Consider the following 57,671-nt stretch of genomic DNA (forward strand, 5'->3'; position numbering starts at 1 on the left):
ATGCACCGACTTTAGAAGTTGCAAAAGAAAATGCGCAAACCCATGGATTAAAACAAGTGAATTTTGCTTGTGGTGCTTGGTTTGAAGCACTTGAGCCACAAAAGTTTGATTTAATTATTTCTAATCCACCATATATTGACCCTGAAGATGAACACATGCAGGCACTGGCAACAGAACCACGCCGTGCATTGGTTGCAGATCACCAGGGACTGGCTGATATTGAAATTATTATTGCTCAAGGTAAGAACTGGTTAAAACCACAGGGCTGGATTGCACTTGAACATGGTTATGATCAGGGACACGCTGTTCGAAATATATTTGCTGAGTATGGTTTTAGCCAGATTAAAACCATTCAAGATTACGGCCAAAATGAGCGAGTCACTTTGGCATCTTTATAAATAAAGTTGAAAGTTTATTAAGCCTTTGAATGAAGCGCAGCTTCCCGATAAGCCCCTGGGCTGACGCCAGTCCATTTTTTAAAGGCACGGTGAAACGCGCTTGGATCTTGGAAGCTTAAGTCTTCACTAATATCTTGAATTGAATCGTTGGTTTTACTTAAACGTTCAACAGCAATATCACAGCGAATTTCATTTTTAATTTGCTGGTAGCTGACGCCTTCATGCTTTAGTCGGCGTTGAACTGTAGCTTCAGAAATATTGAGATGTTGTGCAACATCTTTAAGTTCGGGCCATTGTGCAGGATGAAGTTTCAATAAATGACGACGAATAAGAAGGCTCAGTGCATTTTCATTTTTAAAGCGGACTAAAAGATTTTGCGGAGTTTGCTCTAAGAAATCATGAAGTGCTTTTTTATCTTTTTTAATTTTAATATCTAAATAGTGAGCATCGAATTCAACGCAATTTATCTCGGCATTAAATTTTATATCTTCACCAAAACGTACGAAATAGTCCTGAATATCTTGGGGTTTAGGACAACGTAGCGATATATTATTCAAGCCAATTCGCTGATCTACCAACCAGCACATGAGTCCATGCACTAACATTAAAAAGGTCGCGTAGGTAAACATACGTTTGGGTTGTTCACGATCACGAATGACCAAATAGGCTTTTTGCTGGTCCCGAATTAATTCACCCTGTAGATCATCTAAAATAAAGTTAAAAAAATTCAAAATATCGTAAAGTGCCTTTTCTAAAGTTTCCGCCGTACTGACAAGTTTAGTAAGTAATTTATAGCTACCTCGACGCATGGGATGACTATCCATACCAAAAAACTCATCGTTCATGGTATTGGCAAGTTCTATCCATAGTTGCGCATATGTCGTAACAGGCACACGTGCCTTGGGAGACATCAGTAATTCGGCAGGAATTCCCGCTTTATTTAGAATTATTTGAGTATTTAGCCCTTTGGCATAAGCTGCACTTAGTGCTTCATGTACCAGTGCAATTGAAATTGTTCCTTTACTTAAAGAAGATTGGACAACCATGTCAAAGACTCATATTTTCTTCATATATTTCAAGTGAAATATTTCATATTTAAAATTTGGATTGATCAAAAGCTGCAAACATTTTGAGGCTTTTTGAAATTGTATCGGAAAACAACAACTTTTACTCTCACTACTAAGTTTAAAGAACATTTCTATAGGACGTTACATAATGAAAATTCAAGGGAAACATTTCGTGATTACAGGTGGCGGCTCTGGTCTGGGTGCTGCTACAGCTGAGTATTTGGTGCAACAAGGTGCCTCTGTCACATTGGTAGATATGAATGTAGAAGCAGGTGAACAGCAAGTAAAACAATTAGGGCCAAAAGCTGACTTTGTAAAACTTGATGTAACCGATGAAGCTGCTGCTGAAAAGTTCTTTAAGGATGTATTGGTCAAGCATGGTCGTTTGCATGGTTTGGTTAACTGTGCGGGTATTGGTCCTTCTGCTAAAGTTGTGGGCCGTGAAGGTGTACATGATTTGGGGCTATTTTCAAAGACTCTGCAAATTAATGTCACTGGTACATTTAACATGCTGCGCTTTGCAGCGGATGCGATGAGTAAAAACACAGTTGAAGCAGGCGAAGAAGACCGCGGCGTAATTGTAAACACCGCTTCCGTTGCAGCATTTGACGGTCAAATTGGTCAGGCAGCTTATTCAGCATCTAAAGGCGCTATTGTTGCCATGACATTGCCGATTGCTCGTGAGCTTTCACGCCATGGCATTCGTATTATGACCATTGCACCAGGAATTATGGAAACTCCGATGCTTAAAGGTATGCCGCAAAATGTTCAGGATGCTTTGGGACAAATGGTGCCGTATCCGTCTCGTTTAGGAAAGCCAGAGGAGTTTGCTCGTTTAGTTGGGCATATTGCTGAAAATTCATATTTAAATGGTGAAGTCATCCGTTTGGATGGTGCAATTCGTATGGCAGCAAAATAATAAAAATAAGGACGTTGAAATGATTTTAAGTGCTGAACAAAGTATGGTTCAGGAGATGATGCGTGATTATGCGCAAAATCAGTTAAAACCTACAGCTGCTCATCGGGATAAAACCCATGAGTTTCCTGCTCAGGAATTAAAAGATTTAGGTGCTTTGGGGGCAATGGGTATGACCGTTCCAGATGAATGGGGTGGTGCAGGAATGGATTATGTATCTTTAGTGCTCGCAATTGAGGAAATTGCAGCAGGTGATGGTGCCATTTCGACAATTGTAAGTGTTCAAAACTCATTGGTTTGCGGTATTACATTGGCATATGGTTCAGAACAGCAAAAACAGACCTATTTACCAAAATTTGCATCGGGTGAATGGTTAGGATGCTTTTGTTTAACTGAGCCACATGTCGGTTCTGACGCCAGTGCGATTTTATGTAAAGCCGAGCGAGATGGTGACCACTGGGTACTTAATGGCGTAAAGCAATTTATTACCAGCGGTAAAAATGCCCAAATGGCTTTGGTATTCGCGGTCACAGATAAACAAGCTGGCAAAAAAGGGATCTCTTGTTTTCTTGTACCAACCAATACACAAGGTTACTTGGTAACTCGTATTGAAGACAAAATGGGGCAGCACGCTTCAGACACAGCAACTATTACACTCGAAAATTGCCGTATTCCTTTAGAGAATTTGGTAGGTCAAGAAGGCGAAGGTTATAAAATTGCGTTATCTAATTTAGCTGCCGGCCGAATTGGGATTGCTGCTCAATCCGTTGGCATGGCACGAGCTGCTTTTGATGCTGCTGTGCAATACGCAAATGAGCGTAAAGCTTTTGGCGTAGAGTTAGTCCAGCATCAGGCGGTAAGTTTTCGTTTAGCCGATATGGTAACCCAGATTGAAGCGGCACGTCAGTTGGTTTTACATGCTGCAACTTTGAAAGATGAGGGATTACCTTGTTTAAAAGAAGCCTCAATGGCAAAGCTGTTTGCTTCTACAATGGCTGAGCGAGTTTGTTCTGATGCAATCCAGATTCATGGTGGCTATGGCTATGTGAGCGATTTTCCTGTTGAGCGAATTTATCGTGATGTTCGGGTGAGCCAGATTTATGAGGGCGCTTCGGATATTCAACGTTTAGTGATTGCTCGTGAAGTCACCCAAGTTTAAGCATTAGATTTTTAAATAATGAAATTCATTGCAAAAAACCGCAATTGTTATGCGGTTTTTTGCAATCGAAATTTTCTCGTTTTAATTCGATTCAATACACTTCAGAAAGTTAAATAAGACTATATTTTTATGTTTAAAGATCAGCTTTAACTTGCTCACCAATTAAATAAAACGTTCCGCCAGCGATATAGTGCAAGCTTCGAAGCTCTTTTGGTGCATCTTGAAAGTGCCAGTGCCCATCTCGGAAAACACGATTATCTGCCCAAGCACCGACAACAGAACCAATAAATAAATCATGCGCTGACTGATTATGCGGTTCAGGAATAAGTTTACATACGAGCCATGCGATGCAACCAGATACTAATGGGCTGGTAAGACCTTCTTGATGAAAAAGTTCAACACCACAATGTTCTAGTTTTTGCGGATCATCTAACTTGCTAATTGTACCAAGTTGATGGGTCATATCGAGCTGCGCATAGCAGGGAACTTGTAGGGTGAAATAACCACTTTGTTCAACAAGCTGACGAGTTTTGGTACTTTTGTCGAGAACAACGGTTACTTTGGCTGGGGTGAGTTCTAATGCACATGCCCAAGCGGCTGCCATTACATTTCGGTCATCTCCATGCTGAGCAGAGACAAGTACAGTTGGGCCATGATTTAACAAACGATAAGCTTTTTCTAACTCTACAGGTGCAATATATGATTGGGTCATATTTAGCCTAAGTAATAAAGAAAATAGATATTTCTATTGTTGCAGAAAGCTTGAGAGAAGTAATGCGGTGGATAAAAGTTTAAAGAATAAAATACTGTTTTTATTTTATACCTTTCCTAATGCCTGACTTAGTCATAAAATCATTTGGTTTCTAAGTGAAAGGATTAACGCGTGACCGAGCTTCAAGATATCGATTTTGTAGAGTTAAGTGATGAAGAAATGCATCTCTATAGCCGTCAGATTTTACTTGATGGATGGGATATAGAAGCTCAGGAAAAACTCAAACTTGCCAATGTACTTATTGTGGGGGGCGGTGGAATAGGTTGTAGTAGTGCAGAACTATTAGCGCGAGCAGGGGTTGGGAAAATTACACTCATTGATGCCGATACTATTGAGATAAGTAATTTACAACGTCAAATTGCATTTGGTCATGAAGATATTGGCCGTTATAAAGCTGAAGTTCTTGCAAAGCGGTTACAGAAAATTAACCCTTATATCTGTGTTGAGTACTACAACGAACGTTTAGATGAACATAACATTGATAGACTTGTTGAACACCAAGATGTGGTATTGGATGGGTGTGATAACTTTACAACACGCTATTTGGTAAATGCCGCTTGTAAGAAGCATCAGGTTGCATTAATTAGTGCTTCAGCAATTGGTTTTCAGGCACAAATGTTTATGGTTGAAGGTAATTCAGCTTGTTATGAATGTTTATTCCCTAAAGAACAGCATAGCAATGAAGGCTTACGCTGTGCTGAATCAGGCGTACTTGCGACTACTCCTGTAATGATAGCGTCATTACAAGCACATCACACTTTACTCTATCTAGGACTCAATCTGACCCCTTTAAAACAGAAACTGTTGCTTTGGGGTGGCTTAAACATGACACAACGCATTGTTAATTTTGATAAAGATGTAAATTGCCCAGTTTGTCAGGCAAGTTAATCAGTAAATGAAATAAAATTTGCTACACTCAACCTGAATGATTTGGTTTTGAAGAAATATGAAAAAAAATATTTTGTTTGATGGGCTACGTTCTGTCGCCCGTATTGGTGAAACAGCAGTGGTTGCCGCCAAAGCTGGGATTAAATACGCAACTGAAAAACCAAGTAATGCCAAACTCATGCGGGAAACCTTTGAATCTCTTGGCTCGACTTACATCAAACTTGGTCAGTTTATTGCGAGCACTCCATCGCTTTTCCCTCGTGAATATGTAGAAGAATTTCAAGGTTGTTTAGACCAGACACCAACACTGCCATTTAGTTATATTCAAGGTGTACTTGACTCTGAGTTTGAAGGGCGCGATTTAAGTCAGATTTTTAGCTATATTGATGAAAAACCATTAGCTTCTGCTTCAATTGCTCAGGTTCATGCAGCTAAACTGACTACAGGCGAAGATGTCGTTATTAAAGTACAAAAGCCGGGTGTAGAAACAATTTTATATACTGACTTAAGTGTGGTGCATTGGGCTGCTAAATTGCTTGAGCGTGCAGTACCTAAAATCAAATTTGCTGCACTTTCTGAAATTGTCGATGAAATCAAAAGTCGTATGGTGCGTGAAGTTGATTTTATTGAAGAAGCACAAAATCTAGATGACTTTATTGAATATTTGAATGTTTCTCAGAACCATGCTGCTACTGCACCTAAGGTTTATCACCAATTTTCTACACGCCGTGTTTTGACCATGCAACGTCTATATGGTGTGTCTTTGACAGATTTTAGTGTGGTGAAACAATACGCCAAAGATCCATCACAAGTGCTGATTACTGCAATGAATACATGGTTCGGTAGCCTTATGCTATGTAAGAGTTTCCATGCAGACTTACATGCTGGAAATCTAATGCTGCTCGAAGATGGCCGAATTGGTTTTATTGATTTTGGTATTGTGGGGCAGTTAAAGCCAGAAGTCTGGACAGCGTGTATGGCCTTTATGGATGCATTGCAAAAAACTGATTATCAGGCAATGGCTGAAAACATGCTGAAAATGGGCATGACGCATAACAAAGTTGATGTGGATGTATTGGCACAAGATTTGGAGCGTTTATTTAATGGTGTATTAATGGCAGATCCACAGCAAATTCTGTCTACCAATCCTGCCGATTTAAACGACATTATGATGGATATGGTGGGTGTTGGTGAGCGCCACGGTATTAAATTCCCTCGAGATTTTGCTTTATTATTTAAGCAAATGCTTTATTTCGATCGTTTTATGCGCGTACTCGCACCATATACCGATATTTATGCAGACCAGCGTTTGAAAATGGTTCAAAATATGGAACCTGCTTCGTTGTTAAAGCACTAAGGTCAGTTTAAATTTATGGATGCCATTATTATTGAAGGCTTGAAGGTTGAAACAGTCATTGGTTGTTTCAACTGGGAAAGACAAATCATTCAACCTTTAATGTTGGATTTAACCATCCATAATGATTTGAGTCGAGCTGCACAGTCTGACAAACTTGAAGAGACACTCAATTATGCACAGATTTGTGAGTTATCGGCTCAAACTATTCAACAAGCCAAGCCTGAATTAATCGAACATGCAGCACATCTCGTTTTGGAATGTTTGTTCGAAACTTTCCCAACGATTGAAAAAATTACCATTACCATCCGTAAGCCCGCCATCATTGCAGAAGCTAATGCTGTAGGAATTCGTCTTGAACGCACCAGAAATAATTTTTGCGCTCGCTCTAGCGAGTAATTTAGACGCAGAACAACACTTTACTTTTGCTTATACGCAATTGGCAACATTGGGGAAAGTGCAGTTTTCATCGGTTTATCAGATTCCATGCCGAGATGGCATTGGAGATGATTACTGGAATTCAGCATGTCTATTAAAAAGTTCTTTAAATCCTTCACAAATAGAAGCTTTCTTAAAGAAACTTGAATCAGACACAGGGCGTATTCGTCCATCACATCATATTTCACTCGATGTAGATTTGATTGCATGGGGAACTGATCTGGACCATATGCAATTTAATTCTAAAAAATTACCTTTGGCACTAGACGTAAAAATTCCTTTATATGAATTATGGAATTGTGAAACCCTAAAGTCTGAAGCTGTACTTTATCCGGTAGTCAATTTTAAAGTTTAATGTCTTTTACTCTATATTTTACGCAAATTTTACGCGGGCTTTGAGTTCCTCAATAGAGAATTTACGAGCATTTTACCGATACTGAAATTCACTAAATTAGTGTTATTTCAGGACAATAAAGATGCTTATAAATTCTCAAATGCGCATCTTGCATCAGTCTGGCATTGTCTTATGCGGACTTAAAAAAAATGATATTTCTTTATTCCTCCTTATTTCCAGTTTGGCAAATCAAGCCATGGGACTTAGAGGAGAGTAGTCATGTTAGAACTTATACTTGTTTTATTTATTGCTATTTTTCTAGCATGGTGTCTCAGTAAATATCTATCCAAAGTGATGACAAATCAGCCGATGTGGGGTGATGGATTATTTCGTTGGATTGAAAATCCTATTTATCGCTTGTTAGGTGTATCTCCACAACAACAAATGAACTGGAAACAATATTCTCTAGCATTTGTTGTTAGCTGTATTTTTATTGCAGTGGCTATTATTGCTATTTTTATGACGCAAGCATGGCTACCATTAAATCCTAACAATGCACCAAATATGAGTTGGGATTTAGCGTTACACACCGTTATTTCATTTTTAACAAACACCAACCAACAGCATTATTCTGGTCAGGCTCAGTTATCTTATTTGTCGCAAATGACAGGTATTGTGGGCCTGCAAGTCATTACTCCAATGATGGGATTGGCTTTGGTTGTCGCGACTTTAAGAGCGTTCTTTTATCAGCGTCCAAGCCATATTGCAGCCGATGTTGCCGAGCAACCAGATCAAATTTTAATTGGTAACTATTGGGCTGATGTGATTCGCCCTACAGTACGCTTTTTGCTTCCACTCTGTTTTGTCTGGTCATTATTGCTCAATAGCCAAGGTGTCCCAGCAACTTTCCAAGGCGGGCCGGAAGTACAGCTTATTGATAAAGCCAACACTGTAGAAACTCAAAAAATTCCTTTGGGACCAGTTGCACCGATGGTGGCTATTAAGCAATTGGGTAGTAACGGTGGTGGATGGTACGGTCCAAATAGTTCTGTGCCTTTAGAAAATCCAACACCACTTTCTAATTTGCTAGAAATGATTGCGATTTTACTCATTCCAATCACAGTCATTTTTATGGTCGGGCATTTCACTCAGCGTAAAAAGTTTGCTTACTTTGTCTTTGGTAGCATGCTTTTTATGTCGGTTATTTCTGGCGCAGCTGCTGTCTGGTCTGAGAGTATGTCATCTACAGCATCTCAACTTGCCGTAATGGAAGGTAAAGAGCAACGTTTTGGACCAGCAGCATCAGCGGTTTGGGCAGCTGTCACAACTCAAGTAAATAATGGTTCGGTCAATATGATGCATGATTCTTCTGCGCCGCTTACTGGTCTGGTCGAACTCATTAACATGTTGATTAATGCCATTTGGGGCGGCGTAGGCTGTGGTCTGCAACAGTTTATGATTTATCTATTACTTGCAGTATTTATTGCCGGTTTAATGACAGGTCGTACTCCTGAGTTGTTTGGACGCAAGATTGAAGCCGCAGAAATTAAGTTACTCGCGATTATTGTCTTGATTCAACCTCTGGTTATTCTTGCCTTTACTGCATTAACCCTCAGCATTCCGAGTCTATCAGGCATCAGCAATTCAGGACCGCATGGTATTAGCCAAGTGTTCTATGAATATGTTTCTGCCTTTGCCAACAATGGTTCAGGTTTTGAAGGCCTTGGAGATAACACCGTATGGTGGAACGTCACTTGTAGTATCGCTCTTCTTTTAGGACGTTTCCCGACATTAATTTTACCATTAATGATTGCTACGCGATTAGCTGCAAAAAGGAAAGCGCCTGAAACAGCAGGAAGCCTCCAAGTTGAAACTCCAACTTTTGCCTTAACGCTGATCACGATTGTGGTGTTGCTTACCTTATTACAATTTATGCCAGTTCTTGTCCTTGGGCCAATTGCCGATCAACTTTTGTTGGTTAAAGGCTAAGGAGGCGAGTGAAAATGAATACACAAACTCATGTAAATAGCCGTAAAAAAACCATGGCAGTACCAAATTTTGAAGTTTGGAAAAATGCATTTGTGAAATTGCTACCACAACATGCAATTAAAAATCCTGTGATGGCAATTGTATGGCTTGGGACAGTGGTTACTGGAATCAGTACCATTTTGGGTTACACCACACTGTTATTTGGTTTGGCAGTAACAGCTATCCTGTTCATTACCATTTTATTTGCCAACTATGCCGAAGCTGTTGCAGAGGCTAGAGGTCGTGGTCAGGCATCTTCATTACGTGCAGCAAGAGAAAATTTAACCGCTCGAAGACTCAATTCTTTGACCGACCGTCAAGCGACTCAAGTTGCAGCAACTGAACTTCATTTAAATGATTTTATTGAAGTTCATGCAGGTGAGCTTGTTCCAGCCGATGGTGAAATTGTAGAAGGTTTTGCCACTATTAATGAATCAGCTGTTACAGGTGAGTCTGCGCCTGTTTTACGTGAAGCTGGAACTGACCGTTCAGGTGTTATTGGCGGGACCAAAGTACTTACAGATCGTATTATCGTTCAGGTTACTGCGGAATCTGGCCAAAGTTTCTTGGACCGTATGATTGCTTTGGTTGAAGGTTCAAATCGTCAAAAAACACCGAATGAGATTGCACTTGGCTTTTTGTTAATGGTGATGACAATCACGTTTTTAATTGTCGTGATTAGCTTGCCGTTTATTGCCAATTATTTGCATGTTGAACTTGATCCGGTGGTGCTTGTGGCGCTATTGGTCTGCTTAATTCCAACAACTATTGGGGGCTTATTGCCTGCGATTGGGATTGCGGGTATGAACCGTGCACTCAAAGCGAATGTCTTGGCTAAATCAGGTAAAGCCGTAGAAGTTGCTGGTGACATTGATGTGCTTTTACTCGATAAAACAGGAACTATTACTTATGGTGACCGCCAAGCGACTTCTTTTTATCCTTTAACTTCGGTAACTGAGTCTGAGTTACGAGTGGCTGCTTGGGTAAGTTCGCTTGCAGACCCAACACCAGAAGGAAAATCGATTGTTAAATTAGCAAAAGAGCAAGGGCTAAAACAGCAAGAACCTGAGCAGGCTGAATTTATCTCTTTTAGTGCATCAACCCGAATTTCTGGTGTGAATTTCCCTAATGGTGATCAAATTCGTAAAGGTGCGTTAGATGCTATTTTGAAATTTGTCGATGAAGATTATTCTCAAGATTTAGAGTTAAAAGCGCGTGTTGAACAAGTTGCAAAAAAAGGTGCAACACCATTAGTCGTAGCAAATCAACATCATGTATTGGGCGTGATTGAACTCTCAGATGTGATTAAACATGGTATTAAAGAACGTTTTGCTCGTTTAAGAGAAATGGGCATTAAAACCGTAATGGTGACGGGTGATAACCCGTTAACTGCTGCTGCGATTGCTGCTGAAGCTGGCGTAGATGACTATATTGCCGAAGCAAAACCAGAGGACAAATTGGCTTGTATTCGTAACGAACAACAACAAGGTCGTTTGGTTGCGATGGTTGGTGATGGAACCAACGATGCACCTGCATTAGCTCAGGCAGATATTGGCTTAGCCATGAATTCTGGTACGCAAGCTGCGAAAGAAGCCGGCAATATGGTCGACTTAGACTCAGACCCGACCAAACTACTGGCTGTGGTTGAAATTGGTAAACAACAGTTGATTACTCGTGGTGCTTTAACAACATTTTCTTTAGCAAATGATGTGTCGAAATACTTTGCAATTTTGCCTGCATTATTCGCTGCAGCGATTCCGCAAATGCAGGTTTTAAATGTTATGCATCTGGCGAGCCCAAGCAGTGCGATTTTATCGGCATTAATCTTTAACGCGATTATTATCCCGCTATTAATTCCAATTGCTCTTCGAGGCGTGAAATTTAAACCTTCAACTGCAACTTAATTATTACGTCGAAATATGTTGATTTATGGTGTGGGTGGTGTGGTTCTACCATTTATTGCCATTAAAGCGATCGATGTGGTGATTGTTCAATTATTTGGTTTGTAATCTGGAGTTTGAAATGAAAACTTATGTACAAAATTCAGAAGTAAATTTGGGGCAGACCTTAAGAGCATCGTTAGGATTATTAATTTTTACTCTAATGGGGTGCGGTGCTGTTTACAGTGCTATCGCTACTGGTGCCGGACAGATTTTATTCAACAATCAAGCGAATGGTAGTTTGATCGAAATAGATCAGAAAGTTGTTGGGTCAACTTTAGTGGCTCAGCCATTTGTCGGGAATGAATATTTTCATCCACGTCCTTCGGCAGCAAATTATGACCCCATGGCAATGGCGGGTACAAACTTAGCTCGTACTAATCCTGAGTTACAAAAGCAAATCGACGCTCAGATACTTGCGGTGAAAAAACAAGATCATACAGGCAATACACCTATTCCAAGTGATTTGGTGACTAAATCTGGCAGTGGTATCGATCCACATATTAGTCCCGAAGCTGCTCAGCTACAAGTTGCCCGAGTGGCTCAAGCGCGCCATTTAGATCTTAAAGTTGTGGAAGAGCTTTTGCAAAAGCATATTGAACCGATGCAATTTGGTGTATTGGGGCAAGCTCGTGTTAATGTATTAGAGCTCAATATCGCTTTAGATCAATTACAATCTACACATTAACTTAAAAATAAAGTTGTTAGTTTACCGGATGATATCAAGTGCAAAGCAATCGCGAAAATCAGGCTGAGGCCTTATTAAATCATGTCAACAGATATCAAGCCGGTCGACTAACGGTCTTTCTCGGTGCGGCGCCTGGTGTTGGAAAAACCTATGCCATGCTTGCTCGCGCCAAAGAGTTGTTTCAACAAGGTACAGACGTTGTTGTTGGCATTGTTGAAACCCATGGGAGAATAGAAACTCTAAAAATTTTGGAAGGCTTACCTCAGATTGCTAGAAAGGAAATGCAATATCAGGGGCATAGTTTAGAAGAAATGGACTTGGATGCTATTTTACTTAGGCATCCCGAAATCATTTTGGTTGATGAGTTGGCTCATCGAAATGTACCAAATAGTCGTCATGAACGACGTTGGCAAGATGTCAATGAATTGCTAGATGCAGGTATTGACGTATTCACCACCATGAATATTCAGCATTTAGAAAGCCTAAATGATGTGGTGTACCAGATTACTGGCATTAGGGTAAGTGAAACTGTACCAGATAGAGTGTTTGATCGTATTCGAGACATTCGTTTAATTGATTTGCCAGTCAGTGAGCTCATTGAAAGACTCCATCAAGGAAAAGTGTATGTGCCCGATCAAGCAAATCTGGCATTACAAGGCTTTTTTAGCATTTCAAATTTAACTGCACTACGTGAACTAGCAATGCAATGCGTTGCGGAACATGTCGATTCAGATTTAAAAGAAAGTTATGCCTCTAAAGGTTTGAAATCTATATCGTTGCAAAATGAATTAATGATTGCGATAGATGGGCAAGGTTCTTCTGAATATTTAGTACGGGCAGGTTGTCGTTTAGCAGAACGTTATGGAGCTGCGTGGACAGTAGTGAATGTTGCTAAAAGTTTGGACTTTGGGCAGAGTTCAGAAAGTTTATATAAAAAAGAATATATCGAGATCGACCGTGCATTTGAACTGGCTCGACAACTTGGTGGTCGAACAGAAGTAATATATGGTCATCAGGTTGCATCTGTTTTAATGGATGCTGCTGTGGATAGGGGAATTTCAAATCTGGTTATTGGCAAAAGTATTTCGCCATGGTGGTTAAAGTTATTTAAGAAAAATTTAGCTCAACAATTATTGAATCAAGAAAACTCAATTGCTTTAACCATTTTGCACCCAGAACAGGGCACCAAAAAGATCAATCAGATTGAAAAGCCATCATTTTTATCACTAAAAGAAAGTATTTTTGTTTTAGCGGTTACATGTGCCAGTATTTTTATAGCGCACTTTGCTGAAGTTTTATTAGGGATTGAAGACTTTTCTGTCATTTTCATTATTTCAGTTTTAATTGTTGCCACTAAAACCAGAATGCTCGCTGCGGTCGTTGCAGCTCTCATCTGTTTCTTGGCTTATAATTTTTTCTTTATTGCACCGCGTTTTACTTTTCAGATTTCAGCACATCAAGGTGTGGTTACCGTTGTTGCTTTTTTTGCAGCAGCTTTAATCGCTGGACGCTTGGCTTCTCAATTACGTCAGCAGGTTTTGTCTTTAAAAGCTGCCAATGCCTACACTACGGTGATGCAAGATTTGGCGCGTAAACTTTCTCGTGCAGTGAACCTTGAAGAAGTCATGCAAACAGGACGTATGACCTTAGAAACACAACTTCAAACTAAAGTATGGATTTCTATTCAAGATAGAGTGATTTCATCTGACATAGAGCTAAGCGACAAAGAAAAAGTGGCAGCAGATTGGTGTTTAAAGCATCAACAACCATGTGGGCGTTTTACCGATACGCTTAGTCAGTCAAACTGGTGGTTTTTACCACTTTTAGAACAAAAAAATAGCCTAGGTATTGTGGGAATTTACTTTAAAGATGAAGTTGTTTCTTTAAATTTTGAGCAAAAAAAACTGACTGAAAGCGTAATTGAATATATTGCGCAGGCAGCACTCCGGACCCAACTGGTTAATGAACTTGAACAAGCAAAAGTAACGAGTGAAACAGAGCGGTTACGTTCTGCTTTATTATCTTCAGTATCGCATGATTTACGCTCACCACTTGCTTCTATTATTGGAGCAGCTGATACGCTGGCCCATTTTAAAGCTGAGATGTCAGAGCAAGACCAGCAAGATTTACTCGAAACCATTCATTTAGAAGGTGAGCGCTTAGATCGTTATATTCAGAATTTGCTTGATATGACACGTTTGGGACATGAAGGCTTATCTTTAAAAAGAGACTGGATTGGTGTAGATGAATTAATTGGTTCTGCAACCCGCCGTTTGAAGCGTTATAAACCAGATACTCAAGTGTTGGTCGAATTACCTGAACAAACCATTAGTTTATATGTTCACCCAGCACTAGTAGAGCAAGCTATTTTTAATGTTTTAGAAAATGCTGCAAACTTTTCACCTCCAGATGAACCAGTCATGATTCGGGCTTCTCTTTTGTTTGAAGATGAAGTGAAAATAGAAATTGAAGATAGGGGAACAGGCATTCCTGAAGAAGAAAGAAACCGCATTTTTGATATGTTTTATACTATGGAACGTGGAGACCGCGGAAAATTCGGTACAGGTTTAGGACTGACAATTGTGAAAGCGATTATTGGTGCTCATATGGGTACAATAGAAGCATTTTCAGGTCGCCAAAATAAAGGTACTTTAATTCAAATCAAACTACCCATTCATCCAGTAAAAGAATAAGTTGTAAAGTCATGATAAGTTCAGAAACATCGCCTGTAGAAACACGTATTGTGATTATTGATGATGAGCCGCAAATTCGTAAATTTTTAGACATTGCCTTAAGAACACAAAAATACAAAACCACACTTTGTGAGACTGGTTACAAAGGCCTAGAGGCTTTGGCAACACAAGGTGCTGATTTAGTTATTTTAGATTTGGGTTTACCAGATTTAGACGGTAAAGAAGTACTTCAAGAGTTACGTAGTTGGTCGAATGTTCCTGTGATTGTTTTATCTGTACGTGCAGATGAATATGAAAAAGTTGCCTTGCTAGATGCAGGTGCAAATGACTACATGACCAAGCCTTTTAGCGTACAAGAGTTATTAGCGCGCATACGGGTCATTTTAAGAAACCAACCCATTCAGCAAGAAGCTCATGTTTATGATGACGGCTACCTTAAAGTTGATGTCATGCAGCGTTTAGTGTGGATCGAGCAACAGCCAATTACTTTAACTCGAAAAGAGTTTCAACTGTTGACGCTGTTAATGCGCTATCAAGGGCAGCTTTTAACACAACCTCAACTGTTAAAAGAACTATGGGGGCCAACCCATCAGGAAGATACTCATTATTTACGTATTTTAGTGGGCAAGTTGCGCGGTAAACTTGGAGATAATGCAATTCAGCCACGCTATATTGCAACTGAACCTGGTGTTGGATTGCGTTTTTTAGCTAAACAAAATAATCATTAGGTTTATATTAATTAAAGATAAAAAAAACCTTAGGGAATTTCTCCCTAAGGGTTCGCTAAATACAGTGTTTCTTTATTTTTATGTCATAGCATTTTTTTAGTTATATATCCCAATGTTGTTCTGCTTCGGTCATTTGACTATAAATATTTTGATATTCAGCCTGTTTAACTGTGTACCAATGCTCTACAAAGTCAGTTCCCAAATATCCTTTTAAAATAAGACTCCCTTTAAATATTTTTAATGCTTCTGGCTGATTGTTGGCTAATAGAATGTGCTCATCAGGAAATTTTAAAAGATGTGCAGGTTTTGGTAGTGGTAACTTATGAGACAAGCCGTAAGACACACCGGCTAAAATCGTAGCTGTAACCAAATAGGGGTTACAGTCGGCTCCAGCAACCCGATATTCTAAGCGTTGATTTTTTAAATCTGAGCATGGAATTCGAATTGCGACATTACGATTATTGGTACCCCAATTTGCTTCTAATGGCACATGGTGCCCAATTTTAAAACGTCTATAAGAATTAATATTGGGTGCTAAAATAGCCATGGATGCAGGCATTAATTCAATTAGGCCACTAATCGCACTGAGTAATTTGGCCGAAGGTTCATCTTTTGCTACTTCTGAACTAAATACATTTTCATGGTACTGATTGAGCAAGCTCATATGAAAATGCATGCCACTGCCAGCCTTTGCCAAGTTCGGTTTCGCCATGAAACAGGCAATTAAGTCATGTTTTCTTGCGACTTGTTTTACAATTCTTTTTAAAGCATTAATTTGATCACACAGCTTTAAAATATCATGAGTGTGTTGAAGGTTTAGTTCGTATTGTCCAGGTGATGACTCTGCAACAATAGCGGTAATTTCAATAGATTGTAGTAGGGCGGCTTTTTCAACTTCTTCTAAAACTTGCTGGTAGTTATTTGGTGCATCTATGTCAAAACATTGGTTTTCCAAACATGTTTCAGTGTGATGGTTAGGGGAGAAAAGATAAAATTCCAGTTCAGCAGCCATAACAGGGAAATAATTGTGAGTATGTAACTCATTTAATAATTTTTTTAATATATTGCGTGGTTCATATCGACAGTCTGAGCCATGTTCTTCTTGCATGGATAGGTAAAGCTGAGCATTCATTTCAGGGGATAAGGCACTTGGTTTCAAGCTGCCTAAAATGGGCAGGCAAAGTCTGTCTGGTTCACCAATATATTTTCCTAAACCTGTCTCTTCAATCACTTTTCCATCAAGACTCATTGCATAAACAGAAAGTGGAAAATAGCATCCATTAGAGAGATTCTTTAAACTTTTAACATCAATCCGTTTGCCACGAATATGTCCGTTTAAGTCGTGCAGACAAATATCAATGTGCAGGGTACTTGGATATAAATTTAAGTATTCATCGACTTCTTTCAAAAATAAATCGGGTTGGAAAGTATCGGCTTGTGTTGGTGGAGTAAAATCGTCTGATATTTTAAAAGCCTTAAGGTGAGAGTCTTGTAAGTTTAAGTTTGGATAAATATGCGTACTCATTATAAAAACCTTGGTGGTTATTTAGCTAAAATCCTACCGCAAGCTGTGAGGTTAATAGCATAAAAAAAGAGTAAAATGATTAAAGAATGATTTTTAGAATATTTAGATTTTTTGTATGAATAATCAATTGCTTGAGTCTAATTTTTATAATTAAAAATTTAAGTAAAATTAGCGTATAAGGGCAGTCTAAGAGTTAGCAAATTTCTTAGAATTTTATTTTTAAATTAAACAATATTAGTAATTATGACCTTTCAATTTGGCGAGATGGTCAAACTGATTTAAACTTAAAGGCTTATTCAGTGAGTCACTTATTTTTGAAGTTTTGAATAGAGCAAGACCTTTTAGGGTATTTACTGGAATTTTATTTTTGCGTTTTTTAAATTTATTTTTTGAGTTCTCTTAATATGAAAAATATCGGTTTAGCCATTCTAGCAATCAGCCTTTCAGGTTGTGCTGCAATGAGCGTAGAAGAATGTAAGACTGCGAATTGGTCATTAGTGGGTGAGAAAGATGGTTCAAAAGGTTCGTCGCCACGTTTAGATCAATATTACAAAGCATGTGGAAAAGCCAATATTGTTCCAGATCAAAAGTCATATGAACGTGGGTATAAAGAAGGTCTGGGGTATTATTGCCAGCCAACAAATATTTTTTATAATGCTTTAGAGGGTAGTGGCAATATCAATGTGTGCCCAGTTGAGCAGCGTAATCGTTTAAGACCTTATTATCAGGCAGCTTCCGATTACTATAATGCAAAAAATGAATATGACCGTTATGACGAAAAGTTTAAACAATATTCTGATAATGCTTACAACGAAAAATTAAAGCAAGAAGAGCGTGAACGTTATCGTAAGCTTTTAAAAGAATTACAAATTGATCGTGACCGTATTAATAAAAACTATTGGAACTCAATTCGCGATATCGAACGTTTCAAATATGATCATGGCTTAAAATAATATTTGAAAAGGATTGATCTGATTGAGATCAATCCTTTGTTTTTTTAAAGATAATAACTGGTTTTTGTCATTAACTTTGAAATGGCTGTCATGGTGATTTTTACCGCATACGGTAATTCAACACCACCTGCTTCAAGTGCAGTATGACGGTGATGTAACTCATCTTCATTCATTTGCTCTAAAATTTTACGAGAGCGATCATCTTGAGCTGGTAGCTGTTTTAAATGGTCTTGTAAATGAAGGCTGACTTGACGTTCTGTTTCGGCAACAAAACCTAAACTATATTTATCACCTGCAATACCCGCAAGAGCACCCATGCCATATGAAAGCCCATACCATATTGGGTTTAATAAACTGGTATGACTATTTAACTCTTTTAAGCGAACTTCACACCAAGCTAAATGATCTTGTTCTTCAATCGCTGCTTGTTGCATTTCTTGACGTACATTGGGTAGCTTCGCCGTTAATGCTTGTCCATGATAAAGGGCTTGTGCACAAACTTCACCACTATGGTTGACTCGCATTAAACCTGCGACATGGCGAGCATCTTCTACACCTAGTTTTGCTTCAACTGTTTCAGCTGGATTTTGGCGCTGTGCTGCTGTTGCACCCGGCACAAGACTACGTAATGCTTGATCAAAAGAGTTAATAAGTTGATCAATTCCAGTATAGTGGCGCATAAATTAGTCCTCCAAAGAAAGATGTGCTGTGGCAAGCATTGGTTTTAGTCGTGCTAGAAGCCAAATACTAAAGATTGCACTAAGTACAGCTGTAATAATAAAAAGTATTTTAATATCAATTTTTAAAACACTTAAGATTAAGATTGAAAAAATTGCAGAAGAAACCATAAAAACGGCATTTAAAATGTTATTAGCCGCAACAACACGGGCACGATGTGAACGTGGTGAATAAGCCTGCATCATGGCATAAAGGGGAACAATATAAAAACCGCCACTAATCCCCAATAAAGTCACTGCTAACATTACATGATAGTAAACCCAGCCTTGAGTAAATATATCTTTTAACGTAAGTAATGCACCAGTTCTTTCGGGTACAAAAGCTAAACTGGCAGCAAGGTAGAGCGCAAAAACAGTAAGGCCAATAGCACCAATCGGCACCATTTTAATATTAATTTCTGAACCACCGATTTTACGGCAAAGAAGAGAACCGACACCAATACCGACTGAGAAGAAAGTAAGCAAAAGGCTAACCACATTTTCTGAAGCATGGATATTTTGTTGGGTGAGCTGTGGAATTTGAGTTAAATAAGTAGCGCCATAAAACCAGTACCATGAGTTACCTAACAAAATAGTGAACACTAAAGGTAAGCTTTTGGCATATTTAATCGTTTGAAAACTCGTACGAATGAAATTCCAGTCAATCTTTAAGTCGGGAGCAGCAACTTTTTGAGGTAAAATGAACCGACTACATAAATAGCCAATGCAAGCAATAATCACAACAGTAAGACTAATCCACAATAAATTTCCGTCTGATGATGCAATCACGGCACCACCTATAATCATCCCAAATAAAATTGCCATTGATGTGCCCGACTGAAACAAAGCATTACCGGACATCAACTCATGTGGTTTTAAAATCTCGGGCAAAATTGCATATTTGATCGGACCAAAAAATGTTGAATGTGTGCCCATCAAGAATAGAGCAACGAGAAGCAGCCATAAGTGACCCAGCATGAAACCCGCAGTACCGATGAGCATAATGATGATTTCTAAAATTTTAATGCCACGGACGAGTTGTGAACGCTCATATTTATCTGCAATTTGTCCAGCAGTGGCCGAAAAAAAGAAATAGGGCAAAATAAACAAGAGAGCCGCTAAGTTATTAAGGGTACTTACTGGGGCAGATTGTTGCTGAATCCAGCCATAAGTAATCACTAATAATAAAGATTGCTTAAAAACGTTATCATTTAATGCCCCGAAAAACTGGGTAAAAAACATCGGTACGAACCGACGTGATGTCATCAGGTGCTCATCTTGTTTCATCATGTGCAAACTTCATTGTGTTTTATAAAAAAATGTGACCGAGTGTTAATTTGCATCGAAAACCATGTATGATATTTTTAACGCTTGATTAAATGAAAAATCAATGGTTTTGAGTGAGTTTTACACTCACCTTGGTGCGTTTTATTAAAAAATAAGTCTAGAGTTTTCTATGCCTTCTAAAATTAAGTTTAAACAGTCAACTCTCACTCATTCTATGCATTTAATTTTAAAAATGCAGGGGATTCCTAAACTTATTTGTAGCAGCTTGTTGTTAAGTGTTTGTGTAACACCAAGTTTTGCTCAAACCTCTGTTGCAGCTAGTTCATCAACTGCAAGCCCAACTGTATCTGATACTTCAACAGAACAATTAGCTCCAATAGATCAGCAAAATACTGCGCCAATTACAGATATTGCTACACTTGTGACTCAAGCTCAGCAACAACAAGATAGCTTGGCTATATTGCAACAACAAGAACAATTTCCAAATCAAATTGACGAATTTAAGCCAATTACACTGGATAATCTCGAAGATTTACCAGATATGCCTGTTGACCAAAACATGGCAAATGAAATTTATAGGGTAGCGGAAGAAGCTAAAAATGAAGCGCAGAGTTTTCAAAATGGGTCTCAGAAGCTACCTGAAGTAACAGTAAGTGATGCAACACAGTCTGAAATACAGGAAATTAAACAGGCACCTGTAAATATTGATCAGCTTATGCAAGAGATTCAATCTGATAGCAAGATTGTAGTCGAAGCCAATGAAACTGGAAAAACCTTACCAGAGTTAACGCCAGAGGCCGAAGAACCACCTGAGCAAGCTGGTTTCTTTAAGCGTATTTTAAATAAAGTGCGCCCGCCACGTGCAATTCCAATGGAACAAGTACCGCGTATTAGTGCAGAAGTAAGTGGTGCTTCAGATGTGCTGGCTAAAAACATTAAAGGTAAGTTATCAACATTTACTCAAGAGTCATTTGAAGATTTCAATGCAGCTTTACCTCAACTTAGAACATTAAGTAATCAAGCAGCACAAGCGGTTGGTTATTATAATGCCGAGTTTAAATTTGAAAAATTAAGTCCGAGTCGGGTTCGTGTAAATGTTACGCCGAATGAACCTGTACGGATTAATGAGCAAAATATTGAATTTACTGGTGCGGGTGAAAAGCAACCACAGTTTCAGGTTATTCGTTTAGTTCCTGAACAGGATGTTGGTGACATTTTTAACCATGGTTTATATGAAACCACTAAAGGCCGCATTGTTGATGCCGCATCTAATAATGGTTATTTTGATGCTTACTGGCGTTTGCATGATGTGAAAGTGAGTCAACCAGAAAATAAGGCTGATATTAACTTGCGTTATGAAACAGGTGAGCGTTACAAATTAGATAAGGTTGAGTTTCGTATGAGTGATCCATCGAAACCTTTGCCATTAAATTTGAATATCTTAGAAAGTATGGCACCTTGGAAAGAGGGTGACGATTATGCATTCTGGCGGGTAAATGTGTTAGCAAACAACCTAACAAACTCTCGTTATTTTAATTACACTTTGGTTGACTCTATTAAACCAGATCCAATTGAAAAACCACTTGAGCTACCACCAGATTTACAAGCTTTAGTCGATGAACAAAAGATCGATATTGATGAGTCCAATTTACTTTCCCCTGAAGAAAGACAACTTGCCAAAGCACGTCAATTAGCGACATCTAATAAAGAAGTTACACAAAATGTAGTCGATGAAAAACAGTTTGCTGGAACCCAAAATAACCAAGAGGCTACAGCTAAAACAGCGATGTTGCAAAGTGCTCCGGTTCAGCAAAATGAAAAAGAAACTGAACAAAATCGCCTACAAGCTCAAGCACGTGAAACTAAAAGAATTCCTGTTATTGTGACTTTAAATGCAGATAAGCTAAATAGTTTAGAAACAGGTGTGGGTTACGGCACCGACACAGGCGCACGTTTACGTAGTCAGTATCGCCGCTCTATTGTGAATAAATATGGTCACTCTTTCGATGCCAATTTGGAAGTTTCTCAAATTCGTCAATCTATTGATGGGCGATATAGTATTCCCTATAAACACCCGTTAAATGACTATTTTAACATTGTGGGCGGATATGAGCGTGAAACACGTGATGATATTGGCCCAGATGTAAGTTTGTTGACCGAGTCTGCCGTTGTTGGTGGTGAGCGGGTAATTAAACGTCCTTTAGGGAACTGGCAACATACTTTTGGTGTGCGTTATCGTTTAGATCGTCTTACCCAGCAGGGTAATGTGGACGTTTCTGAGTTACCAGATGCCTTTAAAGCAACCGGAATGGCGTCGGAGCAAGAAGCATTATTATTTGGTTATGAAACATCAAAAACTTCTAGTAATACACGTTTGAACCCAACAAAGGCTTTTAAACAAACTTATAAAGTAGAATTCGGTAGCGAGAGTTTACTGTCTGACGCCAACATGGCGATTGCAAGTGCGGGTTGGAGATTTATTTACTCTCTTGGTGAAAATGATGATCATCAATTCGTTGGAAGATCTGACCTTAGCTACATTTTTACTGATGAGTTTGACAAAGTTCCCTACAATCTTAGATTCTTTACTGGTGGTGATCAAACCATTCGTGGCTTTGACTATAAAAGTCTTTCTCCAGAAGAAGATGGATATAAAATTGGGGGGCAAGCTTTGGCTGTAGGTTCTTTAGAATATAACTATCAGTTTAAGGACGGTTGGCGAGCCGCTGTTTTCTCTGACTTTGGTAATGCCTATGATAAAGACTTTAGTAATCCAGCAGCTTATAGCGTTGGGGTTGGAATTCGCTGGAAGTCTCCAATCGGCCCAATTCGTTTAGATGTCGCTTCGGGTATTTCAGATGAAAACCATCCGATTCGTTTACATTTCTTTATAGGCCCACAACTTTAAAAATAAAATTTTATTAGGTTTATTTTATGGCGGAAGTAGAACAGCAGCCCACTTCGGCACCTAGCTCACCTAAGAAACGACGCATTTTGCGTAGTTTCTTGCTGACGATATTGATCATATTTTTATTATTAGCGTCTTCGTTAGTGATTATGATGTCAACAGATCGCGGAAGTCGTTTTTTATTAGATCGGGTTTTAGAAGCTCAGAAAATAATTAAATATGAATACGAAGGCGGGAACTTACTGCGCGGAATTATTCTTAAGAATGTTTTAGTGCAATTAAAGGACGTTGATGTTTCATTAGATAGAGCTGACGTAAGCTTAGGATGGCGTTCTTTATTATTAGAAAAAGAAGTGCATTTGAGCCATGCGGATGTGCGTAACTTACATATTATTAATAAAACTCCGCCCTCTGGTAAAGCGTTCGAATTTAAGCCTATTAAGTTACCATTTGTTCTACGTGTTGATGAAGCCGATGTTGATCATTTAGAGATTAAGCTAGCGACCTCAGATGTAAGTTTTCATGACGTTCATTTACAAGATGCACTTTGGTCAGAGACCAAACTGGAATTTGAAAAATCCAGTATGGATATGGGTTATCTTTCAGTCCACAATGCCACAGGAAAAATGGATTTCAGTGGTAAATATCCATTAAATGCGACAGCAGATTTAAGAATCCCATCTTTAAAAAGTTTAAATATACAAAATATTAAAGTCGCAGCTCGCGGAAGTTTAGATACTTTAAAAGCGGGTGTTGCAACAACAACACCCGACTTGTTAACGGGTTGGGTTGTATTGCATCCTGTTCGTGATGAAGTTCCAATGCAAGGTCAGTTATTACTAAAAAATTATCACTTACCTTTATTGGTTGAACAAAAATTATTTGCAAAAAATGGTGTGATTAAGTTTCAAGGCGATATTAAACAACTTAATTTAGCAGTTGATACAGATTTAAAAGGTGAGAATTTACCTGAAGGTCAATACAACGCTTTAATGAATACTGACTTAGTTCATCAGTTGAATATCACTGATTTTAATGGCCAAGTCATGAAAGGCGCTGTTAACCTTAAAGGTTTGGTGAACTGGAAAGATCATGTTACTTGGGATATCAAAGGGCGTTTAGACCATATTAATCCTAAGGACAAAGCAATTCCTCAGGTTGTTCAAGACTTTTTACCGCCAAGTTTAGATGCTGTTGTTGCTTCAACCGGCTCTTTGGAAAAAGGTACTGAAGTATTTGCCAATGTTGATTTTGACCGTTACGAGTCTTGGAAACTTAAGTTTAATCAGGCGCCAGAAAAAAATAATAAGCCTCAACCGATGCTCATGAATGTAGCTTGGACGAAAATAGACCGTGCAATGCCTTATATTGGATGGTTAAGCAGTGACAGTGGTCAGGTTGATTTAACATTACGTGATGGTCAGCAAGATATTAAAGTTGCTACAAAAGTATATCAGCATGAAAAAACTTTATTGCCAGCAGGACAATATCTAGCCAATCTGAATGTTAAAGATAATGTTTTAAATGTTCCCAATTTTAGTTTTACTGCTGAAAAAGGTAGTTTAACTGGTCAGGCTAAAGTGTTGCTTCCTACCGAAAAACGTCAGTTGGTTTGGAACGCATTGTTAAATGCAAAAGATTTTAACCCACAAAGTATTCATGCGGCAGCACCTGTTAATCTTTTAAATGGTTCGATTAAAGCGAATGGTTTTGCTAAACCAAACCAGCAAATCATTCAATTTGAGAAAATTGATTTAACGGGTCGACTGGCTCAAGCAGGTCAAGAGACTGTAACTTTAGGTGGTAAAAGTACAGCAGCATTATTATTCCATGATGTGAAAGCTGGTGGTGGCTTTAAAGGTTTTGCAGTTAATTATGATGGATCTTTAAAAGCCTTAAAACAGGCAAATGGTTTATTGAAGTTTTCTATAGCAGGTACGCCAGATTTTATTCGAATTAACCAGTTACAGCATGATGGTGTAGCTGGGAAAATCTATGCGACAGGTTCTGTAAATTTAAAAGATCGCATTGCATGGGATATTAATAGTTCATTGGTACGCTTTAAACCACAATATTTTGTCTCAAGTATTAAAGGTGAACTTTCAGGGAATCTGAAAACCCAAGGGGTTTGGTCAGATCATTTGAAACGAATTAATATTCAGCAATTGAATCTTGCAGGCTTTATAAATAATAAACCTGTTCGCGGTAAGGGTAATTTATCTTTATTGATGGACTCTAATCAAAAGGGCTTTTTACCTCAGCAGTTTGAAGCCAATAATTTATTTTTAGTGTATGGGCAGAATCAGCTACAAGCGACAGGTAATGCACAAAATCTAAAAATCAAGCTCAATGCCCCCGCACTCTACGAGTTATATCCAGGGTTGCGTGGTCGAGCTTATGGTGACCTGAATGTACAATCACAGCCACGGTTAAAAGCAACAGCAAATATCGCAGTAGATGATTTTGCTTTTAATACTTTAGTGAGCGTGAAGAGGTTGAGTATTCAAGGTGAACTTCCAACATCGGAAACGACACCGACTCAATTAACAGCTAAGTTAGATAATTTACGTAGTGGTAATCGAGAAATTCAGTCTGCCGAAGTGAATTTGACTGGAACGAGAAAAGCACATTTATTAAAAGTGCTAGGGAATAATAGGATTTCTAAGTTCTATGTTCAGTTGGCTGGTGGCTTTAATCAAAATAATGATTGGTTAGGTCAAATTCAGAAAGGAAGTTTTGATTCACGACGAATTCGTTTGGCACAAAATCAAAATGCTCCTGTGATTTTTTCTTCGGCAAGGTCTGAGCTATATGTAGGTCAACACTGCTGGCAAAGTACTAATAGCCAGCTCTGTTTTGACCAACCTGTACGTGTGAGTAAAGCACGCGGTAATATTTCGTTTGTAACTCAAAACATGGATTTAAGTGACTTCGCGGCATTTATGCCAGAAGGCTTAGCGATGACTGGACAATTAAATGGTTATGCCAAGGCATCGTGGGTAAATGGAGGCAATCCAAAACTTGATGCCCGTTTAATTACGCGCAAAGGTGAAATTGGTTTAGCTGCTGAAGATCCTCAAGACCCTGCAACAACCTTAGCTTATGATGAGTTAGGTGTTATTGCAAAAAGTGTATCAGAAGGTCTGTTATTCCGTGTTGATGTTAAAACACCTGATATTGGTACGGGTTATGCGAACGTTATTATCAATCCATTCCAGCCATCAATGCCAATGCATGGTGAGGTCGCTTTTAATGATGTTCAATTAAAAGTCTTGAAACCATTTATTCAAGATGTCCGCACACTAAGTGGAACCTTGGCTTTAGCAGGTAAGGTCAATGGTACATTAACTCAGCCACAGTTTACTGGTGAAATGCGTCTGAAAAATGGTGCAATCAGTATGATTTCGCTGCCAGTTAATTTAACTAATGTTCAGGTTTACTCATCAATTCGTCAGAACATGGCAACCATTGATGGAGCGTTTAACAGTGGTCAAGGTGTAGGGCTTTTAAAAGGTAGTTTTGAATGGAAAGATGCACCACGTCTTCAATTAAACCTCAAAGGTGATAATTTACTTGTACGTCAGGCGCCATTAATTACTGCAATTGCCAATCCAAACCTTACACTTGATATGTATCCTTTCGATAAACGTTTAAGCTTAAAAGGATCGGTAGATGTTCCTCGTGCGCGAATTTCAATGCCAGAAACAACTGCTCCAGTCATTAATACCTCATCAGATGTCCGTATAGTGCGACAAGGCCAAGACCCACTTGCAATTTTACGTGCAGCTAAACCTTGGGATATCCGAGCTGATATTGCTGTTAATATTGGAAAGCAAGTGATATTCCAAGGCTTTAACAGTAATATTCCGTTAGTTGGTCGTTTAAATTTAAGTCAACGTGGCTATGAGACTGCGATGAGAGCTAACGGAGCAATTGGTGTCAGTCAAAAAGTAAAAATTGAAGCCTATGGACAAAGTCTAGATTTGAATCGAGCGATTGCACGTTTCAATGGTCCATTGGCAAACCCGACTTTAGATATCGATGCCAATAAAAATGTTCAGGGTAGTATGGTTGGGGTACGTGTTACAGGTACTGCTACCTCTCCAAACATTCAGGTTTATAACGATGCAGGTCTATCTGAGCAAGAAGCATTGAATGCGCTTGTTACAGGGCGTATTAATGAAGGTTCAAGTGGTTTAAGTAATGCGGAAGGGTTTAAATCTGATGTAAATAACACCATTGCTGCTGCGGGTATCAGTATGGGCTTGGGTGGCACACGAGCTTTAACTAACCAGATTGGACGTACTTTCGGTCTAAGTGGATTAGCTTTAGATGCTCAAGGTACAGGTGATGATACTCAGGTGAGTTTAACTGGCTATATCACACCGGATCTATTTATTCGTTATGGTGTCGGTGTGTTTACTCCAGTCAACAAGCTTACGTTACGTTATCAAATGAATCGACGTTTATATTTAGAAGCAAGTCAATCTTTAGAAAGAGCGATCGATCTTTTCTACAATTGGCGTTTCTAGTAGATGGAAATTAAGCATTATAAAAGTACGTTAGTACCTCTGTAATACTGTAATTGGTTTCAATCAGTAATAACTAAATTAAGAGCTCACCTTCGGTGGGCTTTTATTTTAATAACACCTTCATAAGATTTAAAAAAAGTTGAATATTTACTATATAAACCATCGATTCTCTTAAAAGTAAGCAAACCTTGAGTAGACTTCTGATTAAAGAAAATTCACTTGAAAATTGTTGTTTTATAAATTAGTTTTCAGAAACATTAAATGAAATTAGATTGATAATACCTTGTTGATAAGTGCAAATAAGGTGAATTTTTCAAGGAAATAAACGTGAAAATAGATACTTATGTTGAAGTAAAATATGGCAAGGACAACGATACAAATATTAAATATCGTGGGCTAATTCACAAGTTAACAACAACATTGTCGTTGACGCTTTTGTCATTTGGATGGTGCTCCACTGTAAATGCTGCACAGCAACAAATCGCTTTAGTGGGGACATGGACATCTATCCCTGAGGCACCGCTTGTGCAAAAACCAAAACAAGCCAGTGAAGGTCTGTACCAGCTTAAAGTCAATAGCGATGGGACTTTAACTCCTGTTAAAGTGTTGAAAATGAAAAGTCCTTCTTGGATTGTAAAATCGAAAGATGGTCGTTTTGCATATACCACTAATGAAGAAAATGAAGGAGCAGTGACTGCATTATCGGTTCAAAACGGAAAGGTGGAGGTGTTGAACACAGTGGATAGCCATGGTGGACATCCAACACACGCATCAATCAGTTTAGATGGTAAATTCCTGTTTGTGTCGAACTATTCAGCATTCGATAAAGGACGTGGTGGTGTGGCTGTTTTGCCAATTTTGCCAAACGGACATTTGGGTGAAATGGTTCAAAATATTGTTTTTAGCGAAGGTTCTGGTCATGTTAAAGGTCGTCAGGAGAGTGGTCATGCACATTCGACAACTTTCAGCCCAGATGGCAAGTATTTATATGCTAGCGATCTTGGAAATGACAAAGTCTATACCTTTCGTTATAACCCGAATAAGCCTCAACCACTCGAAGCGGATAGCAGTCGAGATGTGACCTTTAAGCACGGTTCTGGCCCGCGCCATATGGTCTTTTCACCAAATGGCAAACATGCGTACATTACCGCAGAAATGCGAAGTGAAATTGTGACATTTAACGTGCAAGATGGTCATTTGAAAAAAGTAGCTGAGCTAAAACTAATTCATGAGGACAAAACACCTGAATTTAAGAGTGCGAGTGGAATTATCCTCAGTCCAAATGGCAAATATGTGATTGCTGCCAATCGTGGTGCAGACAACAAACTTTTAGTATTTAAAATTCAACAGAATGGATTGCTAGGTAAACCAGCAGTTTATAAAGCGAATGGTATTGAACCACGGGCTTTCTCCTTCGATGCGTCTGGTAAATACCTATATGTGACAAACGTTTTTAGTAATAACATTAGTTTATTCCGCTTTGATGCAAAAAATGGCACCTTAAAACCTGCTGGTGATGCAGCAAAAATATCAACACCGACTGATATCAAATTTTTTAATTAACCAGACTCATGAAACTGGCATTTCTAATGCTTGAATAAAAAGACCGAGGTTTTTATCTCGGTTTTTTTATGGCAATTTTTGCAAAAATGATGATTTTCCGTATGATATCAACAGCAATAATTAGTGTAGTGAAATGATGAAAAAGATTTTATTGATTGCAATGAGTTTGTTCTTTGTCGGTTGTTCAGAAAAGAAGCCTTTAACACCTGAAGAGCAGTGGCATGGCTTTTGTACTAGCGTAGGAAATGCAGCGAGAAGTATTGTTTTTGATCGTCAGCAAGCAATTGAAAAAACTCAAGCAGTTGAGCATGCAAATAAGATTGAAGATGATATTACGAAAAAATTTATTCTTAATGTTATTGAAAAAGTTTATGCAATTCCAAAAGAAGAACTGACTAAAGATTCTCAAGCACTCCAAGAAAAAGTTAGAAAGCAAGCGATGGATGAGTGTTTGGCAACACCTCATGACAAAATGCCAAAATATAAATCGTTCTAATTGAGTACGGTTATTGAATTTCCTCTGATGTAAGGCTTTTTTGCTTAAAAATAGCCCAGATTTGGCTAATTCGCTCATTATTTGCACATGGGTATTTAGATACAAAATAATGGGCATCACGGAGAAACACCCCGTTTTCATTAACTTTTACCTTGAACTCTAGTAAACTTTTGTAGTCCATATTACTTGTGAAGCTTTTTAAGAAAGCTGGAATTTGCAAGTAATTTTTCAAAAAAAGAGGAATGAACACCGTGCTAGAAGCTTACCGCCAACACGTTGAAGAACGTGCCGCACTCGGAGTCCCACCGAAGCCACTTGATGATGCTCAAACAGCTCAGCTTGTTGAACTATTAAAAAATCCACCAGCAGGCGAAGAAGCGTTCTTGGTTGATTTGCTTGAAAACCGTGTTCCTGCAGGTGTTGACCAAGCAGCTTACGTAAAGGCAGCGTTCTTGGCAGCAATTGCAAAAGGCGAAGCAACTTCACCACTCGTTTCTAAAGAGCGTGCAGTTTACTTACTTGGCACCATGCTTGGTGGTTATAACGTAGCACCACTTGTTGAGCTTCTTGACAATGCTGAACTTGCAAGCCTAGCTGCTGAAGCGTTGAAGAAAACACTTCTTGTATTTGATGCATTCCATGACGTAGCAGATAAAGCAAAAGCGGGTAATGCCAATGCTAAAGCTGTTTTACAATCTTGGGCAGACGCAGAATGGTTCACAAGCCGTCCTGACGTTCCAGAAGAAATTAAAATCACTGTGTTCAAAGTAACTGGTGAGACAAATACTGATGACTTGTCTCCAGCACAAGATGCTTGGAGCCGTCCAGATATCCCATTACACGCAAATGCAATGTTGAAAAACGAGCGTGATGGTATCAATCCTGAAAAACCAGGTGAAGTTGGTCCATTAAACCAAATCAAAGAACTCATCGCGAAAGGCAACCAAGTTGCTTATGTTGGTGACGTTGTTGGTACAGGTTCTTCACGTAAATCTGCAACTAACTCTGTACTTTGGTTCTTCGGTGACGAACTTCCACACATTCCAAATAAAAAAGATGGTGGTGTGTGCTTAGGTTCTAAAATCGCTCCAATTTTCTTTAATACAATGGAAGATGCAGGTGCATTACCTGTAGAAATCGACGTTGCTAACATGAACATGGGCGACGAAGTTGTATTGAAAATTGACCACGCTGCTGCAAAAGTTACTGCTTTTAAAGATGGCGTACAAATTTCAGAAGCAGAACTTAAAACTCCAGTACTTTTAGACGAAGTACGTGCTGGTGGTCGTATTAACTTGATCATTGGTCGTGGTTTAACAACTAAAGCACGTGAAGAATTAGGTCTTGAACCTTCTACATTGTTCCGTACACCTGTACAACCTGCTGACACTGGCAAAGGCTTCACGCAAGCTCAGAAAATGGTTGGCCGTGCATGTGGTTTAGCTGAAGGTCAAGGTATTCGTCCGGGTACTTACTGTGAACCTAAGATGACTACAGTTGGTTCTCAAGATACAACTGGTCCAATGACTCGTGACGAGTTAAAAGACTTAGCGTGCTTGGGCTTCTCTGCTGACTTGGTAATGCAGTCTTTCTGTCACACTGCTGCATATCCAAAACCAGTTGACGTAACAACTCACCATACATTACCTGACTTCATCATGAACCGTGGTGGTGTATCTTTACGTCCAGGTGACGGTATTATCCACTCTTGGTTAAACCGTATGTTACTTCCAGATACAGTTGGTACTGGTGGTGACTCACATACACGTTTCCCAATTGGTATCTCTTTCCCTGCGGGTTCTGGTCTTGTTGCGTTCGCAGCTGCAACTGGTGTTATGCCACTTGATATGCCAGAGTCTGTACTTGTTAAGTTCAAAGGTAAAATGCAACCTGGTATCACTTTACGTGACCTTGTACATGCAATTCCTTACTACGCGATTCAAGCGGGTGACTTAACTGTAGAGAAGAAAGGTAAGAAAAACATCTTCTCTGGTCGTATCCTTGAGATCGATTTGTCAGAAATGGAAAATGACTTGACTGTTGAGCAAGCATTCGAACTTTCTGATGCATCTGCTGAACGTTCTGCTGCTGGTTGTTCAATCACACTTTCTGAAGAGAAAGTTGCTGAATACTTACGTTCTAACATCACCATGTTGAAGTGGATGATCGCAGAAGGTTATGGCGATGCTCGTACAATGGCGCGCCGTGCTGAAAACATGCAGAAGTGGTTAGATAACCCAAGCCTGTTAAAAGCTGATGCTGATGCTGAATACTTAAAAGTTTACGAAATCGATCTTGCTGACATCAAAGAACCAATTCTTTGCTGCCCGAACGATCCAGATGACGCTAAACTTCTTTCTGACGTTCAAGGCGACAAGATTGATGAAGTATTCATCGGTTCTTGTATGACTAACATCGGTCACTTCCGTGCAGCTGGTCAGTTACTTGACAAAGTACCTAGTGGTTCATTGTCTACTCGTTTATGGTTGGCTCCACCAACACGTATGGACGAGCACCAATTGATGGAAGAAGGCTTATACAACATCTATGGTCGTGCTGGTGCGCGTACTGAGATGCCAGGTTGTTCACTTTGTATGGGTAACCAAGCACGTGTAGCACCGAACACAACATGTGTATCGACTTCTACTCGTAACTTCCCGAACCGTTTAGGTCAAGGTGCAAACGTTTACTTAGCATCTGCTGAGCTTGCATCTGTAGCTGCGGTTCTTGGTAAATTACCAAGCCCAGAAGAATATCAACAGTACGCGTCGCAAATCGACAGCGCTTCTGCTGAGATTTACAAATACTTAAACTTCGACAAGATGAGCGAATATACTAAAGAAGCTGATCAAGTTGATACTAAGAAAATCTCTGCTGCTCAATTGACTTAATTTGTTGATTTAGCAAAAAATAAGGGCTGAGTAATCAGTCCTTATTTTTTATTTAATTATTTGAAAAAAAATTAAAAATAAGATAAAAAGATATAAATAATTAGGAAAATATTCATGGATAATAAAACTATAAGAGCTAGTTTATTGGGTGATCAAATAGCGGAAAATGATAAGTTTAATCTTAGTATTAATTTTATTGAAACTGCAGCATATAGAACAATCATAGAATCTAAAGATGCTACAGTTGTGATTGGACGAAGAGGCACAGGTAAAAGTGCTATTTTCTATAAACTCCATGAAGTATGGCGTCAGCAGAAAAATTATACGATTGCAATTTCACCTGAAGATCAAGAAACAATTTTTTTTAGAAGAATTTTTTCATTCTTTAATGTTAATTACTCAACAGCTAGAGCTGCTGCAAAAATATTCATTAAATATGGATTCTATTTAGAAATATTAAGTTCATTTTCGAAAGATTATAAGTTGAAAGATATCTGTAATAGTGATTTAGTCATTTTCAAAGAGTTAACTGAATGGCAGAAATATAATCAGAATAGCTTTTTTATGAGATTGGCTCTGAAAATGCAGGATACTTTAAAAAATTATAAAGATCCTGAATTAGCTTTAGGATTATTAAGTACTGATTTGAAATTGCAGGATTTTGAAAAATTTATAGAAAAGAATATTGTTACTAAACGAAATAACATATGTATTTTAGTAGATAAATTAGATGAAGGTTATGAAAATGATGAGATAGGTGCGGCAATAGTTTCTGGTACGATTCTATCAGGTGTTGAATTAAATAAAAAATTTGAAAAATTAAGAGTTATTATATTTCAAAGAGATAATATTATTCGTTCAGTAGCTCGCTATGATGATGATTATACAAGAAATATTGAAGGTGAGTTGATTCGTATACATTGGGATGTTAGACAGCTCTTTAACTTAGTTACGAAGAGGATTAATTCTAGTTTAAATCTTAATCTAGAAAATTCAAGAAAGATATGGGATCGTATCGCTATTGATCAAGGACTTGGTAATGAGCTTAAAGGTGAAGAAGGTTTTAAAAAATGTTTACAATTTACGTTGTATAGACCTAGAGATATAATTTCATTATTAAATAAAGCTTTCTATCAGTGTTTATCCGAAGATAGAAGTAACTTGATTATGCGTGATATTGAAGCTGCAGCTAAATTAATTTCTAAAGCTAGGTTAGATGATCTTCAAAAAGAATATTATGCAATATTTCCATCGATAAAACCTGCTGTAAATGCATTTATGGGTACAACATCCAAAATGTCTGTCAATGAGATGTTGCAAACAGTCGAAAGTTACTTTAATTCAGGGGTTAGTTTTAACGAGAAAGAAAAACTAGATTATAGTGTTTTAAACTCTTCAGGTGTTTTGCGATCATTATACAGTGTTGGTTTTGTTGGAATATACGATAGCCAAAGTAGTATTTTTACTTTCTGTCACGATGGAAGAAACCCAGATAGAGAGTTTAGGGATAATGATAATGTATTAATTCATCCCTGTTACTGGATTGCATTGAATCTTTCTAAAAATGCTTTATCTCCTGATGATGCCGAACAGATAAATGATGAATACGAAATCGAAGTAACATCCTTGGCACCGCAATTAAGATCACAGAAAATAGGTGAGCTTACCTCAGCACTAGGAAATATAAAAGATGGTATTAATGATGCACCAGAATTCGAACAATGGTGTTTTAATGTACTAAAATTGATTTTTAGTTCGCATCTAGATAATTTTAATTTGCATCCAAATGGAGCTGCCACTCAGCGTAGAGATGTTATAGCTACTAATTTAGAAATATCTACAGTATGGAAGCGTATTAGAGTAGATTATGACGTGCGCCATGTAATATTTGAAGTAAAGAACTATAAAGATATAGGTTCAGATGAATATAGACAAATGGCCTCATATTTAAATAAAAACTATGGAAAATTAGGTTTTATAATTACAAAAAGTGATTTAAACGAACCTAAAAAAGGGGTGGAGTTAGATTGGTGTAAAGAAATGTACAATACTCAAAATAAATTAATAATCAAATTAAATGCTAAATTTTTAGCGGGTATTTTGAGTAAGTTGAGAAATCCAGAAAAATATGATGTGATCGATAAGTCTTTTGCCAAACTTCTGGATACTTATGAAACCCAATATTTATCCCAAAAATCGACTAGAAAGAATAGCAAATAGAATTTTTGTGATGGTTTGCTATTTAAAGTGAACCATCACAAAAATATTAATCACCAATAACCCAGCACTTTCCACCAAAGTCCGCCAATTACTACAAAAATAATGATATTAACCACGCTCATGACAAAGCCAGCTTTCCACCATTCACCCAGAGTGGTGTAACCCGAACCGAACACTACTGGGGAAGTGCCAGTCGCATAATGGGTTAATGTCATCATAATACTTGAAGCCGCTGCCATCATTAAGGCAAATAACATTGGCGGTGCACCGAGTGCAAGCCCAGCCGTATAAAAAGCAGCAAACATCGCGGTAATATGTGCCGTAGTGCTAGCAAACATATAATGTGCATACAAATAAGCCAGCATTAACAATAAACAAGCAGGCATCCAGCTTAGACCTAAATGACCAATACTAGTTTCTAAAACACCCGAGAACCACGTGATTAAACCCAATTTATTTAAATAAGTCGCCATCATCACTAATGCTGCGAACCAAGTAATAGTATCCCACGCATTCTTTTGAGTCAGAATATCATCCCAAGTCAGCACACCTGTAAGTAGCAATAATCCTAAACCAATAAAAGCAGTCGTCGTTGGGTCAACAGCCCAAGCAGAGCCAAAAATCATGGCAGGAATACCCGCCCATAGCATCAATAAAATACCGAATACACCAAGCATGATGATTTCATTTTTACTGACAGGTCCCATTTCTTTTAATTTAGTTTTAGCAAACTGAGCTGCATTAGGTGTTTCTTTGACTTCGGGTGGATACATCAAATACATAATCAAAGGCATGATGATTAAAGCAATTAATCCTGGTAGTAACATCGCCAGTGCCCAAGTGCTCCAACTTAAAGAAATTTCACTATTAGTAGCCTTTGCCACTAAATCAACTACTAATGGATTGGGGGCAGTTGCTGTAATGAACATTGCAGAGGTAATCGGGTTGGCTTGGTAGTTAACCAATGATAAGTATTTTCCCATCCGACCTTCAGTGCCTTTAGCAGGATCGGAGTCATAACTAGTAGAAATTGCCAGTACAATCGGGTGAATAATTCCACCACCACGTGCCGTATTGCTGGGTGTTACAGGGGCGAGAATGAGTTCGGAAAGCACCATGCTATAGCCAATACCAATGGTTTTTTTGCCCCAAACTGCGATAAATAAATAGCCTAACCGTGCACCCAATCCAGTTTTTTGCAAACCTTTAGAGATCATGATGGAAATACCAATCAACCAGATTAGGGGATTTGCAAAGCTACTAAGGGCATCTTGAATGGCTCCACTTGGGCTGTCATTGGTAACACCTGTCACAGCGACTAAGGTGATAGCAATAATCGCAATTGCACCAATTGGCATAGCTTTACCGATAATTGCGGCAATCACACCTACAAACATCGCTAATAAATGCCATGCATCAGGATCAACACCTGCGGGTACAGGAATCACAAACCAGATTAACAATGTAATAAATAAAGAAATAAGTGTAGGGAGGGCTTTAAATCCCATGTAATTTCCCCTTGTTTTCATATGTTTAAAAAAAATTTAAAGTTCTTTATGAATGAATCGCTAAAGAAATAAATATTAAAGTTCTATTATCGATTAAATGATACAAAAATTCAAAAAACTTAAAAATAACGAGTGGGAAGTACTAATTTTCATTTTAATAAAAGGGATGAAATTTTTGTGTTAAGAATTTCTTTGGTTTATTTGGTATTGTTAAGTTGTTCTGAAATTTTGGCTCTGAAATTGATTCCAAAATTATAAATTCTCTGTATGGATATCAGCCTAATAAATAGTACCTAGTATTGTTAGTTTTAGAAAAAGCTATAAAGATATCTAATTAAATTAATATATTCTAATACTAATTTTTAGAAAATATTAAGGATCAGAAAATAATTTATATATCTAGATTAAGATATGAAGAGTGAAAAAATTATTTAATAAAATAACTTATATATAATTTGGGTAAAAAATAGACTTTATGAATTGTTATTTTTATTAAAAGTGTGAATTGGTTCATATTTATATTTAAAAATAATAAATATGACATGTTTTAATTTGATATATATAAAATTAAATATAGTACTGGAAATTAACTGGTTTTTTGTTTTAAAATAATTAAACGAACTTAAAAATAATTAAAAAAAATATGGGTATTTTATATAGGGAATTTGAGAATGCTAAAGACGATAGTTGAATTTAAATTTGATGATTATCAACAATATGATCAAAAAACATACTCTGGTGAAGAAGGTGTTTTAGTTCAAAAAACTGAAGATATTGCACAATATATTTTTAGTATTTTGAAAAATAGATATCATTTAAATATAGAGCTATATAGTGAAAACTGGGGATGGCAAATTGAAATTCCTTTGCCTGAGATAACCATGTATCTTGGAATCAGTGTCCATGAAGAATATAGCAATGGATTCGCAATTTTTATTTCTCCAAATACACCTATTTTAAGAAAGTTTTTATTTAGAAAGCTTGATATTACTCATCACATTATGTTGCTGCAAAACTATATTAATCTTATTTTGAAATCACACCCAGGCATCTATGATGTGCAGTGGTGGGAAGAAAATGAATTCCGATGTGTAGCGATGACTTGACCTGAGAAAAAAGTAGAAAATTTTAAATGCCCAAGTGAGAGAAGGAAAATTTATTAAAGACTATATTGGTGAATAGAGGGCGAGAGCTTACTATATCTTTAATATCAAGTGGTCAGATCAATATGCAAAATTCAGCTTGGAAGGGATTGCGTAAGTTTTTCTATAATAATCTTCATAATCATGACTATGAAACTACGGTAAGTAGATGTATTAATTATTTTTTAGTTGTTTTAATTGTTGGCAACGTCGCTGCCGTTTTGTTAGAAACAGTAAATGATTTGTACACAAGCTATCATGTTTGGTTCGACTATTTTGAAGTTATTTCAATTGCAATTTTTAGTATTGAATATCTATTAAGACTATGGAGTGTTGCAGATCGAGATACGACACAATCTGCATGGAAAATCCGCTTGAACTGGATGAAAAGTGGGGAAGCAATTATTGATTTGATGGCAATCTTACCTGCTTATCTCAATTTCCTCGTACGAATCGATCTTCGTATGCTCAGAATATTACGTTTACTCCGTTTATTAAAATTGACGCGGTATTTTATCTCACTACAGATATTGTTATGTGTGATTAAGCGTGAGAAGGGCTCTTTCCAGGCAGTTATCTTTATTTTAATTATTATGATTATTATGACGGCTTCTGGCATTTATGTGGTTGAAAATAAAGCTCAGCCAGAAGCTTTTAGTTCAATACCTAAATCTATGTGGTGGGCGGTGGTTACTTTAACTACAGTAGGTTATGGCGATGTCACCCCAGTGACCAGCTTAGGAAAGTTACTAGGCGCACTCATTACCATTTTAGGTGTTGGTATTGCAGCGTTACCAGCTGGTATTTTAGCATCTGGGCTTGCAAATGAACTCAATCAACGGAATCAAAGACTAGAGCAAGAGTTTCGTGAGTTACTCCAGGTACGAGGGATTGATATTCTACATGATGAAGCTGAAATAGAACGAATCCGCCAAAAAGTAGGCCTGCCAAAAGAACAAGCGCATAACCTGATTATTCAAATTATGCGTGAAAAAGTATTAGAGGAAGAAGAGTCAGTTAGAGAGAAAAAATGTTATTGTCCACACTGTGGTGGAAAGCTAACTGATTAGAAATAATAAGTTAGCATCTTCTTTGATTAAATTTTCTTACTGGCTTTTTCTACAGCAAATGCAATAAGTAAAATGATAAGGCCACCGAGGCTTAAGACAAAACCGACCCAGATTGGCGCGATCCAGCCCATTTGGTGACTGAGTACCCAGCCACCTAAAAATGCACCTAGTGCGTTGGCCATATTAAAGGCAGAGTGGTTGAGTGACGCTGCTAATGTTTGAGCATCGCCTGCGACATCCATTAGGCGAGTTTGCAAAGCTCCACCTAATCCCATTACTGTAAGACCAATCAAAAATAATGAGGCAATCGCAGTATAAATATTACTCATTAAGAAACTGGCAACAACAAAAGCGATAGCTGAGCTAATGAGTACGCCTACAATCGTTTTATTCAGATTTTTATCTGCAAGCCATCCTGCGGCTAAGCCACCAATAACCATACCAATACCCCAAATAGCCAAAGCGATAGGGACGATTTGGATATTCACTTGTGTATATTCAGTCAAAATAGGTGAGACATAGCTGTAAACAGAAAACATGCCTCCAAAACCTATTGCACCTACCGCTAGTGTTAACCACATGTTGATATTTTTAAGGCCAGCTAATTCTGTTTTTATGCTTGCTTTTGCTTGGACTGGAATATTGGGTACAAAGAAGCCAACAGCAATTAAGGTGAAGAAAGCGATAGTCGCTGAAAATTCAAAGCCAGCTCTCCAACCAAAATTTTGACCTAACCAAGTTGCCAAAGGTACACCAATCACAGTTGCTACTGTAAGACCCATCATCATTTGGGCAACAGCAGATGCTCTTCGTGAAGGACCAGCTAGTTCAGCTGCCACTAATGCTCCGACACCAAAATATGCCCCATGGGGTAAGCCTGCAATGAAACGTGAAACTAAAACAGTTTCGGGTGTATGGGCTAAAGCAGTACAAGCGTTGGCAATACCATAAAAAAGCATTAAGCCAAGTAATAACGCTTTTCTAGGAACTTTAGCTCCAAGAATAGCGATGATGGGAGCACCAATAACCACACCTAATGCATAAGCACTAATAAAGTGTCCAGCTTCTGGTACTGTAATTTTTAAGTTATTGGCAATTTCCTGAATCAGTCCCATTGCGACGAATTCAGTGGTTCCAATACAAAAGCCGCCTACAGCGAGTGAGAAAATTGCTAAAAATAGTGAATAGTGTTGATGTGTAGATAGAGGAGATTGCGGGGACGCCATAATAGGTTAAGAAGAGACTCAAAAAAGAGCAGTATAAGGGAAAAGAGTACAGAATAATAAAAAACTAAAATATTGAGAGAAGGATTACATATTCAAATGAAGTAAATTTAAATTTTTATATGGAATAATTCATCGAAAAACTTTCGAAAATTATATATGATTGGCGCGTAATACTTTAAACATTACAACAAGTTGTATAAATATTTAAAAAATAGAGATTTTAAGTCGTGAAAAAATTATTTATTACCTGCCTTATGGGTATGGCTATGTTATCTATGTCTGGTTGCTCAGTATTTATGGCGGGTAATCAACCAAGTAAAAAAAATGTAAATGTTCTAAATCCAGGTAGTTCTCGTAACTATGTGATTGCCGAGTTTGGAGCACCTGTACTTTCAGAATACCGTGATGGAACACGGGTTGAGATCTATACTTTTCAGCAAGGTTATTCAAAGTGGGTGAAAGTCGGTAGAGCTTTTGGTCATGGTGTAGCAGATGTTGCTTCAATCGGTCTTTGGGAAGTATTTGGGACGCCGACAGAAGCATATTTTAACGGTAAAGAAACATCTTACGAAGTATCTTACGGACCAGATGATTTAGTAAAAAGTTATAAGCTTATTGATTTTAATCAGGCATTTCCAAAAGTAAAAGAGCAATAATGTAGATGAAAGAGGCCTATGGGCCTCTTTCTTTTTGAATAAAAAATTAGAGAATTTTAAATTTGAATATTAAATGATAATAATAATGATTTTTATTTATGTATACTGTATCTGCGTATCTTTTGTCTGAAATTTTTTAACTTTGTGTACAACAGGATTTTGTAAGAATGAATAAATTTTTAATTGTGCCTCTTGCATTTATATGTACCGCAGGCTTTGCTCATGAGCCTTATGTAGCGCCTTTAGCTTATAAAACAGAACAAACTCAAGTACCCGTAATTGCAGGTTATGCCGAAGAAGCATTAAATAGTGAGTATGCTTTAAAGGATGCCAAACTTACCGTAATTACTCCTAAAAATGAGCTTAAGACGATTACGACGGAAGCTTTGCATAAATCGGCCACGGTTTTTGATGTAGATTTGCCAGAAGAGGGAACTTATATCATTCAGACACAAGCAAGTTATCCTTTAAAATATGTATATGATCAAAAGGCATGGCATTTATTTTTTGATATGCCAGCTGATAAAGCCCCACCGAAAGCAGAACGTGAATATTTAATTCCAGCTGACATTAAAGCGAAAAATATTAAAACAGAGGAAGTAACGAGAGAGTGGGTATTACAAAGTTATCTTTCTAAAGGAAAAGTTTCAGATATTCAACTTCCAAACACACCAATTAAAGTTAACTTTTCTGTACATCCCAACACAATTAAAGTTGCTCAACCTGTTAAATTAACCATAAGTGAGAAAGGAACGAGTCTCGCGAATGCTGAAATTAATTTAAGAGAAAAAGGTGCGACTGATAAACAAGTGCAGCAGTTTAAAGCAGATAGTAATGGTCAGGTTGAGCTTAAATTTCCAAAGGCTGGAGAGTATTTAGTAGAAGTAACAGCTCCACTAAATTTAAAGGTAAAACCTAAAAATCAAAGTTGTATGATTATTAGCTTAAATGTGTGGGCGCAGTAATTATTAATTTTCATAAGAAATAGACCTAGAACGGGTCTATTTTTTGTTTTTATAAAATTCTTTTCGATTTCAATTAAGCAGTAATTGTCAGCTACACAGTTGTACCTTCACCTTTAAATTAAAAAAAATTCATCTGATAGAATAATTATGAAAAATAATTCATGTTGAGACAAATTAATTAATTCCATGGTAAGATGAATAGTATTCATTAATGAAGGTTTATCTACAGTTATTCTATTTGTTGAAAGGCAAAGATGAGATTAAGACATTTATAGATAAATCTATTGTTCAGGCTTGGGCCCATGTTAGAAATTCGTCACCTTAAAACTTTAGTTGCCTTACGTGAACATGGTTCATTAGTTTCAGCAGCGAATGATCTTTGTTTAACGCCCTCGGCTATTTCTCACCAATTAAAAGAATTAGATCATTGGTATGGGGTAGAGGTGGTGAATCGACGTAGCCGACCTGTTAGCTTTTCTAATGTTGGGCAACGCTTACTTAAGTTAGCTGATGATGTTTTACCGCAAATCCAGATTACACATAGTGATATTACTCGTATTGTGCATGGACAGACCGGTAGAATTATCTTTTCATCTGAATGCCATAGCTGCTTTGACTGGTTAATGCCGTTATTGAATCAATATCGACATCAATACCCAGATGTTGATTTAGACTTTGCTTCTGGATTTGAAGCTAATCCACATGAGCTTTTACAAAATGCTGAATTTGATTTGCTTATTACAGCCGATCCAATTGCATTAAAAGGAATTGAGTATTTTCCTATTTTTGAATATGAATCGCGTTTGGTTCTATCCAACACGCATCCATTGGTTCGTGCTGAAAATATTACGGTTCAAGAGTTAGCAGAAGAAGTTTTAATTACTTATCCGGTTGATAAGCATCGTTTAGATATCATGTCGAAACTTTTCATTCCGGCAAATATTCAGCCTAAGCAAATACGAACAACAGATTTAACCCAAATGCTCATTCAGCTTGTAGCAAGTGGACGTGGCATTGCAGCATTGCCTGATTGGGTAGTGAATGAATATGAACAAAAGGGATGGGTTACGAGTCGCCGTTTAGATTGCGTTTCACCTACAGGCTTACGACGGACGTTATATGCGGGCTATCGAACTGAAGAAAAAGAAAAAAGTTATTTTGAAGGGTTCTTAAAGCAGTTAGAAAAGTTCTCTTTAAAACGGACTCCGTATTATTCTGGCTAGAGCAATTCATTTAGCTTAAGCATAAAAAAAGGTGCCCAATGGCGCCTTTTTTAATATCGAAAAAATTTATTTACCGATAAATAGCGAGAGCAAGCCTGCTGCAATAAGAGGGCCGACAGGTACACCACGGAGCAAGGCGACGCCAGCAACTGTGCCAATTAATAGACCTGCAACAACATCAGGCTGACTCGACATAAGTTTTACACCGCGGCCACCTAACCATGCGACTAACAGACCGATTGCAATGGCAACCAGTGATTTAATACTAACAAAGGACTTTAAAATACTCTCTCCACTCAGTTTTCCACTGGCAATGGGTGTGAGTACGCCAATGGTTAAAATAAGAATTCCTAAATTAAGACCATGTGCTTGAATAAAAGGGAAAAACTGATTTAAAGGCGTAATTTTAACGACAATTAACACACCTGCTGCAATGGTTACAGCTGCATTTTGACTTAGTAAACCACAGATAAGTAGAACTAGAAGGACAACTAAATTAACATCAAATTGGGCAAGCATGGGAGCGGGTGGGCAAGTAAATAAAATGGAATTGTATAATATTTAAGAGTAGGAATGTGAACGCTTTAAACGATTCAACAGATCTTGGATTTTATTTTTAATAAAATTTTATTGTATATCGCTCATTGATAAAGAGTTTTAATTTTTCGGTTACGCTTGGACACAATGTTATATAAATTAACAAGTTAAATCTTATAGTTTTTTGAAGTTGTGTTATAAAAATAGTCATTACTCATGAACATAGGATAATGACTATGGAAATTGTAGATATCAAAATTAAAGATCAGTTTGATCAGATTCATGATGCCAAGGCTCAATTAAAGCAAAATTTAGTTGAACACGAAAATGAAACTTTAAAGCTAAGCCAACGTATTGAACATATTATTGTTGATAATGAAATTATTTTACCTACAACTGAATTACTGTTCGAAAGTGAACAGAACGAAAATATTTATCGAGTAATTGAAGAATAGAGCGCAGTTTAATGAACTAAATGCAAAGAGTAGTGAGTAGGGAGTTGAAACTGCGTTAAAATGAGTGTTTTGTTCTAAAGAGAAACCTCCATGCTGCTGGAAAAAATTTTACAATCACAAGGGTTTGGTTCACGTAAATATTGTCAGCAGTTAATAAAAAATGGTTCTGTAAGTATTGAGGGAGAAATTGCCGATGATCTTAAAAAGCAATTTTCTCCTGAAAATTTAGAATTCTCGCTTTTTGGACAAACTTACCAATATCGAGAACAAGTTTATATTGCATTAAAAAAACCAAAAGGTTTTGAATGTTCACATCAGCCTCAGCATCATCAAAGCGTTTTTAGTCTTTTACCTGAAATCATGATTCATCGAGGCGTCCAAGCAATTGGGCGTTTAGATCAAGACACAACAGGCTTACTCTTACTTACTGATGATGGTAAATATCTTCAAGCTTTAACCCATCCTCGTAAACATGTTCCAAAGGTTTATCATGTTACTACCATTGATCCAGTGACAGCTGAGCAAATCGTAATGTTAAGCGAAGGTGTCAGCTTACATCAGGAAAAAGGCATTTTTGCTGCAACCGATGTAGCAATGTTGGAAACTCACAAATTAACGATGACCATTCATCAAGGTGTTTATCACCAAGTCAAAAGAATGATTGCTGCTGTAGGAAATAAAGTAGAAGCATTGCATCGCCATCAAGTAGGTCAATTGGTTTTACCTGAAATAGCAGATGGGGAATGGATTTATTTATCAGAGCAGCAAAAGCAGCTAGCACAAAATATTATTTAAGAAAGCAATGGAATGTCTGAAACTCACTATCCCGGATGAAGCCCATTTGTTCATATAGACGATGAGACTCATGGTTATTACTTTGAGTTTCTAGGCTAATGCGTAGGGCATTTTGTTGTTTTGCAAATAAAATGGCAGTATCAATTAACTGTTTGGCTGAGCCTTGGCGACGAAAAATTGGCGTAACATATACATCATCTAAAATATAATATGTTGAACAAGCAACTGAAGAAAAACCTAAATAGAGTAGAACGAATCCGGTGATTTTTTCATCTTTAATATGAATAAAAAAAACACTTTCTCTATTCTCAAAACGTTGTTTAAGAAAGTAAAGTGATTCATTAAAATTAGAAGAAGCCCCATAAAACTGGCGGTATTCATCAAATAAAACGGCGAGTTGGTCTAAATCTTCAAAAGTCGCTCGTCTAACGATCATTTGGTACTCCTTGTAACTTATCATTATATTTTTACAAAGAGAGCATAACGAAAAAAAGAGCTTTTTGACGTTAAAACTTGTTTATAAATGCAACAGTGTTAAGTTTTGTCGCTCTCACCAAGAAGTGCGTTTAGTTCTTCAAACAAATCCTCATGGTCATCATCTTCAGCTAAAGTCGATGGGTTTTGATTTAATGAAGATGCTTTTGCTTTTCGGAGTTTTAATAATTGTTCCATATTAATACTCTGATTTTCGATCGCAAACGGAATAGATTTAGTTAATACGACTTGTTTAAAAAAAAGTCGTACCGCTTGGGCAGGGGTAATTCCCAATTGTTTAAAAACAGCAAAAGCCTGCTTTTTCTCTTGGGAGTCCAGTCGAACCTGATAAACTTCTGTTTTTCGCATGAATAACAAAACCAAATGATTTTTAATTTTTAGGAATTTATTTTAAACCATTGCAATGTAATTTCAATGTTTTTCGGCATAAAAAACAATCTTTTTGTCATTACACTTGCATTACAACGTCAATTCAAACTGAGAATTGAAAAACATTTCCCCTTTCGTGAGTGGATCGACAAATGAAATGTGCTTAGCTAAAAGTTGTAATGGCTCTGAAAAATCATCATCTGCCTTATGTTGAACAGTCGGATAAAATGGATCATTTTTAATCGGAATATCTAGATAATTAAGATGTACACGAAGCTGGTGCTGTTTACCTGTTGTCGGTGTTAAACGATATTTAGCCCAAATCTGGTTGTGTTCAATAAGCTCAATATAGGTCTGAGTGTTTGCTTTAGCATTTTCCACAACTTGCATGGTGTAAAAAGGAGTCCCTTTATCTAGATGTAAATGTAATGTTTGAGGAAGTTTTAATTCTTTTTTATAAGGAGCGATAGCGTGGTAAGTTTTATTGACTTGACGCTCCGCAAATAATTGTTGGTAAATACCTCGCGATTCAACCCGTTTGCAAAATAGAACAACCCCAGCAGTTTCACGGTCTAATCGATGTATCGGTGTTAAAAATTCATTGCCTGTCTGTTTTTTAAGTCGAACTAATAATGTTTCTTGTACATATTGTCCAGTTGGGCTAATTGTTAAAAAATGTGGTTTATCGACCACCAGTAAGTCATCATTTTCAAATAAAATCCGATGTTCGAGAGGAACATGTGGCTCATAGGCAAGAAATCGATAATAAAAGATATGCGTATTGCTTTGATAGGGACTATCTAATGTTAATTTTTGTCCATTTGCCCCATAAATAAGCCCATCTTGAAAGCGTTGTTGCCACTCTTGTACTTTAATATGTTGAAAATGTTGGCATAGATACTCATAAATAGTTTGAGTATTTGTTTGTGCAGGAAGATAAACTTGGCTTGCGCTTACACCATCAACCATAGGTGGCAAAAAATCGTTCGGACTAGACATAAAAAAGTATAAATATGTAAGAGAATTGATATAAAAAAAGCCAACTTCTAGGGCTTGAGTAGGCTTTTAAGGCAGGGCAATGTTATCATATCGATTATTTTGAATCATGTTATGTGTGCTATGTCGTATTCATTGAAATTGGTGTTAAATCATGAAGAAGATACTGGGCGTCTAGCTCAGGCGTTGGCGCAACATGTTCAGTCAGGTGTGATTTATTTAATTGGAGACTTAGGTGCGGGTAAAACCACACTTACGCGCTATTTCTTACAGGCCTTGGGTCATAAAGGCTCTGTTAAAAGCCCAACCTATACACTAGTTGAGCCGTATAAAATCAATGAGAAAGAAATTTTTCATTTTGACTTATATCGTTTGAATGATCCTTATGAACTTGAATTAATGGGAATCCGTGATTATCTAGATGTCACTGATGCATTATTTTTATTTGAATGGCCATCAAAAGGTGGTGATGAAATTCCTCAGGCAGATATCATCATCGATATTCAAAAGTCAGAGGATGAGCTGAGTCGTTTTGTAACTTTAACTCTACCCACAGAACCTTTATATCAGACTTTGCAGGAACAGCTTCATGACTGATGAAAAGCTAACACAACGTCGTATTCATACTTTAGACGCAGCGTTAGCCAACCAGATTGCTGCTGGTGAGGTGATTGAGCGTCCTTCATCTGTTGTTAAAGAATTATTAGAAAACTCCATCGATGCGGGTGCAACTGAACTCATTGTACGGATCGCTCAAGGTGGTTCGACCCTCATAGAAATTATTGATAATGGGCATGGTATTCATTCTGAAGATTTGGCATTAGCTGTCATGCGCCATGCGACAAGTAAAATTAAAACTGCAGAAGATTTACACGCTATTGTAAGTTTGGGATTTCGCGGGGAGGCACTTGCTTCGATTGCCGCAGTTTCAAGATTGACTTTAACCAGTAGCCAAGATGAAAGTGGTATTGGCCATCAGGTTGAAGTCAATGGTACAGCCTTTGATCATCAAGAAGTACAAGCTGTTGCTGCTCAAAAGGGAACCCATATACGTGTTCAGGATTTATTTTTTAATGTACCGGCACGCCGTAAATTTTTAAAGAAACCAACGACTGAATTTGGTCATATTGAAGAGATTGTTCGTCGTCTGGCTTTAACGCATTTTGATATACGTTTTGTGCTTGAACACAATGATAATATTAGAATTAATTTACCCATAGCAGATAGCGGAGAACTCCGTTTTCAGCGAGTACAACAACTGCTCGGTTCGCAATTCGTACAAAATGCATATTGGATGGATGCCGAAAGTATTAGCATGCGTTTATCGGGGTGGCTTGGCCATCCTTCAGATGCTCGTGCGCAGGCTGATATGCAATATGTCTACGTAAATGGTCGTATTGTTAAAGATAAAACGATTTCTCATGCATTACGCATGGCATATGACGGTATTTTACATGGCCATCAACATTCATCTTATTTACTTTTCTTAGAAGTTGATCCTGAAAATATTGATGTGAATGTTCATCCTACAAAACATGAAATTCGCTTTTTAAATCAGAGAGAAGTGCATGAGTTTGTAAGACATTACGCAAAAGAAACTCTGTCGCAATTTCAGACAGCGAGCGCTGATTTAGCTCAAGCGATGAAAGCAGATGAAAACTCAGATTACTCTGTGCAGCCTCAACCTAAATATCAGGAACAATTTTCATTGCACCGAGCAAATGAAACTTTAAATCCGGATAGTGAAGCACAGACTCAGCGTGTACCAACAGAGTTGTTAACCGATTTTAATGCCAGCCGTCCGCAAGCTGTTCACTATACAGATCAAACACCAAGATATAATGGCTCTCCTCAGTTAAATAATGCGTTAAAGACATACTTAGCACCACTGCGTGATCAACCTGCTAATTTTTCAGTAAATGAAGATATTGAGCCAGTAACTAAAGTCGATGAATTTCCGTTAGGCATCGCAATCGCTCAACTTCATGGAATTTATGTTTTAGCGCAAAATACAGAAGGGCTGATTATTGTTGATATGCATGCAGCACATGAGCGTATTTTATTACAGCAAATGAAAAATGCTTGGGACAAACCAGAGTTTTGGACATCTCAACAGTTACTCATACCTAAAGTCATTTCTATTAGCCGTATGCAGGCAGTGCGGGTAGAAGAATTAAAACCTCAACTTGAGCGTTTAGGACTTGAAATTGATTTATATGGGGACGAGCAGATTATTGTTCGGGGAGTACCAGCCATATTACAAAAAGCTGACTTTGAAAATCTTATTCCTGAACTTTTAAATGATTTAGATCCAAATGATGAAGCACAAGGATTACTTCAAAAAAGAGATGAGTTATTAGCTGGAATGGCATGTCATGGAGCAGTACGTGCACATCGACAACTCAGTCTTTCGGAAATGAATGCTTTACTTCGCCAAATGGAACAAACCGAATTTGCGAGCCAATGTAACCATGGAAGGCCAACTTGGCGTGCATTTCCATTATCTCAATTAGATAAATTATTTGCTCGAGGAGAGTAGTTTTACATGTCAAATCAATTGCCCGTCATCAATTTAATGGGACCAACTGCAAGTGGTAAAACCGCTTTGGCATGTGAATTATACGAACGTGGAAATTTTGAGCTGATTTCTGTTGATTCTGCTCTCGTTTATAAAGATATGGATATCGGTACTGCTAAACCAACTCGTGAAGAACAAGCGCTATATCCTCATCATTTAATTGATCTGATCACTCCTCTTGAAGTTTATTCAGCTGCTCAATTTGTTGAAGATGCATCTAAGTTGATTGATGACATGCATTCACGAGGGAAAACTCCTATCTTGGTAGGAGGCACAATGTTGTACTTTAAGGCATTATTAGAAGGTCTATCGAGTAATTTGCCAAGCGCAGATGCCCAAGTTCGGGCAGCAATTGAAGAAAAAGGTTTAAATGAAGGGTGGCAGGCTGTTTATGACGAATTAGTTTCTGTAGATCCTGCCGCGGCTATAAAATTTAATGTGACTGATAAGCAAAGGATTATTCGAGCACTAGAAGTTTATAAGCTTACGGGTGAGCCAATTACTAAATTACAGGCAGAACAACCAAAAAACGTACCATATCGATACATATTTCATAATTATGCTTTACTTCCGGATCGGGTAGAATTACATCAGCGCATTGAGCAAAGATTGATCAAAATGTGGGATATCGGTTTTTTGAGTGAAGTTGAAGCTCTAATTGAAAAATACGATTTAGATGAAAATTTACCCTCAATGCGCTCAGTGGGTTATCGACAAGCACTAGAATTTCTATTAAAAAGTGATATAAGTCTCAAAAGTAAACGTGAAATGGAGGATAAAGCCTTATTTGCAACACGACAACTTGCCAAACGTCAATATACGTGGTTACGTTCTTTGCAAGAAATACACGATTTTAAAACTTACTTGACGATAAAGCAGGCTAAAGAAGACTTGCGAAACTCTTATGGATAAAGCAAAATTTGCACACTGTCTTTTTATAATTTTTAGTTGAAAAATAAAGATAGTTTTTTTGCGCTGATTTAAAATTTTTTTTTTGGAGTTAAAAATGTCTAAAGGTCAAACTTTACAAGATCCGTTCTTAAATTCTCTCCGTAAAGAACGTATCCCTGTTTCTATTTTCCTTGTGAACGGTATTAAATTACAGGGTCATATTGAATCATTTGACCAATATGTTGTTTTATTAAAAAATACAGTAAGTCAAATGGTTTACAAACACGCGATTTCAACTGTTGTTCCAGCACGTAACCCACGCCCAGCAGGCGCACAAGGTACAGGCTTCCCAGCACAAGGTGGCACACAAGGCGGTTTTGGTGGTCAACCTACTGGTGGCTTCGGTGGCGCTCAAGGCGGTGGCTTCGGTGGCGCTCAAGGTGGCTTCGGTGGCGCTCAAGGCGGCTTCGGTGGTCAAGGCGGCTTCGGCGGTGGTCAAGGTGGCGGCTTCGGCGGTCAAGGTGGCTTCGGCGGTCAAGGTGGTGGTTTCGGTGGTCAAGGCGGCTTCGGTGGTCATCAAGGTGGTTTTGACAACGATACTAAATTTGAAGATGGTCAAGAAGACGAAAATAATCGTTAATTGATATCTAAAAAAGAAACCAGTCAGATAATGACTGGTTTTTTTATGTTTATTTAAAAGTTAATTCAAAATATTAAACTCATCAGAGGTCATGATTTGACCATGGTGACTCATATATTTAAATAAATAGAGTTTTAATCGATGATATTAATATTGGCTGCTGCTTTAAGTAGTGTTTTGGTGTCTATCCTATTAAAAAACTTAAAGAAAAAAGGGTATCAGCCATTACAAATGATTGCATGGAACTATGCGAGCGCGAGTTTTCTTTGCTTTTGGTGGTTTCAGCCTGATATTCAACATATTTCAATACAAAAGACCCCTTGGTGGTTAATTGTTACATTGGGACTGATTTTGCCTAGTATTTTTCTGTGTTTAGCTAAGTCACTAGAATATGCAGGAATTGTTAAGACCGAAGTTGCACAGCGCCTTTCCGTCGTACTTTCTTTACTCGCAGCTTATTTCTTTTTTCATGAACAATTTAATGCATTAAAGCTATGGGGAATAGGTTTAGGAATTTTTGCTGTTTTACTTGTCCTTTTTGGACAAATGAGTACTTCCTCGAATCATCAATCTCGAAAAGCGATTTTTGCTCTATTAAGTGTTTGGTGTGGATATGCCGCAGTAGATATTCTCTTAAAATATACGAGTAGTTTAGGTCTTCAATTTACACTCACTTTGAATCTTATTTTTATTACAGCTTTTATATTATCAATTTCATATTTATTGGTGCAGAAAACCCAAAAATGGCAGCTTAAAAGTGCTATAGCTGGATTGATATTAGGTGTACTTAATTTTTCGAATATTGCTTTATATGTGAAAGCTCATATTCTTTTAAAGGATTCACCTGCAATTGTTTTTGCAAGTATGAATATTCTTGTGGTGTTATTAGGCATTGCAAGTGGCGTTATTTTATATAAAGAAAAATTAAAATGGCCGACCACTTTAGGTATTTTATTTGGGATAAGTGGTGTGATTTGTTTAGCTAGGGCAATGGCTTTATAGTTCAAGAGACTTGAATCTCTTGAACTATTCTAATTTTATAAATAGGTAAAAATAACTTCATCTGGTAGGCGTGATTTTGGTAGTTTGGCATTAAAATCGTTTTCACTGCGATAACCTAGGGAAACAATGACTGAACTACGTAAGCCTTTTTCTGTTAAACCTAACTCAGTATTTAAAATGTCTTCATCAAAGCCGCCCATTGGGGTTGCATCAATTCCTTCTAAACCCGCAGCAAAAAGTAGTTGCCCCAGAGCAATGAATGTTTGATTTTCCATCCATCCAAATAAATTTTTCTGCTCATTTCGATAGAACTCAACATAGCCATGGCGAGTATCTTTTTGGCCTAATTTAGCTTTTTCATCTTTAAAACGACCACTTAAATCATCTTGTTCAAGTAATTGATCTAAATATTCAGATGAAATGTCTGTTTTTGTGCAGAATACAAGTGTGTGTGATGACTCAAGCACTTTAGGACCATTGTAAGCATATTTACCTGTTAAGGCTTTCGCTATTCTTTCTTTAGCTGCAAGGTTATCTGCAACGAAAAAGTGCCAAGGCTGTATATTCACTGAAGAAGGTGAAAAACGTAAAATTTCTAATAATTTATTAATTTTTTCTTGAGGAATTTTCTTTTCAGAATCATACGCTTTTGTTGTGTAGCGGCTTTTAACAGAATTCAATAGGTCCATAGGTCTACTCCATATCAATCTTATGGCAATTGAGAGAATTTAATCTTTGTCATCATACGCTATTTTATTCAAAAACATTTCCTATGTAATTTGATAAAGAAATATAATGTTTATATAAAAGTTTAGTAATCTATTGAAAATGATTGATTTAATGCCAACCGATGCAAAGAGTAAGCTGCGAGAAATTAGAATTGTTAAAGCTTTTATCATTCTTATATTTGTATTGAGTCTTCTTATTTTATACATTGAGTATCACGATCATGCACATATAAGCTGGAAATTTATTTTTATTGCCAGCATGTGTGTGATTTACGATTCTGATTTAAATAAAAAAATTAAAGAATTGAAAGTTGAAATAAAAAGTGACTAATTTCTAGCTAATAATTCCAGACAATCAATTCGAGCTGTTGCGTATTTGAGGATGGATCAATTTCCAAAATATAAGCCTGATCTTCACGCCAATCGCCAAGAACAATTCGTTGTTTAGCTTGCACTTGATGAATTGAAGGGCGATGAGTATGCCCATGAATCAGTGTATCTACATCTGCTAAAGCAGACAGAACTGCTTGCTCATTCACATCCATGATTTCATAGCTTTTTTGCTGTTTATCCGCGGAACTTCTCTTGCGGAAGCCATTAACCAACTTAGTGCGAAAACTGAGTGGAGTTCGGCGTAAAAGAGCAACTAAGAGAGGATTTCGAATAATCTTTTTAAATCTTTGATAAGAAACGTCATCTGTACATAATGCATCGCCGTGTTCTAGACGGTATTGATGTCCTGCAATATTGAGGGAATAAATGTCAGGTAATAAGACGCCATTAAATTTATTGAGGAAAACTTGATTAAGAGCAAAATCACGGTTACCGACTTGAAAGTAAACCCGATTACCCTTTTGAGTAAAAGCCTTTAAGGCATCGACAATTTCATCGAGCCATGGTGCTGAATAGTCATCTCCAATCCAGGCATTAAACCAATCGCCTAAAATGTAGAGCTGAGTATTTTTATCTTGGTAATGCACCAATAAGTCTAAAAACCCTCGAACGAGTCGAGGGTGTTCAGGTGACAAATGTAAATCTGAGATAAACAGATAAGTCACAGCTTTATCCTAAAATTATTCAGAAATAATTTTAGCAGATTCGATTACAACGTTTTCTAAAGGAACGTCAGCGTGATAACCACGGTTACCAGTGCGAACACCTTTGATCGCTTCAACAATGTCTAGACCTTCAACAACTTTACCAAATACAGCATAACCCCAACCTTGAGCAGTTTTAGAGGTATGGTTCAAGAAAGAGTTATTTTTCACGTTGATAAAGAATTGAGCAGACGCTGAGTGAGGAGCTTGAGTACGCGCCATTGCAATCGTACCTTCGTCGTTGCTTAAACCGTTATCAGCTTCATTTTCAATTGAATCACGTGTTGCTTTTTCTTTGAAGTTTTCATCCATACCGCCACCTTGGATCATGAAACCATCAATGACGCGGTGGAAAATAACGCCGTCATAAAAACCGTCACGTACATATTCTAAAAAGTTTGCTACTGTTTTAGGTGCTTTTTCAGCATTCAGTTCAAGAACAATACGACCTTTATTGGTGTTTAATTCGACTTGAGGAAAACTCATTACATTAATCTCCTAAACATGGGCTTATGACCATGGGTTTTTGGTTGAGAGAAGCATAAGCAAACTGTAAACTACAAGGCAAGTAAAAAACGTTAAAATCTTTGTTAAAAATGAAGATAGCGTTTAAATTTTTCGAAATTTTATCTACAAAGAAGTGATTGATACACTATGAAGCCTAATGATGTTGTCTCGAGCCTGCCAAATAACCCGACACCGAATACTCATGCCTCTGTCGATTCTGCGCAGCAAGAACAACAGGCTGGCTTAGATTTTGTTCGCCAAGTCATTACTGAAGACTTGGCTGCTGGACGTGCAAATCAGATCGTAACGCGTTTTCCACCAGAACCAAATGGTTATTTGCATATTGGTCATGTAAAAGCGATTTGCCTAAACTTTGGTGTGGCTGAAGAGTTTGATGGTTTATGTAATTTACGTTTTGACGATACAAACCCTGATGCTGAAGAACAAGAGTACGTTGACGGTATTGCGAATGATGTGAAATGGCTTGGTTTTAACTGGAATGGTGAGCCACGCTATGCATCAAGTTATTTTGATCAATTATATGCATGGGCTGTTCAATTAATTGAGCAAGGTGATGCTTATGTTGATTTACAGTCTCCAGAAGAAATTAAGTTAAACCGCGGTAGTTTTGTTGAACCGGGTAAAAATTCACCATACCGTGATGCATCTGTTGAAGAAAACCTTGCTCGCTTTGAAAAAATGCGCAGTGGGGAATTTAAAGAGGGCGAAGCTGTGCTACGTGCCAAAATTGATATGGCAAGCCCAAACGTACACATGCGTGACCCAATTTTATATCGCGTATTGCATTCAGAGCATCACCAAACAGGTGATAAATGGAAAATCTATCCAATGTATGACTATGCTCATCCATTGTCTGATGCTATTGAGGGGATTACTCATTCGCTTTGTACATTAGAGTTCCAAGATCACCGTCCGTTTTATGACTGGATTGTAGAAAAGGTAAAATCTAAAGCAGTTCCACATCAGTATGAATCTTCACGTTTAAACGTGGACTACACCATTACATCAAAACGTAAATTACGTAAATTGGTGGAAGGTGGTCATGTGAATGGTTGGGATGACCCGCGCATGCCAACAGTAGTAGGTATGCGTCGTCGTGGTTTTACTCCAGAGGGTTTACGTGATTTCTGTAAACGTGTAGGTGTATCAAAAACTGATGGTATTGTAGATGTTGCAATGCTTGAGTTCTGTATTCGCCAATCTTTGGAAAATACAGCTGCGCGTGGTATGGCTGTTTTAAGCCCACTTAAAGTGACTTTGACCAATTTACCAGAAGATATGGATCTTACGCATGCTCGCCATCCTAACGTTGATATGGGTGATCGTGTAATTCCTTTAACTAAGGAAATCTATATTGACCGTAAAGACTTTGAGGAAGTACCGCCAAAAGGCTTTAAACGTTTAATTCCTGACGGTGAAGTGCGTTTACGTCATGCTTACGTGATTAAATGTGATGAAGTCATTAAGGATGCTAATGGTGAAGTGGTTGAGTTGAAATGTTCAATTGACCCTGAAACTCTAGGTAAAAACCCTGAAGGTCGTAAAGTGAAAGGCGTAATTCACTGGGTATCTGCAACCAAAGGTATTCCTGCTGAAGTACGTATTTACGATCGTTTGTTCACAGAAGCAGACCCTGAAACAGGTGATGATTTCTTGGCAAACCTAAATCCAGATTCGATGAAAGTATTAGAAGCTGTAATTGAACCTGCTTTAGCACAAGCGAGTCCTGAAGATCGTTTCCAGTTTGAACGTGAAGGTTATTTCGTTGCAGATCAGCACGATCATTCACCTGAAAAACCAGTGTTTAACCGTATTCTCGATTTGAAAGATAGCTTTAAGCCTGAGAAAAAGTAACACGAGTAACAGGTTTTGAGTAAATAGCAGATATAAAAAAGCCCAACTCAGTTGGGCTTTTTTATATCTATTTTCTTACATATATTATTCTTTATTGCGCTTTGGCAAATAAGCTAAGCTGGATTAACCACATAAAAATAAAGAACAATGATTATAAGAAGAATAAATGCTAGCGATAAATAAGTATTTACCGTGTTAAAGCTTTTAATAAATTTCAGGATTTCCATAGTAAATCAGCGTTTATTTTATGTTACAAAATGAATAAATTAATAATACACGGAAATTAATTATAAAGGTTCCCAAAGATAGATTAATAATCCATCTTTGGGTGAAAAATAAGCATTTGGCTTTATGGATATAATTCAATTAATTAATTATTAAATTGTATTTTTATAATTTAACCACTATATCCAATACGTTTGAGAAATTTTTGAATAATTTCAAATGCAGCATGTTCGAGCGCTTGAGCGTATTGCAAATTATCTTCGCGAAGCTTTGGAATCGAAATATTTGCATGGCGAAGTTCACATGTATGGCCAATTAACCATTTTTCAAAATGCTCTTCAGTGGTTTCAATGTGGAACTGCAAGGCAAGAATATTATTCCCGACCTCAAATGCCTGATTGGTATAAACATCAGAACTTGCTAAAAGTACTGCATTTTCAGGAAGGTCGAAAGTGTCACCATGCCAATGTAGAACATGCACATTATTAAGCAAACCAGATAAAACCTGATTAGCGCGTAGGCTTAAACTCAGTGGACCCCAGCCAATTTCTTTTTGATGTCCTGCATATACTTTTGCGCCAAGTGCATGAGCAATAAGCTGTGCGCCTAGGCAAATGCCCAGAGTAGGTTTATCAGCTGCTAAACGTTGTTTGAGTAAAGCAATTTCATCTTTTAAGAATGGATAATCGTCAGTTTCATAAACTCCGATTGGACCACCTAAAATAATGGTTAAACCTTCATGTGAAAAAGCAGGAGTTAAATCATCAACACCCGCCTCAAAATAACGGACTCGAAATCCGAGTTGATAAAAGACATCTTCTAATGAACCTAAGTCTTCGAAAGCAAGATGCTGAATGGCATAAATAGTTTTAGGGAAGGCGTTTGTTGTGCTCATAGAAATGATTCATAGAAGATCAATACGTGGAGTATAGCGATAAATATAAAGAAGAGAATATCTGTATAAATCGCCAATATCCGAAAATTGATATTTTTCGTTAAAATGATGTTGTTATGCAAAGGATTATCTATTTATGAATAAATCCCTAAACATATTCTACTGTTTAAAATAATAGCTTTTGAGTTTCCTCAAGGCCTATGTTTGAAAGTTGATGTTCATCTTTTAAATTAACGCCTGAAAAACCGAGTTGTTTTGATTTTTTCATTAATGCGATTAAACGTTGTACTGCAACTGGAATACTTAAGCCTGCTGGGCGAACATTTGAAATACAATTGCGTTTCGCATCGAGGCAGCCTGAATATGCATTCCATGTATAGTAAATGCCCATACTGTCCGGAGAGCTTAGTCCCGGACGTTCTCCAATAAGCATAACAAGCATAGATGCTTTGAAAATTTCTGCGACTTCATCGCCAAGAGCAACTCGGCTACCTGTCGCAAGTGTAATTGGTGCAAGACTCCAGTTTTCTTGCTGAATTTGTTCGCTTAGCGCTGTAATAAATGCCACAGCATTCGCTTCAATTGCTCTTGCAGAGAGTCCGTCACCTACCACAATACAAACATCGTATTGTTGTGGATTTTCTGCATATTCCTTAATTAAGACATCTTTTGATTGGCTTGAAAGCTGACGTCCTAAATCTGGGCGTTTAAGGTAAATTTCTTTATTGGATGCATTACTTTGTACATGAATGCTTGGAAGCTGTATTTGCTGTAATTGTTCAGATAAATGAAAAACGTCCAGATCTTGATAAACAGCATCTTTTGCTTGTGCATGAGACAACTGGAATTCAAGTAAGGCTCGTGTTGGGATACTGCAACCTGCACGACCCAAAGCAATACGGGCATCGGTAAACTGTTTAAGTTTTTCCCACTGATCTTGATGAGTAGAAGATGGATATTGAATATCACGGTTCAGTTTCATGGCGTTCTCCCTAATTCATGAGCAGGCGAGAGAATTGGTCGGGCATGTGGTCTGCCCAACAAATTTGAGAGTTTTGCTGTTTAAAAATGCCCTGTTGTTCAAGCCAAGCAGAAAACTCAGGAGCGGGTTTTAAACCTAAGAGTTGTCTTAGATAAAGGGCATCATGGAACGAAGTCGTTTGATAATTGAGCATGACATCATCTGAACCCGGAATTCCCATAATAAAGTTGATGCCCGCGGCGCCAAATAAGGTGAGAAGTACATCCATATCATTTTGGTCTGCATCGGCATGGTTGGTGTAACAAATGTCGCAACCCATT

The 57,671-nt window shown here is 37.7% G+C and carries 49 protein-coding genes and 2 pseudogenes (2 of these 51 running past the window's edge); 33 read left to right on the top strand and 18 right to left on the bottom strand.

Features of this window, described 5'->3' with window-relative positions; translation table 11 throughout:
- Nucleotides 1-398 carry the 3' portion of a peptide chain release factor N(5)-glutamine methyltransferase gene (gene prmC / locus F936_RS07530; protein ID WP_005046329.1) on the top strand. It extends 415 nt beyond the left edge of the window, so 398 of the gene's 813 nt are visible here — the last part of the coding sequence; its start codon lies beyond the left edge, outside the window; it ends in the stop codon at nucleotides 396-398.
- Nucleotides 399-415: 17 nt separating this feature from the next.
- Here the strand turns inward: prmC and F936_RS07535 are convergent, their stop codons facing one another.
- Nucleotides 416-1,444 carry an AraC family transcriptional regulator gene (locus F936_RS07535; RefSeq protein ID WP_005046331.1) on the bottom strand — a complete coding sequence of 343 codons (1,029 nt, stop codon included), beginning with the start codon at nucleotides 1,442-1,444 and terminating at the stop codon, nucleotides 416-418.
- A gap of 169 nt (nucleotides 1,445-1,613) precedes the next feature.
- Here F936_RS07535 and F936_RS07540 point away from each other — a divergent pair, with 169 nt between their 5' ends.
- Together F936_RS07540 and F936_RS07545 are read left to right on the top strand one after the other, a co-directional pair.
- A complete protein-coding gene (locus tag F936_RS07540; protein ID WP_005046332.1) occupies nucleotides 1,614-2,384 on the top strand; it encodes a 3-hydroxyacyl-CoA dehydrogenase in 771 nt (256 codons plus the stop codon).
- Between the two features lie 19 nt (nucleotides 2,385-2,403).
- Nucleotides 2,404-3,540, top strand: a complete 1,137-nt coding sequence (locus tag F936_RS07545; protein WP_005046334.1) for an acyl-CoA dehydrogenase family protein — start codon at nucleotides 2,404-2,406, stop codon at nucleotides 3,538-3,540.
- Between the two features lie 133 nt (nucleotides 3,541-3,673).
- Here the strand turns inward: F936_RS07545 and F936_RS07550 are convergent, their stop codons facing one another.
- Nucleotides 3,674-4,252, bottom strand: a complete 579-nt coding sequence (locus F936_RS07550; protein ID WP_005046336.1) for a flavin reductase family protein — start codon at nucleotides 4,250-4,252, stop codon at nucleotides 3,674-3,676.
- Between the two features lie 171 nt (nucleotides 4,253-4,423).
- Here F936_RS07550 and F936_RS07555 point away from each other — a divergent pair, with 171 nt between their 5' ends.
- From F936_RS07555 to F936_RS07595, 9 genes and pseudogenes are all read left to right on the top strand, one after another.
- Complete coding sequence (locus F936_RS07555; RefSeq protein WP_005046338.1) at nucleotides 4,424-5,200, top strand: HesA/MoeB/ThiF family protein; 777 nt, start codon at nucleotides 4,424-4,426, stop codon at nucleotides 5,198-5,200.
- Nucleotides 5,201-5,258: 58 nt separating this feature from the next.
- Entirely contained in the window at nucleotides 5,259-6,557 is a 1,299-nt protein-coding gene (locus tag F936_RS07560; protein ID WP_005046340.1) for an ABC1 kinase family protein, read from the top strand.
- A gap of 15 nt (nucleotides 6,558-6,572) precedes the next feature.
- Nucleotides 6,573-6,953: a dihydroneopterin aldolase gene (folB, locus tag F936_RS07565; RefSeq protein ID WP_005046342.1), complete on the top strand. Its 381-nt coding sequence runs from the start codon at nucleotides 6,573-6,575 to the stop codon at nucleotides 6,951-6,953.
- A complete protein-coding gene (locus tag F936_RS07570) occupies nucleotides 6,910-7,347 on the top strand; it encodes a 2-amino-4-hydroxy-6-hydroxymethyldihydropteridine diphosphokinase (RefSeq protein ID WP_005046344.1) in 438 nt (145 codons plus the stop codon). Before folB ends, F936_RS07570 begins: the two co-directional genes overlap by 44 nt.
- A 258-nt stretch (nucleotides 7,348-7,605) precedes the next feature.
- Nucleotides 7,606-9,315, top strand: coding sequence for a potassium-transporting ATPase subunit KdpA (gene kdpA / locus F936_RS07575; protein ID WP_005046348.1), 1,710 nt, complete (start codon nucleotides 7,606-7,608; stop codon nucleotides 9,313-9,315).
- A gap of 8 nt (nucleotides 9,316-9,323) precedes the next feature.
- Nucleotides 9,324-11,363: pseudogene (gene kdpB / locus F936_RS07580) on the top strand (potassium-transporting ATPase subunit KdpB).
- A gap of 13 nt (nucleotides 11,364-11,376) precedes the next feature.
- Complete coding sequence (kdpC, locus tag F936_RS07585) at nucleotides 11,377-11,982, top strand: potassium-transporting ATPase subunit KdpC (RefSeq protein ID WP_005046354.1); 606 nt, start codon at nucleotides 11,377-11,379, stop codon at nucleotides 11,980-11,982.
- A 38-nt stretch (nucleotides 11,983-12,020) separates the two neighbouring features.
- Nucleotides 12,021-14,675 carry a sensor histidine kinase gene (locus tag F936_RS07590; protein WP_005046356.1) on the top strand — a complete coding sequence of 885 codons (2,655 nt, stop codon included), beginning with the start codon at nucleotides 12,021-12,023 and terminating at the stop codon, nucleotides 14,673-14,675.
- An 11-nt stretch (nucleotides 14,676-14,686) separates the two neighbouring features.
- Nucleotides 14,687-15,403: a response regulator gene (locus F936_RS07595; RefSeq protein WP_005046359.1), complete on the top strand. Its 717-nt coding sequence runs from the start codon at nucleotides 14,687-14,689 to the stop codon at nucleotides 15,401-15,403.
- Between the two features lie 100 nt (nucleotides 15,404-15,503).
- On the opposite strand, the gene F936_RS07600 is transcribed toward F936_RS07595, so the two are convergent.
- A complete protein-coding gene (locus tag F936_RS07600) occupies nucleotides 15,504-16,928 on the bottom strand; it encodes a glutamine synthetase family protein (protein WP_005046363.1) in 1,425 nt (474 codons plus the stop codon).
- 404 nt (nucleotides 16,929-17,332) lie between these two features.
- Here F936_RS07600 and F936_RS07605 point away from each other — a divergent pair, with 404 nt between their 5' ends.
- Complete coding sequence (locus F936_RS07605) at nucleotides 17,333-17,881, top strand: DUF2799 domain-containing protein (protein WP_005046367.1); 549 nt, start codon at nucleotides 17,333-17,335, stop codon at nucleotides 17,879-17,881.
- Between the two features lie 44 nt (nucleotides 17,882-17,925).
- Here the strand turns inward: F936_RS07605 and coq7 are convergent, their stop codons facing one another.
- Nucleotides 17,926-18,561 (bottom strand): 2-polyprenyl-3-methyl-6-methoxy-1,4-benzoquinone monooxygenase, encoded by a 636-nt coding sequence (gene coq7, locus F936_RS07610; protein WP_005046369.1) that lies wholly within the window; start codon nucleotides 18,559-18,561, stop codon nucleotides 17,926-17,928.
- A gap of 3 nt (nucleotides 18,562-18,564) precedes the next feature.
- The gene (locus F936_RS07615) at nucleotides 18,565-19,887 is read right to left on the bottom strand and encodes an MFS transporter (protein ID WP_016802282.1); all 1,323 of its coding nucleotides are present in this window, start codon (nucleotides 19,885-19,887) and stop codon (nucleotides 18,565-18,567) included.
- Nucleotides 19,888-20,278: 391 nt separating this feature from the next.
- On the opposite strand from F936_RS07615, the pseudogene F936_RS07620 reads away from it, so the two are divergent.
- From F936_RS07620 to F936_RS07650, 6 genes and pseudogenes are all read left to right on the top strand, one after another.
- A pseudogene (locus tag F936_RS07620) lies at nucleotides 20,279-22,792 on the top strand (autotransporter assembly complex protein TamA); the annotation flags it as partial.
- Nucleotides 22,793-22,818: 26 nt separating this feature from the next.
- A complete protein-coding gene (locus tag F936_RS07625) occupies nucleotides 22,819-27,324 on the top strand; it encodes a translocation/assembly module TamB domain-containing protein (RefSeq protein ID WP_005046376.1) in 4,506 nt (1,501 codons plus the stop codon).
- A gap of 327 nt (nucleotides 27,325-27,651) precedes the next feature.
- Entirely contained in the window at nucleotides 27,652-28,887 is a 1,236-nt protein-coding gene (locus F936_RS07630) for a lactonase family protein (protein WP_005046377.1), read from the top strand.
- Nucleotides 28,888-29,020: 133 nt separating this feature from the next.
- On the top strand, nucleotides 29,021-29,383 hold the full coding sequence (locus tag F936_RS07635) for a hypothetical protein (RefSeq protein ID WP_005046379.1): 363 nt from the start codon (nucleotides 29,021-29,023) through the stop codon (nucleotides 29,381-29,383).
- A gap of 251 nt (nucleotides 29,384-29,634) precedes the next feature.
- Complete coding sequence (locus F936_RS07645; protein ID WP_005046381.1) at nucleotides 29,635-32,274, top strand: bifunctional aconitate hydratase 2/2-methylisocitrate dehydratase; 2,640 nt, start codon at nucleotides 29,635-29,637, stop codon at nucleotides 32,272-32,274.
- Between the two features lie 114 nt (nucleotides 32,275-32,388).
- The gene (locus F936_RS07650; RefSeq protein WP_005046383.1) at nucleotides 32,389-34,494 is read left to right on the top strand and encodes a P-loop ATPase, Sll1717 family; all 2,106 of its coding nucleotides are present in this window, start codon (nucleotides 32,389-32,391) and stop codon (nucleotides 34,492-34,494) included.
- 50 nt (nucleotides 34,495-34,544) lie between these two features.
- On the opposite strand, the gene F936_RS07655 is transcribed toward F936_RS07650, so the two are convergent.
- Nucleotides 34,545-36,002, bottom strand: a complete 1,458-nt coding sequence (locus F936_RS07655) for a DASS family sodium-coupled anion symporter (protein WP_005046386.1) — start codon at nucleotides 36,000-36,002, stop codon at nucleotides 34,545-34,547.
- A 671-nt stretch (nucleotides 36,003-36,673) separates the two neighbouring features.
- Here F936_RS07655 and F936_RS07660 point away from each other — a divergent pair.
- Both F936_RS07660 and F936_RS07665 read left to right on the top strand, forming a co-directional pair.
- Entirely contained in the window at nucleotides 36,674-37,108 is a 435-nt protein-coding gene (locus F936_RS07660) for a hypothetical protein (protein WP_005046388.1), read from the top strand.
- Nucleotides 37,109-37,230: 122 nt separating this feature from the next.
- A complete protein-coding gene (locus F936_RS07665; RefSeq protein WP_005046391.1) occupies nucleotides 37,231-38,214 on the top strand; it encodes an ion transporter in 984 nt (327 codons plus the stop codon).
- A gap of 26 nt (nucleotides 38,215-38,240) precedes the next feature.
- Here the strand turns inward: F936_RS07665 and F936_RS07670 are convergent, their stop codons facing one another.
- On the bottom strand, nucleotides 38,241-39,440 hold the full coding sequence (locus F936_RS07670) for an MFS transporter (RefSeq protein WP_005046392.1): 1,200 nt from the start codon (nucleotides 39,438-39,440) through the stop codon (nucleotides 38,241-38,243).
- Nucleotides 39,441-39,667: 227 nt separating this feature from the next.
- Between F936_RS07670 and F936_RS07675 the strand changes: the two genes are divergently transcribed.
- From F936_RS07675 to F936_RS07685, 3 genes are all read left to right on the top strand, one after another.
- The gene (locus F936_RS07675; protein WP_003652417.1) at nucleotides 39,668-40,096 is read left to right on the top strand and encodes a hypothetical protein; all 429 of its coding nucleotides are present in this window, start codon (nucleotides 39,668-39,670) and stop codon (nucleotides 40,094-40,096) included.
- A 167-nt stretch (nucleotides 40,097-40,263) separates the two neighbouring features.
- Nucleotides 40,264-41,061, top strand: a complete 798-nt coding sequence (locus F936_RS07680) for a DUF4198 domain-containing protein (protein ID WP_005046394.1) — start codon at nucleotides 40,264-40,266, stop codon at nucleotides 41,059-41,061.
- Between the two features lie 302 nt (nucleotides 41,062-41,363).
- Nucleotides 41,364-42,284 carry a LysR family transcriptional regulator gene (locus F936_RS07685; protein WP_005046396.1) on the top strand — a complete coding sequence of 307 codons (921 nt, stop codon included), beginning with the start codon at nucleotides 41,364-41,366 and terminating at the stop codon, nucleotides 42,282-42,284.
- Between the two features lie 66 nt (nucleotides 42,285-42,350).
- Here F936_RS07685 and F936_RS07690 read toward each other — a convergent pair whose 3' ends face one another.
- Nucleotides 42,351-42,803: a DUF441 domain-containing protein gene (locus F936_RS07690; protein WP_003652413.1), complete on the bottom strand. Its 453-nt coding sequence runs from the start codon at nucleotides 42,801-42,803 to the stop codon at nucleotides 42,351-42,353.
- A gap of 254 nt (nucleotides 42,804-43,057) precedes the next feature.
- Here F936_RS07690 and F936_RS07695 point away from each other — a divergent pair, with 254 nt between their 5' ends.
- Both F936_RS07695 and F936_RS07700 read left to right on the top strand, forming a co-directional pair.
- Nucleotides 43,058-43,276 carry a hypothetical protein gene (locus tag F936_RS07695; RefSeq protein ID WP_004643270.1) on the top strand — a complete coding sequence of 73 codons (219 nt, stop codon included), beginning with the start codon at nucleotides 43,058-43,060 and terminating at the stop codon, nucleotides 43,274-43,276.
- Between the two features lie 90 nt (nucleotides 43,277-43,366).
- Nucleotides 43,367-44,071, top strand: a complete 705-nt coding sequence (locus F936_RS07700) for a pseudouridine synthase (RefSeq protein ID WP_005046399.1) — start codon at nucleotides 43,367-43,369, stop codon at nucleotides 44,069-44,071.
- On the opposite strand, the gene F936_RS07705 is transcribed toward F936_RS07700, so the two are convergent.
- From F936_RS07705 to F936_RS07715, 3 genes are all read right to left on the bottom strand, one after another.
- Nucleotides 44,064-44,507: a GNAT family N-acetyltransferase gene (locus F936_RS07705; RefSeq protein ID WP_004643268.1), complete on the bottom strand. Its 444-nt coding sequence runs from the start codon at nucleotides 44,505-44,507 to the stop codon at nucleotides 44,064-44,066. The two genes, F936_RS07700 and F936_RS07705, sit on opposite strands and share 8 nt — an antisense overlap.
- Nucleotides 44,508-44,605: 98 nt before the next feature.
- Nucleotides 44,606-44,914 carry a type II toxin-antitoxin system RelB/DinJ family antitoxin gene (locus tag F936_RS07710; protein ID WP_003652408.1) on the bottom strand — a complete coding sequence of 103 codons (309 nt, stop codon included), beginning with the start codon at nucleotides 44,912-44,914 and terminating at the stop codon, nucleotides 44,606-44,608.
- A gap of 111 nt (nucleotides 44,915-45,025) precedes the next feature.
- Nucleotides 45,026-45,934, bottom strand: a complete 909-nt coding sequence (locus tag F936_RS07715; protein ID WP_005046401.1) for a pseudouridine synthase — start codon at nucleotides 45,932-45,934, stop codon at nucleotides 45,026-45,028.
- A gap of 120 nt (nucleotides 45,935-46,054) precedes the next feature.
- Between F936_RS07715 and tsaE the strand changes: the two genes are divergently transcribed.
- The 5 genes from tsaE (at nucleotide 46,055) to F936_RS07740 (ending at nucleotide 51,042) form a co-directional block, all read left to right on the top strand.
- Nucleotides 46,055-46,528: a tRNA (adenosine(37)-N6)-threonylcarbamoyltransferase complex ATPase subunit type 1 TsaE gene (tsaE, locus tag F936_RS07720; RefSeq protein WP_005046403.1), complete on the top strand. Its 474-nt coding sequence runs from the start codon at nucleotides 46,055-46,057 to the stop codon at nucleotides 46,526-46,528.
- Nucleotides 46,521-48,470, top strand: coding sequence for a DNA mismatch repair endonuclease MutL (gene mutL / locus F936_RS07725; RefSeq protein WP_005046404.1), 1,950 nt, complete (start codon nucleotides 46,521-46,523; stop codon nucleotides 48,468-48,470). Before tsaE ends, mutL begins: the two co-directional genes overlap by 8 nt.
- A gap of 6 nt (nucleotides 48,471-48,476) precedes the next feature.
- Nucleotides 48,477-49,421 carry a tRNA (adenosine(37)-N6)-dimethylallyltransferase MiaA gene (gene miaA / locus F936_RS07730; RefSeq protein ID WP_005046405.1) on the top strand — a complete coding sequence of 315 codons (945 nt, stop codon included), beginning with the start codon at nucleotides 48,477-48,479 and terminating at the stop codon, nucleotides 49,419-49,421.
- A gap of 94 nt (nucleotides 49,422-49,515) precedes the next feature.
- The gene (gene hfq, locus F936_RS07735) at nucleotides 49,516-50,040 is read left to right on the top strand and encodes an RNA chaperone Hfq (RefSeq protein ID WP_005046408.1); all 525 of its coding nucleotides are present in this window, start codon (nucleotides 49,516-49,518) and stop codon (nucleotides 50,038-50,040) included.
- A 141-nt stretch (nucleotides 50,041-50,181) separates the two neighbouring features.
- Entirely contained in the window at nucleotides 50,182-51,042 is an 861-nt protein-coding gene (locus tag F936_RS07740; RefSeq protein WP_005046410.1) for a DMT family transporter, read from the top strand.
- Between the two features lie 35 nt (nucleotides 51,043-51,077).
- On the opposite strand, the gene nfsB is transcribed toward F936_RS07740, so the two are convergent.
- Entirely contained in the window at nucleotides 51,078-51,731 is a 654-nt protein-coding gene (gene nfsB, locus F936_RS07745) for an oxygen-insensitive NAD(P)H nitroreductase (RefSeq protein ID WP_005046412.1), read from the bottom strand.
- Between the two features lie 139 nt (nucleotides 51,732-51,870).
- Here nfsB and F936_RS07750 point away from each other — a divergent pair, with 139 nt between their 5' ends.
- Nucleotides 51,871-52,101, top strand: a complete 231-nt coding sequence (locus tag F936_RS07750) for a hypothetical protein (RefSeq protein WP_004643258.1) — start codon at nucleotides 51,871-51,873, stop codon at nucleotides 52,099-52,101.
- Between the two features lie 7 nt (nucleotides 52,102-52,108).
- Here the strand turns inward: F936_RS07750 and F936_RS07755 are convergent, their stop codons facing one another.
- Both F936_RS07755 and F936_RS07760 read right to left on the bottom strand, forming a co-directional pair.
- The gene (locus tag F936_RS07755; protein ID WP_005046415.1) at nucleotides 52,109-52,828 is read right to left on the bottom strand and encodes a UDP-2,3-diacylglucosamine diphosphatase; all 720 of its coding nucleotides are present in this window, start codon (nucleotides 52,826-52,828) and stop codon (nucleotides 52,109-52,111) included.
- A 15-nt stretch (nucleotides 52,829-52,843) separates the two neighbouring features.
- Entirely contained in the window at nucleotides 52,844-53,353 is a 510-nt protein-coding gene (locus F936_RS07760) for a peptidylprolyl isomerase (protein WP_003652397.1), read from the bottom strand.
- A 168-nt stretch (nucleotides 53,354-53,521) separates the two neighbouring features.
- Between F936_RS07760 and F936_RS07765 the strand changes: the two genes are divergently transcribed.
- Nucleotides 53,522-55,249, top strand: coding sequence for a glutamine--tRNA ligase/YqeY domain fusion protein (locus tag F936_RS07765; RefSeq protein ID WP_005039731.1), 1,728 nt, complete (start codon nucleotides 53,522-53,524; stop codon nucleotides 55,247-55,249).
- Between the two features lie 113 nt (nucleotides 55,250-55,362).
- On the opposite strand, the gene F936_RS19505 is transcribed toward F936_RS07765, so the two are convergent.
- The 4 genes from F936_RS19505 to F936_RS07780 form a co-directional block, all read right to left on the bottom strand.
- Entirely contained in the window at nucleotides 55,363-55,476 is a 114-nt protein-coding gene (locus F936_RS19505; RefSeq protein WP_080592263.1) for a hypothetical protein, read from the bottom strand.
- A 170-nt stretch (nucleotides 55,477-55,646) separates the two neighbouring features.
- Nucleotides 55,647-56,369, bottom strand: a complete 723-nt coding sequence (locus tag F936_RS07770) for a glutamine amidotransferase (RefSeq protein WP_004643254.1) — start codon at nucleotides 56,367-56,369, stop codon at nucleotides 55,647-55,649.
- A 166-nt stretch (nucleotides 56,370-56,535) separates the two neighbouring features.
- Nucleotides 56,536-57,351 carry an ethanolamine ammonia-lyase subunit EutC gene (eutC, locus tag F936_RS07775; protein ID WP_005046419.1) on the bottom strand — a complete coding sequence of 272 codons (816 nt, stop codon included), beginning with the start codon at nucleotides 57,349-57,351 and terminating at the stop codon, nucleotides 56,536-56,538.
- A 10-nt stretch (nucleotides 57,352-57,361) separates the two neighbouring features.
- Nucleotides 57,362-57,671: the end of an ethanolamine ammonia-lyase subunit EutB gene (locus F936_RS07780; RefSeq protein WP_005046422.1), read on the bottom strand. Its footprint extends 1,076 nt past the window's final position; only the last 310 of its 1,386 coding nucleotides appear in the window; its start codon lies off the right edge, out of view; it ends in the stop codon at nucleotides 57,362-57,364.

The organism is Acinetobacter calcoaceticus DSM 30006 = CIP 81.8 (genome assembly GCF_000368965.1).
Classification (GTDB): Bacteria; Pseudomonadota; Gammaproteobacteria; order Pseudomonadales; family Moraxellaceae; genus Acinetobacter; species Acinetobacter calcoaceticus.

What these genes read in the sequence shown, in the direction of transcription:
- F936_RS07710 (WP_003652408.1), bottom strand. Translation starts at nt 44,914, where the DNA reads ATGCGAAAAACAGAAGTTTATCAGGTTCGACTGGACTCCCAAGAGAAA.
- F936_RS07680 (WP_005046394.1), top strand. Translation starts at nt 40,264, where the DNA reads ATGAATAAATTTTTAATTGTGCCTCTTGCATTTATATGTACCGCAGGC.
- F936_RS07650 (WP_005046383.1), top strand. Translation starts at nt 32,389, where the DNA reads ATGGATAATAAAACTATAAGAGCTAGTTTATTGGGTGATCAAATAGCG.
- F936_RS07545 (WP_005046334.1), top strand. Translation starts at nt 2,404, where the DNA reads ATGATTTTAAGTGCTGAACAAAGTATGGTTCAGGAGATGATGCGTGAT.
- F936_RS07600 (WP_005046363.1), bottom strand. Translation starts at nt 16,928, where the DNA reads ATGAGTACGCATATTTATCCAAACTTAAACTTACAAGACTCTCACCTT.
- F936_RS07625 (WP_005046376.1), top strand. Translation starts at nt 22,819, where the DNA reads ATGGCGGAAGTAGAACAGCAGCCCACTTCGGCACCTAGCTCACCTAAG.
- F936_RS07715 (WP_005046401.1), bottom strand. Translation starts at nt 45,934, where the DNA reads ATGTCTAGTCCGAACGATTTTTTGCCACCTATGGTTGATGGTGTAAGC.
- F936_RS07560 (WP_005046340.1), top strand. Translation starts at nt 5,259, where the DNA reads ATGAAAAAAAATATTTTGTTTGATGGGCTACGTTCTGTCGCCCGTATT.
- F936_RS07615 (WP_016802282.1), bottom strand. Translation starts at nt 19,887, where the DNA reads ATGATGAAACAAGATGAGCACCTGATGACATCACGTCGGTTCGTACCG.
- F936_RS07665 (WP_005046391.1), top strand. Translation starts at nt 37,231, where the DNA reads ATGCAAAATTCAGCTTGGAAGGGATTGCGTAAGTTTTTCTATAATAAT.
- folB (WP_005046342.1), top strand. Translation starts at nt 6,573, where the DNA reads ATGGATGCCATTATTATTGAAGGCTTGAAGGTTGAAACAGTCATTGGT.
- tsaE (WP_005046403.1), top strand. Translation starts at nt 46,055, where the DNA reads ATGTCGTATTCATTGAAATTGGTGTTAAATCATGAAGAAGATACTGGG.
- F936_RS07695 (WP_004643270.1), top strand. Translation starts at nt 43,058, where the DNA reads ATGGAAATTGTAGATATCAAAATTAAAGATCAGTTTGATCAGATTCAT.
- F936_RS07770 (WP_004643254.1), bottom strand. Translation starts at nt 56,369, where the DNA reads ATGAGCACAACAAACGCCTTCCCTAAAACTATTTATGCCATTCAGCAT.
- F936_RS07750 (WP_004643258.1), top strand. Translation starts at nt 51,871, where the DNA reads ATGATTGATTTAATGCCAACCGATGCAAAGAGTAAGCTGCGAGAAATT.
- F936_RS07690 (WP_003652413.1), bottom strand. Translation starts at nt 42,803, where the DNA reads ATGCTTGCCCAATTTGATGTTAATTTAGTTGTCCTTCTAGTTCTACTT.
- F936_RS07605 (WP_005046367.1), top strand. Translation starts at nt 17,333, where the DNA reads ATGAAAAATATCGGTTTAGCCATTCTAGCAATCAGCCTTTCAGGTTGT.
- eutC (WP_005046419.1), bottom strand. Translation starts at nt 57,351, where the DNA reads ATGAAACTGAACCGTGATATTCAATATCCATCTTCTACTCATCAAGAT.
- F936_RS07655 (WP_005046386.1), bottom strand. Translation starts at nt 36,002, where the DNA reads ATGGGATTTAAAGCCCTCCCTACACTTATTTCTTTATTTATTACATTG.
- F936_RS07705 (WP_004643268.1), bottom strand. Translation starts at nt 44,507, where the DNA reads ATGATCGTTAGACGAGCGACTTTTGAAGATTTAGACCAACTCGCCGTT.
- hfq (WP_005046408.1), top strand. Translation starts at nt 49,516, where the DNA reads ATGTCTAAAGGTCAAACTTTACAAGATCCGTTCTTAAATTCTCTCCGT.
- kdpC (WP_005046354.1), top strand. Translation starts at nt 11,377, where the DNA reads ATGAAAACTTATGTACAAAATTCAGAAGTAAATTTGGGGCAGACCTTA.
- F936_RS19505 (WP_080592263.1), bottom strand. Translation starts at nt 55,476, where the DNA reads ATGGAAATCCTGAAATTTATTAAAAGCTTTAACACGGTAAATACTTAT.
- F936_RS07740 (WP_005046410.1), top strand. Translation starts at nt 50,182, where the DNA reads ATGATATTAATATTGGCTGCTGCTTTAAGTAGTGTTTTGGTGTCTATC.
- F936_RS07700 (WP_005046399.1), top strand. Translation starts at nt 43,367, where the DNA reads ATGCTGCTGGAAAAAATTTTACAATCACAAGGGTTTGGTTCACGTAAA.
- F936_RS07550 (WP_005046336.1), bottom strand. Translation starts at nt 4,252, where the DNA reads ATGACCCAATCATATATTGCACCTGTAGAGTTAGAAAAAGCTTATCGT.
- F936_RS07660 (WP_005046388.1), top strand. Translation starts at nt 36,674, where the DNA reads ATGCTAAAGACGATAGTTGAATTTAAATTTGATGATTATCAACAATAT.
- miaA (WP_005046405.1), top strand. Translation starts at nt 48,477, where the DNA reads ATGTCAAATCAATTGCCCGTCATCAATTTAATGGGACCAACTGCAAGT.
- F936_RS07535 (WP_005046331.1), bottom strand. Translation starts at nt 1,444, where the DNA reads ATGGTTGTCCAATCTTCTTTAAGTAAAGGAACAATTTCAATTGCACTG.
- coq7 (WP_005046369.1), bottom strand. Translation starts at nt 18,561, where the DNA reads ATGCGCCACTATACTGGAATTGATCAACTTATTAACTCTTTTGATCAA.
- F936_RS07670 (WP_005046392.1), bottom strand. Translation starts at nt 39,440, where the DNA reads ATGGCGTCCCCGCAATCTCCTCTATCTACACATCAACACTATTCACTA.
- F936_RS07685 (WP_005046396.1), top strand. Translation starts at nt 41,364, where the DNA reads ATGTTAGAAATTCGTCACCTTAAAACTTTAGTTGCCTTACGTGAACAT.
- mutL (WP_005046404.1), top strand. Translation starts at nt 46,521, where the DNA reads ATGACTGATGAAAAGCTAACACAACGTCGTATTCATACTTTAGACGCA.
- nfsB (WP_005046412.1), bottom strand. Translation starts at nt 51,731, where the DNA reads ATGGACCTATTGAATTCTGTTAAAAGCCGCTACACAACAAAAGCGTAT.
- F936_RS07540 (WP_005046332.1), top strand. Translation starts at nt 1,614, where the DNA reads ATGAAAATTCAAGGGAAACATTTCGTGATTACAGGTGGCGGCTCTGGT.
- F936_RS07595 (WP_005046359.1), top strand. Translation starts at nt 14,687, where the DNA reads ATGATAAGTTCAGAAACATCGCCTGTAGAAACACGTATTGTGATTATT.
- kdpA (WP_005046348.1), top strand. Translation starts at nt 7,606, where the DNA reads ATGTTAGAACTTATACTTGTTTTATTTATTGCTATTTTTCTAGCATGG.
- F936_RS07760 (WP_003652397.1), bottom strand. Translation starts at nt 53,353, where the DNA reads ATGAGTTTTCCTCAAGTCGAATTAAACACCAATAAAGGTCGTATTGTT.
- F936_RS07765 (WP_005039731.1), top strand. Translation starts at nt 53,522, where the DNA reads ATGAAGCCTAATGATGTTGTCTCGAGCCTGCCAAATAACCCGACACCG.
- F936_RS07635 (WP_005046379.1), top strand. Translation starts at nt 29,021, where the DNA reads ATGATGAAAAAGATTTTATTGATTGCAATGAGTTTGTTCTTTGTCGGT.